General features: G+C 36.2%; 49 protein-coding genes and 1 tRNA gene (2 of these 50 cut by a window edge). 33 read left to right on the top strand and 17 right to left on the bottom strand.

From position 1 onward, the window contains the following. The 4 genes in view from nuoD to J7604_RS10845 are tightly spaced (at most 28 nt apart) and all read right to left on the bottom strand, a layout consistent with a single transcriptional unit that may run on beyond the window. A protein-coding gene (nuoD, locus tag J7604_RS10860) for an NADH dehydrogenase (quinone) subunit D (RefSeq protein ID WP_293895472.1) crosses the window boundary here: on the bottom strand, positions 1-279 show its beginning. 930 nt of this gene lie to the left of the window's left edge; only the first 279 of its 1,209 coding nucleotides appear in the window; the start codon lies at positions 277-279; its stop codon lies beyond the left edge, outside the window. A 5-nt stretch (positions 280-284) separates the two neighbouring features. Then, a complete protein-coding gene (locus J7604_RS10855) occupies positions 285-788 on the bottom strand; it encodes an NADH-quinone oxidoreductase subunit C (protein WP_293895468.1) in 504 nt (167 codons plus the stop codon). Next, positions 788-1,324 carry an NADH-quinone oxidoreductase subunit B gene (locus J7604_RS10850; RefSeq protein ID WP_028982166.1) on the bottom strand — a complete coding sequence of 179 codons (537 nt, stop codon included), beginning with the start codon at positions 1,322-1,324 and terminating at the stop codon, positions 788-790. The genes J7604_RS10855 and J7604_RS10850 overlap by 1 nt, the downstream gene beginning before the upstream one ends. A 28-nt stretch (positions 1,325-1,352) precedes the next feature. Beyond that, a complete protein-coding gene (locus J7604_RS10845) occupies positions 1,353-1,733 on the bottom strand; it encodes an NADH-quinone oxidoreductase subunit A (RefSeq protein WP_293895463.1) in 381 nt (126 codons plus the stop codon). Between the two features lie 360 nt (positions 1,734-2,093). On the opposite strand from J7604_RS10845, the gene J7604_RS10840 reads away from it, so the two are divergent. The 5 genes from J7604_RS10840 to mltG all read left to right on the top strand — a co-directional run bounded on the left by J7604_RS10840 (position 2,094) and on the right by mltG (position 10,778). Further along, positions 2,094-3,410, top strand: coding sequence for a hemolysin family protein (locus J7604_RS10840; RefSeq protein WP_293895460.1), 1,317 nt, complete (start codon positions 2,094-2,096; stop codon positions 3,408-3,410). Then, positions 3,397-6,258 carry a hypothetical protein gene (locus tag J7604_RS10835; protein WP_293895456.1) on the top strand — a complete coding sequence of 954 codons (2,862 nt, stop codon included), beginning with the start codon at positions 3,397-3,399 and terminating at the stop codon, positions 6,256-6,258. Before J7604_RS10840 ends, J7604_RS10835 begins: the two co-directional genes overlap by 14 nt. A gap of 153 nt (positions 6,259-6,411) precedes the next feature. After that, on the top strand, positions 6,412-6,906 hold the full coding sequence (locus J7604_RS10830; protein ID WP_293895453.1) for a hypothetical protein: 495 nt from the start codon (positions 6,412-6,414) through the stop codon (positions 6,904-6,906). 123 nt (positions 6,907-7,029) lie between these two features. Beyond that, the gene (locus tag J7604_RS10825) at positions 7,030-9,699 is read left to right on the top strand and encodes a glucosidase (RefSeq protein WP_293895450.1); all 2,670 of its coding nucleotides are present in this window, start codon (positions 7,030-7,032) and stop codon (positions 9,697-9,699) included. Between the two features lie 17 nt (positions 9,700-9,716). Further along, the gene (mltG, locus tag J7604_RS10820) at positions 9,717-10,778 is read left to right on the top strand and encodes an endolytic transglycosylase MltG (protein WP_293895447.1); all 1,062 of its coding nucleotides are present in this window, start codon (positions 9,717-9,719) and stop codon (positions 10,776-10,778) included. 59 nt (positions 10,779-10,837) lie between these two features. Here the strand turns inward: mltG and J7604_RS10815 are convergent, their stop codons facing one another. Next, on the bottom strand, positions 10,838-11,071 hold the full coding sequence (locus tag J7604_RS10815) for a hypothetical protein (RefSeq protein WP_293895444.1): 234 nt from the start codon (positions 11,069-11,071) through the stop codon (positions 10,838-10,840). Between the two features lie 136 nt (positions 11,072-11,207). Here J7604_RS10815 and J7604_RS10810 point away from each other — a divergent pair, with 136 nt between their 5' ends. Then, positions 11,208-12,110, top strand: a complete 903-nt coding sequence (locus J7604_RS10810) for a histone deacetylase (protein ID WP_293895441.1) — start codon at positions 11,208-11,210, stop codon at positions 12,108-12,110. Positions 12,111-12,169: 59 nt separating this feature from the next. Here the strand turns inward: J7604_RS10810 and J7604_RS10805 are convergent, their stop codons facing one another. Both J7604_RS10805 and J7604_RS10800 read right to left on the bottom strand, forming a co-directional pair. After that, positions 12,170-12,550: a hypothetical protein gene (locus J7604_RS10805; RefSeq protein WP_293895438.1), complete on the bottom strand. Its 381-nt coding sequence runs from the start codon at positions 12,548-12,550 to the stop codon at positions 12,170-12,172. Positions 12,551-12,713: 163 nt separating this feature from the next. Continuing rightward, positions 12,714-13,991 carry an MFS transporter gene (locus J7604_RS10800; RefSeq protein WP_293895435.1) on the bottom strand — a complete coding sequence of 426 codons (1,278 nt, stop codon included), beginning with the start codon at positions 13,989-13,991 and terminating at the stop codon, positions 12,714-12,716. An 89-nt stretch (positions 13,992-14,080) separates the two neighbouring features. On the opposite strand from J7604_RS10800, the gene J7604_RS10795 reads away from it, so the two are divergent. Further along, positions 14,081-14,518 (top strand): DoxX family protein, encoded by a 438-nt coding sequence (locus J7604_RS10795; RefSeq protein ID WP_293895432.1) that lies wholly within the window; start codon positions 14,081-14,083, stop codon positions 14,516-14,518. A 56-nt stretch (positions 14,519-14,574) separates the two neighbouring features. Beyond that, positions 14,575-16,128 carry an NFACT RNA binding domain-containing protein gene (locus tag J7604_RS10790; protein WP_293895430.1) on the top strand — a complete coding sequence of 518 codons (1,554 nt, stop codon included), beginning with the start codon at positions 14,575-14,577 and terminating at the stop codon, positions 16,126-16,128. 11 nt (positions 16,129-16,139) lie between these two features. On the opposite strand, the gene rlmH is transcribed toward J7604_RS10790, so the two are convergent. Continuing rightward, on the bottom strand, positions 16,140-16,613 hold the full coding sequence (gene rlmH, locus J7604_RS10785) for a 23S rRNA (pseudouridine(1915)-N(3))-methyltransferase RlmH (RefSeq protein WP_293895427.1): 474 nt from the start codon (positions 16,611-16,613) through the stop codon (positions 16,140-16,142). 127 nt (positions 16,614-16,740) lie between these two features. Here rlmH and J7604_RS10780 point away from each other — a divergent pair, with 127 nt between their 5' ends. From J7604_RS10780 to J7604_RS10765, 4 genes are all read left to right on the top strand, one after another. Continuing rightward, a complete protein-coding gene (locus tag J7604_RS10780; RefSeq protein WP_293895424.1) occupies positions 16,741-17,373 on the top strand; it encodes a hypothetical protein in 633 nt (210 codons plus the stop codon). A gap of 70 nt (positions 17,374-17,443) precedes the next feature. Further along, positions 17,444-18,649, top strand: coding sequence for an MFS transporter (locus J7604_RS10775; RefSeq protein ID WP_293895421.1), 1,206 nt, complete (start codon positions 17,444-17,446; stop codon positions 18,647-18,649). Positions 18,650-18,702: 53 nt separating this feature from the next. Further along, a complete protein-coding gene (locus tag J7604_RS10770) occupies positions 18,703-19,785 on the top strand; it encodes a mechanosensitive ion channel domain-containing protein (protein WP_293895418.1) in 1,083 nt (360 codons plus the stop codon). Between the two features lie 11 nt (positions 19,786-19,796). Further along, positions 19,797-20,480: a metallophosphoesterase family protein gene (locus tag J7604_RS10765; RefSeq protein ID WP_293895415.1), complete on the top strand. Its 684-nt coding sequence runs from the start codon at positions 19,797-19,799 to the stop codon at positions 20,478-20,480. On the opposite strand, the gene J7604_RS10760 is transcribed toward J7604_RS10765, so the two are convergent. The 6 genes from J7604_RS10760 to J7604_RS10735 form a co-directional block, all read right to left on the bottom strand. Next, complete coding sequence (locus J7604_RS10760; protein WP_293895412.1) at positions 20,481-21,053, bottom strand: DUF4468 domain-containing protein; 573 nt, start codon at positions 21,051-21,053, stop codon at positions 20,481-20,483. It lies immediately after the preceding gene. A 74-nt stretch (positions 21,054-21,127) separates the two neighbouring features. Beyond that, positions 21,128-21,201 (bottom strand) — tRNA-Asp (locus tag J7604_RS10755). A gap of 341 nt (positions 21,202-21,542) precedes the next feature. After that, a complete protein-coding gene (locus J7604_RS10750) occupies positions 21,543-27,254 on the bottom strand; it encodes a PQQ-dependent sugar dehydrogenase (protein WP_293895409.1) in 5,712 nt (1,903 codons plus the stop codon). 217 nt (positions 27,255-27,471) lie between these two features. Next, positions 27,472-28,449 (bottom strand): transketolase C-terminal domain-containing protein, encoded by a 978-nt coding sequence (locus J7604_RS10745; RefSeq protein ID WP_293895406.1) that lies wholly within the window; start codon positions 28,447-28,449, stop codon positions 27,472-27,474. Between the two features lie 32 nt (positions 28,450-28,481). After that, entirely contained in the window at positions 28,482-29,351 is an 870-nt protein-coding gene (locus tag J7604_RS10740) for a transketolase (protein ID WP_293895403.1), read from the bottom strand. Between the two features lie 272 nt (positions 29,352-29,623). Further along, positions 29,624-31,420 (bottom strand): glycosyltransferase, encoded by a 1,797-nt coding sequence (locus tag J7604_RS10735; protein WP_293895400.1) that lies wholly within the window; start codon positions 31,418-31,420, stop codon positions 29,624-29,626. A gap of 351 nt (positions 31,421-31,771) precedes the next feature. On the opposite strand from J7604_RS10735, the gene J7604_RS10730 reads away from it, so the two are divergent. The 4 genes from J7604_RS10730 to J7604_RS10715 all read left to right on the top strand — a co-directional run bounded on the left by J7604_RS10730 (position 31,772) and on the right by J7604_RS10715 (position 35,082). After that, complete coding sequence (locus J7604_RS10730) at positions 31,772-32,719, top strand: acetyl-CoA carboxylase carboxyltransferase subunit alpha (RefSeq protein WP_293895397.1); 948 nt, start codon at positions 31,772-31,774, stop codon at positions 32,717-32,719. 116 nt (positions 32,720-32,835) lie between these two features. After that, on the top strand, positions 32,836-33,681 hold the full coding sequence (locus J7604_RS10725) for an MBL fold metallo-hydrolase (RefSeq protein ID WP_293895394.1): 846 nt from the start codon (positions 32,836-32,838) through the stop codon (positions 33,679-33,681). After that, the gene (locus J7604_RS10720; RefSeq protein ID WP_293895391.1) at positions 33,682-34,461 is read left to right on the top strand and encodes a patatin-like phospholipase family protein; all 780 of its coding nucleotides are present in this window, start codon (positions 33,682-33,684) and stop codon (positions 34,459-34,461) included. Between the two features lie 165 nt (positions 34,462-34,626). Beyond that, positions 34,627-35,082, top strand: a complete 456-nt coding sequence (locus J7604_RS10715) for a hypothetical protein (RefSeq protein ID WP_293895388.1) — start codon at positions 34,627-34,629, stop codon at positions 35,080-35,082. Between the two features lie 36 nt (positions 35,083-35,118). Here the strand turns inward: J7604_RS10715 and tyrS are convergent, their stop codons facing one another. Next, positions 35,119-36,396: a tyrosine--tRNA ligase gene (gene tyrS / locus J7604_RS10710; protein WP_293895385.1), complete on the bottom strand. Its 1,278-nt coding sequence runs from the start codon at positions 36,394-36,396 to the stop codon at positions 35,119-35,121. A 138-nt stretch (positions 36,397-36,534) separates the two neighbouring features. Here tyrS and holA point away from each other — a divergent pair, with 138 nt between their 5' ends. The 7 genes from holA (at position 36,535) to trmB (ending at position 46,459) form a co-directional block, all read left to right on the top strand. Beyond that, entirely contained in the window at positions 36,535-37,557 is a 1,023-nt protein-coding gene (gene holA / locus J7604_RS10705; protein WP_293895382.1) for a DNA polymerase III subunit delta, read from the top strand. 132 nt (positions 37,558-37,689) lie between these two features. Further along, the gene (locus J7604_RS10700; RefSeq protein WP_293895379.1) at positions 37,690-40,749 is read left to right on the top strand and encodes a tetratricopeptide repeat protein; all 3,060 of its coding nucleotides are present in this window, start codon (positions 37,690-37,692) and stop codon (positions 40,747-40,749) included. A 16-nt stretch (positions 40,750-40,765) separates the two neighbouring features. Then, positions 40,766-42,403 carry a hypothetical protein gene (locus J7604_RS10695; protein ID WP_293895376.1) on the top strand — a complete coding sequence of 546 codons (1,638 nt, stop codon included), beginning with the start codon at positions 40,766-40,768 and terminating at the stop codon, positions 42,401-42,403. A gap of 2 nt (positions 42,404-42,405) precedes the next feature. Beyond that, complete coding sequence (locus tag J7604_RS10690) at positions 42,406-43,494, top strand: SPOR domain-containing protein (RefSeq protein ID WP_293895373.1); 1,089 nt, start codon at positions 42,406-42,408, stop codon at positions 43,492-43,494. An 82-nt stretch (positions 43,495-43,576) separates the two neighbouring features. Next, positions 43,577-44,482 carry a hypothetical protein gene (locus J7604_RS10685; RefSeq protein WP_293895370.1) on the top strand — a complete coding sequence of 302 codons (906 nt, stop codon included), beginning with the start codon at positions 43,577-43,579 and terminating at the stop codon, positions 44,480-44,482. A gap of 1 nt (position 44,483) precedes the next feature. Beyond that, positions 44,484-45,779, top strand: coding sequence for a folylpolyglutamate synthase/dihydrofolate synthase family protein (locus J7604_RS10680; protein ID WP_367113562.1), 1,296 nt, complete (start codon positions 44,484-44,486; stop codon positions 45,777-45,779). A 20-nt stretch (positions 45,780-45,799) separates the two neighbouring features. After that, entirely contained in the window at positions 45,800-46,459 is a 660-nt protein-coding gene (gene trmB, locus J7604_RS10675) for a tRNA (guanosine(46)-N7)-methyltransferase TrmB (RefSeq protein ID WP_293895367.1), read from the top strand. On the opposite strand, the gene J7604_RS10670 is transcribed toward trmB, so the two are convergent. Both J7604_RS10670 and J7604_RS10665 read right to left on the bottom strand, forming a co-directional pair. Beyond that, the gene (locus J7604_RS10670; protein ID WP_293895364.1) at positions 46,435-47,409 is read right to left on the bottom strand and encodes a 1-phosphofructokinase family hexose kinase; all 975 of its coding nucleotides are present in this window, start codon (positions 47,407-47,409) and stop codon (positions 46,435-46,437) included. The genes trmB and J7604_RS10670 overlap by 25 nt on opposite strands. 4 nt (positions 47,410-47,413) lie before the next feature. After that, the gene (locus J7604_RS10665) at positions 47,414-48,034 is read right to left on the bottom strand and encodes a hypothetical protein (RefSeq protein ID WP_293895361.1); all 621 of its coding nucleotides are present in this window, start codon (positions 48,032-48,034) and stop codon (positions 47,414-47,416) included. Between the two features lie 107 nt (positions 48,035-48,141). Between J7604_RS10665 and J7604_RS10660 the strand changes: the two genes are divergently transcribed. The 10 genes from J7604_RS10660 to J7604_RS10615 all read left to right on the top strand — a co-directional run. Further along, positions 48,142-48,459 (top strand): co-chaperone YbbN, encoded by a 318-nt coding sequence (locus J7604_RS10660; protein ID WP_293895358.1) that lies wholly within the window; start codon positions 48,142-48,144, stop codon positions 48,457-48,459. 43 nt (positions 48,460-48,502) lie between these two features. Beyond that, on the top strand, positions 48,503-48,745 hold the full coding sequence (locus tag J7604_RS10655; RefSeq protein ID WP_028982135.1) for a hypothetical protein: 243 nt from the start codon (positions 48,503-48,505) through the stop codon (positions 48,743-48,745). A 78-nt stretch (positions 48,746-48,823) separates the two neighbouring features. Then, complete coding sequence (gene mnmA / locus J7604_RS10650; RefSeq protein WP_293895352.1) at positions 48,824-49,936, top strand: tRNA 2-thiouridine(34) synthase MnmA; 1,113 nt, start codon at positions 48,824-48,826, stop codon at positions 49,934-49,936. Next, positions 49,929-50,618, top strand: a complete 690-nt coding sequence (locus J7604_RS10645) for a hypothetical protein (RefSeq protein WP_293895349.1) — start codon at positions 49,929-49,931, stop codon at positions 50,616-50,618. Before mnmA ends, J7604_RS10645 begins: the two co-directional genes overlap by 8 nt. Next, entirely contained in the window at positions 50,584-52,230 is a 1,647-nt protein-coding gene (locus J7604_RS10640; RefSeq protein WP_293895346.1) for a S8 family serine peptidase, read from the top strand. The genes J7604_RS10645 and J7604_RS10640 overlap by 35 nt, the downstream gene beginning before the upstream one ends. 53 nt (positions 52,231-52,283) lie before the next feature. Then, the gene (gene rpe / locus J7604_RS10635) at positions 52,284-52,937 is read left to right on the top strand and encodes a ribulose-phosphate 3-epimerase (RefSeq protein WP_293895343.1); all 654 of its coding nucleotides are present in this window, start codon (positions 52,284-52,286) and stop codon (positions 52,935-52,937) included. 31 nt (positions 52,938-52,968) lie between these two features. Beyond that, positions 52,969-55,404: a carboxypeptidase-like regulatory domain-containing protein gene (locus tag J7604_RS10630; RefSeq protein ID WP_293895340.1), complete on the top strand. Its 2,436-nt coding sequence runs from the start codon at positions 52,969-52,971 to the stop codon at positions 55,402-55,404. Between the two features lie 26 nt (positions 55,405-55,430). Continuing rightward, on the top strand, positions 55,431-56,021 hold the full coding sequence (locus J7604_RS10625; RefSeq protein ID WP_293895337.1) for a penicillin-binding protein activator LpoB: 591 nt from the start codon (positions 55,431-55,433) through the stop codon (positions 56,019-56,021). A 22-nt stretch (positions 56,022-56,043) separates the two neighbouring features. After that, on the top strand, positions 56,044-57,438 hold the full coding sequence (locus tag J7604_RS10620) for a hypothetical protein (protein WP_293895334.1): 1,395 nt from the start codon (positions 56,044-56,046) through the stop codon (positions 57,436-57,438). 55 nt (positions 57,439-57,493) lie between these two features. Continuing rightward, a protein-coding gene (locus J7604_RS10615; protein WP_293895331.1) for a hypothetical protein crosses the window boundary here: on the top strand, positions 57,494-57,671 show its 5' portion. 134 nt of this gene lie beyond the right edge of the window; the window shows 178 of its 312 coding nt (coding positions 1-178); the start codon lies at positions 57,494-57,496; its stop codon lies off the right edge, out of view.

Below are 57,671 nucleotides of genomic sequence, written 5' to 3'. Positions count from 1 at the left end.
AGTCATATGCCAGCCCATATTGTTGATAGGAGCAGAGCAGTAGTTAAGACGATCGGTGAGAGGAGTAATCTGATAGAAAGGTCTTCTTTCAGCCAGTTTTTCGAAAGCCCGGTGGATGTAACCAATTGTAGATTCAGAATCAACAATTTTTTCTCCATCCATCTTAAGAATATTCTGGAATACACCGTGAGTTGCTGGGTGAGTAGGCCCAAGATTCAGTGTAGTCAGTTCACTCTGGTCGGTAACTTGAGTATTAGTGTTGTTAGGTTGTGTAAGCATAACTGTTATCTGCCAAACAAGGAATCGTCTTTATCCGTTCTCGTTGAATCTTCTAATGCATATTCTTTTCTCAAAGGGAAATAGCCAAGATCATCAACATTTAAAATTCTTTTCAGATTTGGATGTCCTTTAAACTGGATACCAAAAAAGTCATAGGTTTCTCTTTCCATCCAGTTTGCACCTGAGAAAACCGGAGTAGCAGAATCGATTACAGGATCATTTTTAGGAAAAAATGCCTTTAATCTGATTCTTTTATTTTTAGGTAAGTTATGCAAATGATAAACAGCCCCTAGAACTTCTTCCGGTGCTGTGAAGTGTACTCCTGTGATATCTGTCAGAAACTGGAATTCAAGTTCCTGATCATTATAAAGAAATCTTAGAATATCGAGTAGAGATTCTCTCTTAATTGTTAAGGTAAGTAAATTGTATGGTTCTTCGACCTTAAGGATGGCATCACCAAACTTCTCAGTAAGTTTTTCCTGTATCCTCTGGTGGGTTAGTTCTTCCATTATTCTATTCCGTAAGAAGCCAGTAATTGTTTGTATTCAGGAGTATTTCTTCTGTTGAGTGGTTCATTTTCCACCAACTCCTGTATTTTCATAAGTCCGTCAAGTATCTGTTCTGGTCTTGGAGGGCATCCAGGAACATAAACGTCAACCGGGATAATTTTATCTATTCCTTGCAGTACACTGTAAGTATCAAATATTCCACCGCTGGAAGCGCATGCACCAACAGCCATTACCCATTTCGGTTCAGCCATTTGTTCATATACCTGGCGAACGATTGGTCCCATCTTTTTAGCGATTGTACCCATCACCATCAGAAGGTCTGCCTGTCTTGGAGAAAAGCTTGGTCTTTCAGCTCCGAATCTTGCAATATCGTAGTGAGAGCCCATGGTAGCCATAAATTCAATACCGCAACAAGAAGTTGCAAATGGTAAAGGCCATACAGAATGCTTTCTGGCAAGGCCAACAGCTTTGTCCAAGCTAGTAGCAAAGAAGCCTGGTCCGTCAAAACCGGCAGGTGGGTGAACTATATTTGCCATAATTTAGAATGATTCTAATGTTGATAATTTAATCCCATTCAAGGGCACCTTTCTTTATTATATAGACAAAGCCTATAATAAATGCACCCATGAAAAGTAACATTTCAAGAAACCCGTCGATTCCCTCTTTTGCAAATTCTTTAAAATTTACAGCCCAAGGGTAGAAGAAGATTACTTCAACATCGAACAGAACGAAGAGTGTAGCAACCAGAAAATATTTGATAGAAAATTGCATTCTGGCGTTGCCGACAGAGTCAATTCCGCTTTCAAATGTTTCGGTTTTATGTTTGGTAGATATTTTGGGACCAAGAATGTAGCTGGCTAGAAGACTGACGCTGACGAATCCAGCGGCTACCAGAAATTGAATTGCAATTGGGAAATAAGGACTGGATAATATTTCTTCCTTCATACTTCTTTTTTAATTGGTTTTAATTTCATTTTGTCGAATGAAATTGTAATTCTTAAAGGACAGATTGTAACTAGTAATGAGATTTTGTTGATGTTTATGAAAAAAACAAGATCCAGAATAGTTTTATTCTTCATAAGATTCAGCGTAAAATTATACAATTTCTTCTACAAAAAAACATTTTGCACAAAATTTTGGCACACCCCTTATTACAGGAAATAATCCTAAATAGTTTCAGAGAATAAATAATTCACGAAATTTTTCTGGGATAATTTATATATACATATTTTTGCATTCTGACTTCCTTAAATCAGGTAAGTTGTCAGAGAATGGATATGCACTAAATATCATTCTCTATCATTTATGCTATTAGATGTTTTCTATACCTTATTACTTGTCTTTTTAAACGGGTTTTTCGTCGCCGCTGAATTTGCAATTGTTAAAGTCCGATCTTCTCAATTAGAAGTAAAGGCGGCCAGTGGAGATAAAACAGCGGACCTTTCCTTAAATATTCTCAAAAACCTAGATGGTTATCTGTCTGCCACTCAACTAGGAATTACCCTTGCTAGTCTTGGTCTTGGTTGGATTGGCGAAAGTGTTGTTACGAGAATTATTCTGAATATAATAGAATACCTAGGACTAGAACCTAACGTAGACCTGGCTCATAAAATTGCCCTTCCGTTTGCATTTGCTATAATTACCGTTTTACATATTGTATTCGGGGAGCTTGCTCCTAAATCTATTGCCATTCAGAAACCGGAAGAAACGACTTTATCAGTATCTTATCCATTAAGGTTTTTTTATATTGTATTTAAACCCTTAATCTGGATATTAAATGGTTTTGCTTCCCTGATTTTAAAAATGTTAGGCATCAATATGTCTGACATCCATGAAATACACTCCGCTGAGGAACTTCAATTAATTCTGGATCAGGGAAAAGTTTCCGGTGCAATACAGCCAAGTGCTCATGAGCTGATTAAAAATGTGTTCAGCTTTAACCTGATTACTGCCAGACAAATTATGGTTCCTAGAACCAGTATCAATGCTATTGATGAAGATACTTCTCCAGAGGAGATTTTGGATAAGGTCATTAATGAAGGTTATTCAAGAATGCCTGTTTATCGGGAAACTATAGATAATATCATTGGGCTAGTATATACCAAAGACTTGCTCAAAATGATCAACAAAAAGGAAGATATAAACCTTCAGAGAGTTATAAATCCACCTTATTTTGTTCCCCAAACAAAGAAGATCAGCGAGCTTTTAAAGGAATTGCAGGAAAAACATCTCCACATGGCAATAGTTACCGATGAATTTGGAGGTGTTGCCGGTATTGTGACCATTGAGGATATTCTGGAAGAACTGGTAGGGGAGATTCAGGATGAGCATGATGAAGAAGCTCCCTTTGTTGAAAAAACCAATGAAGAAGAATTTGTTGTCAACGCTCTTTCTACAATAGAAGATGTGAATGAGTATCTTCCTATTCCGTTGCCTAAGAGTGGAGATTATGACACAGTGGCAGGTCTTGTAAATAAGGTATTCGGAAGGATACCTGAGTTGAACGAAAAGATTAAATTTGAAAGGTACGAAATCTCCATTTTGAAAAAATCAAAACAGAGTGTATTAGTAGTTAAAATGAATCTGCTCGAGGAGGAAACTGAAGACAATGAGGAAAAATAACGCATTCCGGAGAATCGTTATACTTTTATTTTTTTTCTTTACAATCTTTAGTACTGCCTATTCTCAATATGTAGAAACCGGGCAGGATCCCTCACGCCTAAGGTGGAAACAAATTGTTACAAAAGATTTTCAGGTTATATACCCTGTTGAAATTGAAGAGGAAGCTATACGAACTTCCCGATCCCTGGAGAAGGTCTATCTTTATGTTTCGTATAGTCTTAACCATGAACCTAAAAAAATATCTGTAATTCTCCATCCTCAGTCAAGTGTATCTAATGCTTTTGTAGTTTGGGCTCCAAAGAGGGCTGAATTTTATACCATTCCTGATCAGGATATCTATCCGCAGAACTGGATAGATCAATTAGCATTACACGAATTCAGACACGTAGTACAACTTGATAAACTTAATCAGGGACTCACAAAGATTTTATATTTCCTGTTAGGCCAGCAAGCGATAGGTGCTATTGCAGGTCTTTATCTGCCTCTCTGGTTTTTAGAAGGTGATGCAGTGGTCACAGAAACTGCTCTGTCCAATACGGGAAGAGGCAGACTGCCTGAATTCACCATGCCTCTGAGAACTCAGGTTTTGCAACGAAAAATTTATAGTTATGAGAAAGCCTATTTCGGTTCTTTCCGAGACTTTGTTCCTAACTATTATTATCTGGGGTATCAGCTGGTAGGATACACAAGAAATAGGTATTCTCCTGCTGTATGGAGTAAATCAGTTAACAATGCTGCCAGAAGGGCTTATAACCCTATGCCTTTTAATCAGGGAATTAAAAGAACTACGGGATTATCTAAATGGAAGCTTTATGACTCATGTATGTATTTTTTACGTGATCAATGGATACTTCAGAAAGATTCAACCATATTGTTAGGCAATCTGGATACAATACATTTTAATGACACCAAAACTTTTACAAGTTATCGTTTTCCGCAATACTTATCTGATGGAAAAATTATAGCTCTAAAGTCCGGTCTTGGCGATATTCAACAATATGTCCTTACCGAGCCCGGAAATAAAGAAAAAACTATATTTGTACCAGGTTATTTTAATCCGCAGATACTTTCTGCATCTCATAATAAAATTGTTTGGGCTGAATATGGATTTGACAAAAGATGGAGCAATAGAATTTATTCAAATCTTATAGTTTTTAATGCTGATAAAAGAAGGAATAAAAGACTAAAACTAACTAGAAGGAAACATCTCTTTGCTCCGGTTTTTTCAAAGGATGGAAGTATGATTGCTGCTGTTGATGCAAAGCAAAATGGTAAGTATTGTGTTTCCATTTTTGAAAGCCAATCAGGTAAATTAATCAAGGAAATTTATCATCCGGAAAACGACTATCCGATAATGCCTGCATGGAACAATGATGGGAGTAAGCTTTATGCAATTATGCTGGACGATGAGGGTAAAAGGATTGATGAAATTTCAATCAGTACTTCTGAATTCAAAACTCTATTCAGATCCGGTTATAAGGATATATCGCAGCCAGTAGTGTCTTCTAATCATATTTTTTTCAGAAGTGTATATTCTGGTATTGATAACATTTATGCCTTTCGTTTAAGTGATTCTTCGGTGTTTCAGGTTACATCTGTAAGCTATGGAGCATTTGATCCTTGTTTAAATAGTAGTCAGGATACTCTATTGTTTTCAAGCTACACGGCAAACGGATATTATGTCTCCAGTATTCCAATAGACACTGCAAATTGGATAAGCCTGAACAATATTAAAGATCAATCAGTAAAGCTTTATCCTGAATTAGCAAAGCAGGAATTGGGTATTCCTTTGCCTGATCTCAATCCGGATTCAGCTGCAGAAGGATCAACAATTAAAAGATATAGAAAAGGTACACATCTATTCTATCTACATAGCTGGGCACCGCTTTATATCAATGCCAATACTTATGAAGTGAATTCGGGTGTAACATTATTTTCCCAAAACAAATTAAGCACAGCTATCAGTAAATTAGCATATCTGTACAATTATAGCGATAGAACAGGTACTGTAGAAGGTTCATTTGTTTATAAAGGTTGGTATCCTGTTTTGTCCATCGCTGCTTCAAGAGGACAAAGACTAGGACTCGATACGACAGGTAATGATGCTGTATTTAAATTTCAGGAAGATAAACTGGCTTTATCAGTTTCTGTACCATTGAATTTGACAAGAGGTAAATATGCTCAGGCGATCACTTCGACGGTTTATAATTACACATCACACTATTACAGGAATAATGAAACACCTGCATATTTTAAGACAGGGGTTAAAAATATTTTCGAATATGACTTGAGAGGATCTAGGTATCTGAAGATGGCGCCAAGAGACCTGTTGCCAAGGTGGGGACAATCATTCAGATTGAACTACAGACAATCACCGTTTGGTAAATTTGACTATGGTAATTCTTTAGTAGGCCAGGCAACCCTATTATTCCCGGGGGTGTTGAAACATCATAGTATTAGAATTGATATTGGCAGGCAAATAAATGAGAATGGAAGTTATATTTTCTCAAATTATCTTTTATATCCCCGAGGCTATTTTAGTCAGGTCAACCAGAAGTTTTCAAGGATTATTTCAGAATACAGGCTACCACTTTGTTATCCCGATTGGAAGGTAGGGCCGGTTCTTTATTTAAAGAGAATAAAAGCTTTATTATTTTATGATTATGGTGAAGGGAAATATAAAGGAAATTCAAGATACTATAATTCTACAGGAGTTGAATTTACTGGAGATATGCATTTATTTAATTTTGTGGCTCCAATCGAATTAGGAACCAGAGGAATTTACTTTCCGAGTGATCAAAGTTTCAGCATCGAATTTTTATTTAATATAAATTTTTCAGCTCTTTAATTTAATTGTTTGGTTTTTAGTGTTTTGGGAATTGTTCGTAGTTTTTATTAAATTTTTTATCAATTTTTTTATATTATTTCTGTGACTTTTTCAATAAAAAATAGTAATTATACATACAATTAATTCTTTCAATTAAAATCGTTTTTTTGCCACATGCACAAATTTTCTGTTAGATTGATCGTATTGGTAGTTTTACCTTTTCTTTTTTCGTTCAGAAATTCAGAAGTAATAACTGGGGAAAAATTAACAGCAGCAGATACATCAGCTTTATTTGTTTGCACTGTCGATGATAAACCAATGGTAATTAAAAATTTTAATGCTTATATGAGAACTGTTACGGGGGGGTACCGTCAATTGTCATTGAGCAATGATAGATTTAGTAAATTTTTTCTTATAAAGCCCGAAGTAACCGAAATAAAACTTGGGTCTAGCGCATTAAAACAAGTTGTCATACACTACACCGATCCTGCTAATTTAAACCTATACAAGCCTCTTTCAGGTGTATTAAGAATTAAAGTACTTGATGAGAATAAAAAAGTACTTTCCGGTGAATTTGAAATGGAGTTGACTTGTAAAAATAATCCTTCCAAAAAGATTAAGATCAAAAACGGTAAGTTGATCAATATCCCTATAGTATACTTGCAATAGCAGATCTTGGCAAATAGTAGCCAGATTCATTATTTTCTTACAATTTATCATCTGCCCTCCATACATAAACGTATCAGGAGTATTAAAATCTTTTTTTATATTTAAAGAAAAATGTTTTGAGGGATGACAAATTTTGAAAAAGAGAGAGTAAATATTACAAGAAGTAACCGAGGGTGGAAAAAATGGGGACCTTATTTATCCGAAAGGCAATGGGGAACAGTAAGAGAAGATTATAGCCCTTTTGGTTCAGCATGGGAGTATTTTTCATTTGATCAGTCACGTCACAGAGCATACAGATGGGGAGAGGATGGAATTTCCGGAATTTGTGATTACAAGCAACTTGTCTGCTTTTCAGTCGCAATGTGGAACGAAAAAGACCCTTTCATAAAGGATAAACTTTTCGGTCTTACTGGAAATCAGGGAAATCATGGTGAGGATGTAAAAGAGGTTTATTATTACCTCGATAGCACTCCTACCCATTCTTACATGAAATTTTTATACAAATACCCCCAGTCCGAATTCCCATATTCAAATTTAATACTTGAAAATAAAGTCAGAGGAAAACTGGATCCTGAGTATGAATTGATGGATACCGGTGTCTTCGATGAAGATAGATATTTTGATGTTTATACTGAATATGCCAAAGCAGATATGGAAGATATGTGCATTCGTATTACGGTACATAACAGAGGACCTGAAATATCTACTATACATTTGCTTCCTACAATTTGGTTCAGAAATTTCTGGTCATTTTTAGAAGATCCTTACAGACCTTCAATTTCTGCAGATAAAAATAAGTCACTTTTAGTTGAGCATAAAGACTGGGGATTGTACAATCTTTATTATGAAGGTAAACCTGATTTACTGTTTTGTGATAATGAAACCAATCATGAGTTGGTATATGGCCATGCTCCGACTGAAGGATATTGGAAAGATGGTATTAATTTCCATGTGGTAAATGGAAAACCTACTGTAAATCCTGAACTGAAAGGTACAAAGGCAGCATTGCGATATGCTTTGACAATAGAACCAGGACAATCCAAAGAAATCCGTTTAAGACTTAGTGATCAACCTACTCAAAATGCGTTTGAAGATTTTGAATTTATATTCAAATCAAGAATCAAAGAAGCTGATGTATTTTATGATGAGCTTGCCGAAGGAATCACTGATCCTGATCTAAAAAGGATCCAGCGTCAGGCTTTTGCAGGAACACTTATTTCTAAACAGTTTTACTATTTCGATGTGTCATTGTGGTTGAAGGGGGATCCAGGATCTACTCCGCCACCGGAAAGACTTCATGGAAGGAATAAAGATTGGATGCACCTGAACAACATGGAAATTATTTCCATGCCTGACAAATGGGAATATCCCTGGTATGCAGCCTGGGATCTAGCATTTCATTGTATAACAATTGCAATGGTGGATCCTGACTTTGCTAAACGACAGTTGATTCTATTATTAAGAGAATGGTATATGCATCCGAATGGACAAATACCTGCTTATGAGTGGAGCTTTAACGATGTTAACCCTCCTGTGCATGCCTGGGCTTGCTGGAGAGTCTATGAAATAGAAAGAGATTTTTTCGGAAAAGGTGATATTAATTATCTTGAAAGAGTTTTCCATAAACTAATGCTCAACTTCACCTGGTGGGTAAACCGCAAAGACAGTGAAGGTCATAATATATTTGAAGGTGGTTTCCTAGGTTTAGATAATATTGGGGTATTTGACAGAAGTAGCCCTTTACCGACAGGAGGTAAAATTGAGCAGGCAGATGCGACCAGCTGGATGGCTATGTATTCCCTGAACATGCTTAGAATATCTCTTGAGTTGAGTAAGAATAATTCTTCTTATGAAGATACCGCTTCAAAGTTCCTTGAGCATTTCCTATACATTACAGGAGCTATCGTAAATCTTAATGGCTCCAAGTACAGCCTTTGGGATGAAGGGGATGAGTTTTTCTATGATGTGTTAAATCTTCATAACGGACAATTTATTCCAATGAAGATAAGATCAATGGTAGGTTTGATTCCGATATTTGCAGTTGAAACACTAGAGCCTGAAATAATTGAAAAGTTCCCACATTTTAGCAGGAGGCTTGAGTGGTTCCTTAATTACAGACCTGAACTGGCGAAACTGGTTTCAAGAAGAGAAATTGAACATGAGGGCGTAAGAAGAAGATTTTCTCTCATAAGACAAAATAAACTGAAAGCAATTCTGAAGAGGATGCTTGATCCTAATGAATTTCTTAGTGATTATGGTATCAGAGCACTTTCAAAATTTCATAAAGATAATCCATACGAGTTTCCGACTAAAGATCATGTTTATAGCGTTACTTATAACCCTGGGGAGTCTGAGAGCGGAATGTTTGGAGGAAATTCTAATTGGAGGGGGCCGATATGGTTTCCTGTTAACTATCTTATCATTGAGTCGCTGATGAAATTTTACAATTACTATGGCGATGAAGTACAGGTTGAATGTCCTACAGGCTCAGGAGTGATGATGAATTTGAAGGAAGTTGCTGAAGAGATAAGCCGTCGTCTTGTAAAAATATTTGAGAAGGATGAAAATGGAAATCGTCCGGTCTATGGGACTGATGAAAAATTCAGTAAGGATCCGCATTTCAAAGATCATATCCTGTTCTATGAATATTTCCACGGAGATAATGGAAGAGGAATCGGAGCATCGCATCAGACTGGATGGACAGGATTGGTTGCAGCACTGTTAAATACCAGATTTAAAGAGAAAAAAACAGCAAAAGTCAGTCCGAAAACCGCATCCACAAAAAATACCTGATTGCTGTTTATTGATTAATGGCAAAGAAGAAAAAAATAAAAAAAAGTAATAAGGCAGAGTCCCCACGTATACCATTTAAATGGTATGCCTGGGGGACTCTGGCTATAGCCATTCTGGCATTATATTATGTCTTTCTTTTCCCCAATTTCAAATCCCGTTCCGAAAAATTCTATTACTATCTTCCTGGCAGGGCATCATCGCATTACCTGGCAGATCTGCTTAATGAAGAGAATGTATTAAAATCATCACTGACCTTTAAACTGGCAGCAACATTGTTTGACGTAAATGCTGACGAAGGCCTTTATGAATTCAAAAAAGGTTGGAATAATCTTCAGATCCTTTTTTACCTGAAAGTAAAGCCTGCTAAGGAAGCGATGACTATTGATATTCCCGTAATAAGAAGTCGCAAGAAACTAATTAATCTTTTATCTAAGGAAATAGGAGTAGAAGCAGATTCGTTAAGAGCAGTATTGAAGGATACTTCGTATTTAAAGGAACTTTCCGGACTGGATAAGGAAGCATTTTACAGTGTGTTTTTACCTGGAGAATTAAAGGTTTATAAAACATGCAATAGCTATCAACTGATAGACTTCGCTTACAGCAGATATGAGCAGTTCTGGAACAACTGGAGAGCCGAAAAAGCCGAGGCTGCAGGATTACTTCCAGAAGAAGTTGTGATATTATCTTCTATTGTTTATTCAGAATCAAAATTAAAGGAAGAAATGCCAATGATTGCTGGTCTTTATATAAACAGGTTGAATAATAATATGAGACTAGAGTCTGATCCTACTGTTGTATTTGCGCATAATAAATTTGACATAAGAAGGGTTTTCAATAAGCACAAACAGGTAAAATCAAAATATAATACTTACAGAAACAAAGGACTACCTCCTGGACCGATAAGTACTATTCCATTATATGTAATAGACTCTGTACTCAACTTTGTACCACATGAATTCATTTATTTTTGTGCAAAAGATGATATGTCCGGGTGCCACGTATTTGCAGAGACCTTTGAAGAGCATAAGAAAAATGCCCTCTTATATCAAAAGAAGCTTGACAGCTTGAAAATAAAATAAAAAGTGCTGAAGAGAACATTGTTTTCCTTCAGCACTTTTTCATTTTAATATTGGATAAGTTATTGGCTAACTACCTCCTCAGATGTTGGGACCATTGTTAATATTTCCATCAAACCATCACTGATCATTCCTTTTACTTCTTCAGGTGTTTTACCTAATCTATCAGTAAGTTTTTCTATAAGTAGTTCTTCTTTGGAAATCAGATTTCTCTTCTCACGTTGGGACATTCTGATTTTCCTTACAGCTTTGTTAATGTGTCCCTGTACCTGTCTTAAATATCTTGACTTTTTCATAAAAGTATAATTAAAGTTTTCGAATCAGTTTAAAAATGTATACCAATAACAACAATAGTTGTAATTTGTTGTTCACGAATGGAAAATTTGTCGATTAATTTTATTTTGCAATCTTTAATTACACAAATTCCCGATTTTGCTGAAAATAGCCTGGTCTAAAGAGTTTAATCATCCTCTTCCTGAAGGTCATAGATTTCCTATGATTAAATATGATCTCATCCCGGAACAATTGCTTTATGAAGGGACTATTGGGCCCGAAAATTTATTTAAGCCTGCTTTTTTAAGTGAAGAAAATATCCTTTTGACTCATACTGTCGAGTATTGGCATAAATTGAAATATCTTGAATTGTCCCTGGCTGAAATAAGAAGGACAGGATTCCCATTAAGTAAAGAACTTATTGATAGAGAGGTAATCATTATGGGAGGGACTTATGAAGCATCTTTGTTTGCCAGAAAGTATGGTATTGCAATGAATGTTGCTGGTGGTACTCACCATGCTTATACTGATAAAGGAGAAGGATTTTGTCTGTTGAATGATAATGCCATTAGTGCTAATATTTTGATAGCTCAAAAGCTTGCAGCCAAAGTATTGATTGTAGATCTTGATGTCCATCAGGGAGATGGGACAGCGGAAATTTTCAAAAATAAAAATGAGGTTTTTACTTTTAGTATACATGGTGCCAATAATTTTCCTGCGAAAAAAGAAAAATCGGATCTTGATATTCCTTTGCCAGATAAGACAGGAGATAAAGAATACCTGAAGATATTGGATAGTTCATTGAATAAAATATTGGAAAAAGTTCAACCTGATTTTATATTTTATCAATCAGGTGTGGATGCATTATCAACTGATAAGCTTGGGAAATTAATGCTTTCCAGAGAGGGCTGTAAGCAAAGAGATTTTATGGTGCTTGATCTTTGCAAAAGAAACAAAATTCCTCTGACCATAAGCATGGGAGGAGGTTATTCAGAAAACATCAAAGACATACTTGAAGCGCATTGCAATACTTTCAGATTGGCGCAAAGTATATTTTTCTAATAAATAAAAAAGAGACAGCTTTATCGCTGTCTCTCGCTTTAACCTTTATAAATTAATTTCTAAAACTGATAATAGAGCTGTTTATTTTCCTCCTTACGGAAGTCGAATTTAACTGTCATTCCATCTTCAGGAACACAGCTAGCTTTTAATTTTTTACCATTTAAACTTTTCATTACAAGGTCGCTCAAACCCGCATCATTGCTTTGAATCTTTTCTACAATGATTTCATTGTTGGAATTAATATTAAACTTGAGAACAACAATACCTTCTGCTTGGGCTTTATTGAAGTCTGGAGAATTGATGATTTCATCCTTTAGTTTGGATGAAATGATAGAAGGAGAACAGTTATATTTAGATTTTTTCTTATCCTTAGCTGAAAGGTCAGAAAAAATTGCGCTTACCATCATGAAGGAAAGCAAAAAACAGATGAACTTTTTCATAATAGCCTCCGATGTTTTAAGTTATAAGTATAATTTACTCAAAAACACATTAAAAAGTTAACAATATGATCATAAAAAAATAACAATAAATTAATATTAAATACTTTAAGGGGAGTTTTTTGGTGTTAAGTGTTTGTAAATTAGTGGTTTAGTTGGAGGTGACTTATTTATGAATGAGTAATTTTTTAACCGTTTTGATTGGAGCAAATTTGCTGAAAGACAATTGTATCTTCTCATCCTGAAGTTTGAAACTGAGCAATGAGGCCAAGCCAATAAATAATATCAATACAGAAAAAATCAAATGGAATGTAATGCCCGCATCTAGCAAAATTCCTGTAATTAAAGGCCCTATAGCAGTACTTAAAATGGTGATTGAAGTAAATACTGATTTAAGATTAGCAAGGGATTTTAATCCGTATATCTCTGCAATCATACAAGATTCGAGCGTAACGCCAGAACCTACGGAAGCTCCGGCAAGAAACATTGCTCCAAATATTGCATATGGATGATTGACATATAATAAGGTAATGATGGACATAGCAAATGGCCATAAAAAGTATGGAAATACTTTAGTACCGCTTATTTTATCCAATAGATTGCCGGTAAAAAAGGTAGCAATGAAATTGCCGGATGCAAAAAATGGAAAAGCAAATGCGATCAATTCCGGAGAACAGTTTTTACTTTTCGCTATTGGAACAAGGAAAAACATTAATGTTGTCACCAGAAATGACAATAGAAATACTGGAAGTGCAACGAGATAAAATCTTTGATCTCTAAAAAGCTTTTTGATTGTCCACTTTTTGTTAGAATGCTGAGTTTTTACTTTGGGTTTAGTTCCCGGAAATTTCTCGATGACCTTATTTTTTTGTTTTAAAAGAAAGATAGCCGGAATCAGTACTATGGCTAAAAACATGGAACTGTAGAGGATAGCGGGTCTCCATCCGTAATGGTGTACACCCCAGGCGACAACCAGCGGAAGGATCGCTTCCCCCAGCGGAGTGCCGATAATTGCTAGACTCAAGGCTTTTCCTCTGCATCTTTTAAATCTCTTACTTATGATTGTTAAAGATGTATGATTCATAAGCCCTTGTCCTGAAAGTCGCATACCCAAAACCGCAATAAACAGGAGCACAAGATTATACGAAAAGGAAAGTAAACAACAGGACACTACAAGCCCTATGGCTACCATGAGGGAATAAGTAAATATTTTAGTCTGATCTATAAGTTTACCAAGATAGAAAACCAAAATACCACTTGTAATAGTAGCAATTGAATATATAAGAGCGAAGCCAGTTGTACTCAACTGAAACTCTTTGATCATGTCAGGTATGTAAAGAGAAAACAGAAAAGTCTTTCCGAAGCCAGCAAAAAAAGTGAGCAGTATAGCAACGAAGAGAAGCTTTTTATTAGAATAAAATAACCTGAAATAAATCATGTTCATATATACGTATTGGTAAAAAAATAGTGTAAAATTTAATTGCGAAAACTTAGATTTAAGCTGTATTGTTCATAATATAAAAGGAGGACCATATGGATTTAATACAAAAAGCTTACTCCTGGAAAGAAGTACATCGCGATTCAATGATAGTAGCCGGATTAAGGGTGCTTTTGGGGATATACCTGATGGTGAAAGGAGTGTTATTTATTTCAGACACCACTGCATTGCAGAACATTATCTCCACAAGTAATATGGAGTTCGGCGCAGTAGTTATTGCTCATTATGTTGCATTAATGCACCTTACGGGCGGAGTATTGATCGCCATGGGTACCATTACCCGGGTGGCAGTACTATTTCAGTTGCCTATATTGATTGGAGCTATAATATTTAATGCAAGAAATTATGTAATTACAATACATTCGGAATTGTTGATTTCAATTCTTGTATTACTATTACTTGTATTCTTTCTATTCTACGGATCAGGTGTTTATTCTGCAGATTATTTGCTGAGAAAATATGATAATCAATAAAAGGTTCCGGTTAATCCGGAATCTTTTTATTTTTACTACTTATCTAAATAATTAAAGTGCATAATAATTACTTTTTTATATCCCAATTGGCATCTGCGCTTCGATTTTTGAAAGATTACGAAGTGATAGATTGTTTTAGTCAGCAAAAAGAGGAGCTAATTGTTGTGTTTCAGAAAGACGAAAAAGAGATTTTTATTCAGGCTCATTTTCAAAATACCTTTTCATGTTTATATTTTCCCGATGATTTCAGAAGGGCAAGGCAGAATTCAGTCACTCTTTTTCAAGAAATAATAGGGCTGAAAGTAACTGAAGTCAAAACAGCATTGAATGAAAGAGGTATTGTATGTTCTTTGGAAACAGGTAAATCACTTGTATTTAAATTGTTTGGTAATCGAGCAAATGTAGTTGTGTTTGATCTTGATAAGGTTGTGAAAATTTTTAAGAATAACCTTAAACTGGATTTGGATTTATCTCTGCAGCATCTAAACAGAACATTGGATCTTTCTCATTCAAAATTTAATGAGTTAAATGGAAATCTTAATGCGTTCCTTCCAACCTTGGGAAAAGAAGCTGTTGCTTGGTTAGAAAAAAGGGGGTATCAAGACATGTTGCTCGAAGATAAATGGAGTAACCTTGGTTCCTTGCTTTCGCATTTAGAAAACCCGAAATTTTATGTTGTAAAGGATGAGAAAGGTAAACCTTCAATCAGCATATTACCAGAGGTTGATTATCTTGAAAAATATGATAATCCAATAAAGGCAATAAACTCTTTTTATCGTCAATATATTAAGGAACTTCACATCCATACTACTAAAGAGGAGCTATACAGAGATATGGAACGAAGGTTGAAGCATTCCAAAGCAGTGGTGTCTGATTCAGAGAAAAGACTTAAGGAGATCGAGGAAGGTATTCCAATGGATCAAACTGCGGATGTGATTATGGCGAATTTGCATGCAATTGAGAAAGGGACTGAAAGGGTTGTTTTATTTGACTTTTACCGAAATGAAGAAAGGGAATTTAAACTTAATTCAAAACTGTCTCCTCAGAAAAATGCAGAGGTTTTATATAAAAAATCTAAATCCAGATTTAAGGAAATAGAGGTACTTGAAAATCTAATTCTGCAAAGGTTAGATTTGATTCAACAGCTGGAAGTTGATAAAGAAACAGTAAGTAAAATAGAGGATCCCAGAGAACTAAAAAACTATCAGACTAAATATTTTAAAACTAAAGAAAAGGAACGTGTGCTTCAGGAGGGGCCTTATAAAACCTATGATTTTTTGGGATACAAAATTCTTGTAGGAAAATCAGCTAAGGCAAATGAAGAACTCACGTTTAAAACAGGTAAAAAGGATGATCTTTGGTTGCATGCAAAGGATGTAGCAGGATCTCATGTCATTATTCAGCAGAGACCGGGACAGAATTATCCTGTACCTGTAATTGAACGCGCAGCTTCCCTTGCAGCTTTTTATTCAAAGAGGAAAACGGACTCTCTTTGTCCGGTAATGTACACACAGAAAAAATTTGTGAGGAAAATCAAAGGCTCAGCCCCAGGTATGGTAAAAGTTGAAAAGGAGACGGTAATTATGGTTGTTCCTTACGGCATGGATTAGAGGTCAGCCTCTCAATCGTGATGATATTTTTCTCCCTTAATGATTGTAAAAGCTCTGTATAACTGTTCCGTAAAAAATAATCTGACCATTTGATGAGAGAAAGTCATTTTGGATAAAGAAATTTTGTCTTTAGCTTTTTCATACACCTCATCGGAAAACCCAAAAGCTCCGCCGATTACAAAAATTAAGGCCTGAGCGCCAGAGTTCATTTTTTTCTGAATAAATCCTGAAAACTCTCTTGAAGTAAAATCCTTTCCTTTTTCATCCAACAATATAAGTTGGTCGCCAGTCGAAACCTTTGCCAATATAAGTTTTCCTTCCTCTTCCTTTAATTTAAGAGTGGTTAATTTCGAACCTCCCTTTACGTCAGGAATTATGATAAATTCAAAAGATATATAATGCTTTAGTCTAGCGATATACTTGTCAATTCCTTCATTCATGAAATCTTCTTCTGTTTTTCCTACGACAAGCAACTTTATTTTCATTATTTTGTATTAATTTGGGAAAAAACAATTTTTAAATTGATAATAAAAATATCCTTTTTCCGGTTTTGATTCTGTAAACAAGGTTTCAATTTAGTTAGAATTGACAAAAAAAATAGGTGTGGTTTGAATGAAAAAATGGTTTTTTATACTTTTTATTAATTTCCTTTCTTTTAATCTATTTGCTCAAAATAAGGCTGATTCTTTAATAACTGTTTATTTGCAGGAAGCGAAAGTTTTAATCTCCAGGAATAATTTTAGTGAGGCTGAGAAGACCATTAGAAAGGTTTTTGACACAAAAACTGTACTTCCTGATGAGACGGTTTATCTGTATGGTGTTACTCAGTTTGGATTGGGTAATTATAAAGGAAGTATTGCCGCAATGGAAAAATACCTGACCTTAACAGGTAAAAAAGGCGAGTTTTATAATGAGGCACAGCAATATATTAAAGATGCTCATTGCCATGAATCGGGATACTATGAAGCCATAGAATTGTGCGACATGTGTTTTGGTAGCGGAGACGAAGAGGCTCCTTGTCCGAATTGCAGAGGAAAGGGTAAGGTTTTATGCACTGTTTGCAAAGGTAGTGGAGTGAATCGTGACAGTAAAAGTTATGGGGATTCTTATCATAAATGCAGTAAATGTGAAGGGTCAGGGTTGGGGAATTGTGGCCAATGCAAAGGAAAAGGAACAATACGCATTGCTTGTATCAGTTGTCAGGGATCAGGAAAAATCAAAGTGAGGAAGAAATGCAATAAATAGATCACCTGGAGACCTGGAGTATTTTTTTTGTCTTAATTTTTATTGATTATTTTTCCTGAAAATATTTCCCTTGGAAAATCAATCAGAAAACCAAAAAAGTGAGAAGCTGCTGTTATTTATTTTAGCAGCTATCAATTTTACCCACATCATGGACTTTGTAATCATGATGCCAATGAATCCTGTACTTCAGTCAGTACTGCATATCAATAATAAACAATTCTCACTTTTAGTTGCCGCTTATGCTGCGAGCGCCGGTATATTTGGTTTTCTTGGATCATTCTATATCGACAGGTTTGACAGAAAGACAGCATTGTTAGCGCTATACACTGGTTTTATAGTAAGCACACTTGGTTGCGCTTTAGCCCAAAATTATAGTTTATTTCTGATCGCAAGGTTTATGGCCGGTGCCTTCGGTGGCATATTGGGGGCTTTAGTGTTGGCAGTCATAGGTGACGCTATTCCGGAAGAAAGAAGGGGGAAAGCGACAGGATTTGTTATGGCAGCTTTTTCTGCTGCTTCTATTGCTGGAATTCCTCTTGGTTATTTTCTCGCAGTCAAGATTAACTGGCATATGCCGTTTTTTTTAATTACTGCAATATCGCTGGTAGTATTGATCGTTGCCTGGAAAACCTTTCCATCTCTCAGGAGCCATATATCAGTGGGCATAAAGCAAAATCCTTTTGCCTTGATAAAGCATATTTTTGGTAACTCCAATTTGTTGTGGGCTTTGTTGTTTACTTTTGTCTTAATGATGGCAGGCCTTACTGTTATTCCATTTATCAGTGACTATATGGTGAAAAATGTAGGCTTTGAAAAAGATCAAATTGCCTATATCTACCTTTTTGGAGGACTTGCCACATTTTATTCCAGCCCAGCAATAGGGAAACTTGCAGATCTGCATGGGAAAAGGAAAGTGTTCATAATAATGGCATTGATTTCAGTAATCCCTATTTTGCTTGTAACCAATCTGCCGGAAGTACCAAAATATGTGGCTTTCCTAGTCACTACCTCTTTTTTTATTGCCTTCGGAGGAAGGTTTGTACCTGCTATGGCCATGGTTACTTCTAGTGTTGAAAGAAAGCAGCGAGGAGGTTTCATGAGTTTCAATTCTTCTGTACAGCAGCTATCATCTGCATTGTCTTCTATGTTGGGTGGACTTATTATTTCAACTACTCTTGATGATAAAGTCTCAGGATTTTGGAAGCTTGGCCTTATTGCAAGTATAGCCACTGTTCTTTGTGTATTAATTTCTAAGAAGGTTAAACAGGTGGAGTAAAATAGTAATATCAATGTTTGTCATATTGTATTCACTAAAATCAATATCTCGAAATGTATAAAGATTCAACAGTAACAGAAGATTTTATTAGAGGGAAAAATGATGTACAGATGGCTCTTAGAGCTTCATCCAAACGTAAGCGACTTAAGAAGAAAGTAACTATCACAGTCAATGCGAAGGATAAGCTGTATCTGATAATCTATTTTGGATTGTTGCTTTGTCTTGCAATACTAAAATATGTTCTGAAAATTGGATTGATATTCGATCTGGAAGTGTTTAATAATTTTCTTCCACATCAGCTTCAGATAAGTTCCAATCTCATACAGGCTGTCATGAGTGTGATGCTTGTTCTTACACTTTCCAAATCGATTAAGGTTTTTTTTATAAACAGTATAGAAGAAACAGCAACTAGGTTCAATCTGAATAGGGTTCTCAATCTGATTTCAGGGGTTATATTAGTCTTAATCATAGTATCGATATTATTTGCAAATTGGTACACTGCAGTAGTTTCTCTGGGATTGATTTCACTTGTTCTTGGATTTGCCCTTCAAACACCTATTACTAGTTTTATAGCATGGATTTATATTATTATAAATAAGCCATTCAGAGTAGGAGACAGAATCCGAATCGGAGATATTACAGGCGATGTTATTGATGTCGGATACCTTGAAACTACTATTTGGGAAACATTGGGAGATGCTTTAGCTTCAGATCATCCTACAGGTAGGATAGCAAAATTTCCGAACTCAATTATCCTGAGCCATCATGTAATTAATTATTCTTGGCCTTTGTTTCCTTTTATATGGGATGAAATTTCTTTTTTTATATCATTTGAAAGTGATCTTGATTTCGTGAAAAAATCAATGATGGAAATTGCAAACAGAAAGCTAGGAGAGGAGTTTGAATCAACTGTGAAGATTTACCATTCAATTCTGAAAGAAACAGCTGTGGATGAAGAACACATTGATGATAGGCCTGTAGTTGACTTTAGAATCCATGAAAACACATGGATTCAAGCAAAGCTTAGATACCTCTCCGAGCCATCAATTTCTGGAACTCTGAAAACAGAACTTATAACTGATATTATTACTTACTTTAAGGAAAATAAAGATAAAGTAGGTCTGCCTACAGCTTGAATGAAAGTTTTATGAGGTCATTTGTTTTATCGGATATTCATGGGTGTGCTATAACACTCAGGCACATGGTAGAATCAATTATTAATCTAACCAAGCAAGACACTTTGTATTTCCTGGGGGATTATATCGATCGGGGACCTGATAGTAAAGGTGTAATAGATTATATTATTGAATTAAAAGAAAAAGGACATAATGTAAGATGTCTTTTGGGAAATCATGAAGATATGTTGCTTCAAAGTTTTTCCGATAGCACTTATGAAAGAATGTGGTTGTTAAATGGAGGGGATACTTCGCTGAAGAGCTTTGGGGTATCGAATATCCATGAACTTGACGAAAAGTACGTTTCTTTTTTTAAAGGGCTTGAGCTATATATAGAACTGGAAGATTACATACTGGTTCATGCTGGCTTGGACTTTAAATCTGACAATATCTTTTCAGGAAAAGATGTGCTTGTTTGGACAAGATATTCAGTTGTTGACCCATTGAGGACTGGTAATCGGATAGTAGTACACGGGCACACTCCAATGGATCGTGAAAGGATTCTATCTAAGTTAAATTCTTCTCAGGAAAATTTTGAGATTAATATTGATGGAGGTTGTGTTTATGCTTTAAACCCAGGTAGGTATGGTTATTTATGTTGTCTCCACCTTGAAACAAAAGAAATGTTTTTTTCTGAAAATCTCGAATTAAGATAATTACCATTCAACAGCTGGTTTAGAAGGAGCAGGCTTTACCTCTTCAACATGCTTCATAGCTGATTTTAAACTGTTGATTTGATTTTTTATTAATTTATCATTGTCTAATTTATGATTGTCCCAGGATTTTTGAAATCCTGCAAATTTTTCATCTTCTAAAGGCTTTTCTTTTCCAGTTGGAACATACTGATAGTTTCTGTTTTGCTGATAATATTCAAAAACAAAATTACTAAAGTTGTATCGGTATTTATTGTCTTTTACTTCAATTAGTACATTATATCTGATTGCTCCATGAACTTGTTTTGAAACCACTCCCTTATTATAAACCAGATAATATCCCTTAGCCATAACCTTACCACCTGCCGAGTCAAGCTCTATCGATTTTGAGGTGGATTGATGATGTTTGTAAATCCAATTTTTTGCTTGTATATAGAGTTGTTGTGCACTAGCTCCGCTATCAACGATTATGTCAGTATAAGTGATTTTCCCATTTTGATCTTTAGGTAGATTGACCTGAGCGAATGTTGCCTTAAAGGAAAGAAGTGTAATGGTAATAAATATGAAAATTCTCATATTTTAAATTTATTAAAATAAACAGGCATATAAAACAAAAAAGCCTTCAAATTTTTCAATCTGAAGGCTTTTTGCGGACTGGACGGGACTCGAACCCGCGACCTCCGCCGTGACAGGGCGGCATTCTAACCAGCTGAACTACCAGTCCAATATTTTCAAGAACTCTTTTCTAATCTTAAAACCTAAACTTTCTTTCCGTTTCGGCTACCTCTTTCGTTTAAGGTGGTGCAAAGCTATACCTTTTATTGATACAATGCAAGCGTCTCTCAAAAAAAAGTCTATATTTTTTTTATTTTTTCTGTAATCTATTCACTCCCAGTACGAAAAAATAGACAATTTTTATTTTACAATTTTCAAAATCTAAAACACGAGCTAATTAATCTGTTTTTAGTTGAGAATTTCGAGAATTGATCTGGTTGCATTTTATGGAACCTCCATTAAACAAAAAAAGCTACCTGTTGGGGTAGCTTTTTATAGAAAAAAATAAAGTTATTCTTTTGAAATTTTTCTGATTGATTTACCTCTGTCTGTTTCAACTTCCATAAAGTAAATTCCATTACTCATGTCAGTCATATCAATCTGGTTCTCTGATTTAAGACTGAGTACTATACGACCAAGGTTGTCACGAATGACAACTGACTTGATATTCAGGTCAGTTTCAATTGAAATTTTTTCTGTAGTAGGGTTAGGATAAATTAAAATATCATCAACTTTTCCAATTGAACCTGTAATGCCGGTACAAATACCATTTCCGACAATTGAGGTGCTTGATGTTTTACAACCCAGCATATCAGTCACAGTATATGAAAATGTACCAGCTTGTATGTTGCTTAGTTTTGAAGATGTAGATATATGATTTTCCCAGGCAAATTGATATTCAGGAACCCCACCGCTTACAGCAAGGCTAATACTACCGTCAGCTGCTCCCGGGCAACCTTCATTCTCAATTGTTGGGATTACTGTCATTTTGGAAGAACTGCTTGCAAGTTCAATTGATTTGGTAGCCTTACAGTTTTGATTGTCAGTAATAACTACTGTATAGTTACCTGGAGCTAGATCACTGATATCTTTAGTAGTAAGAGCATTACTCCACTCAAATTTATATGGAATAGCACCTCCGCTCACTTTAAGTTCAATAGATCCGTTTTTATCATATGAACAATTCGGATTAATCGTTGTTGAAAAAACATTTATTAATTGTGGTTCTGTAATTGTGAAATCTTTAACTCCTGTACATCCTTTTCCATCTTGCACTAGTACACTATAATTTCCTGCGGCAAGATCTGAAATTGAATTTCCGGTTGAAGCGGTATTCCAAGTATACATAAATGGTGCTGTACCTCCTAGAATTAATGATATCGTAATTCCTCCATCAGATTTGCCTTCGCAGCTTGGATTGGTAGTTGCAGAAACGATAGTCATTGGATCAGGTTGATTCACTATTTCGGTAAATTCCTTTTTACAGCCATTCGCATCAGTAACAATCACTGAATAAGTTCCTGAGAACAGGCTTGTGGCATTTGGTCCTGTGACAACTGGAGGATTCCAGTTATAGTCATATGGACTCGTCCCTCCGGTAATCTTGACAGAAATTGAACCTGAGTTGTCCGCAAAACATTTTGCATTGGTGACTTCAGTTGTTCCCTCCAAGGCGAGAGGTTGAGTAATTGTTACGGATTTTGTAATGCTGCAATTTTTACTGTCTTTAATGGTAACATTATAATTTCCTGGAGCAAGATTGCTTGCGACTGCGCTTGTACCTCCTGACGGCGTCCATGCATATGTATATGCAGGAGTACCTCCTGTGGGGCTCAACGTTACACTACCATTTGCTGCAGCAAAACAGCTTACATTGGAAATTATAGGCGTGGCGTTTATGGCATCAGGCTGATTTATGGTAACGGTTTCAGTTACTGAACATCCGATGTCATCCTTTATTGTGCAGGCATAATTTCCAGCAGAAAGTCCGGATAAAGATGCTGTTGAACCGGTTACTGGAGACCAGCTGTAACTATAGTTACCGCCACCTCCAATTGCTGTTACAGTCACAGATCCGTCAGACTTTCCAAAACAGGTAACATCCATTTGTACATGAGAAGCCTGAAGTGTAGATGGTGAAGTAATCGTTACAGATTTTTGAATTTTACAACCATTAGCATCTGTGATACGACATGTATAGACACCAGCGGAAAGACCTGTCGCTTTTGCAGCACTTCCTCCCGAAGGGGACCATGAGTATAAATAAGGGGAGGTTCCTCCAGATGGAGTCACTGTAGCCTCTCCTGAACTTCCATCGATACACGTTACATCTTTCTGTGAAGTTGTAGCAGCTAATGCAGCAGACGGTCCATTTATCGTAACCGACTTTTCAATAAAACAAGATTTTGCATCTGTAATTTTACATACATAGATCCCTGTGCTGAGATTTGATGCAGTAGCTGTTGTTCCTCCGGATGGTGACCAGCTGAAAGTATAACCAGAAGTTCCGCCAGTCGGCGCAACAGTAGCACTTCCATTATTTCCTCCAAAGCAGCTTACGTCTGATTTGCTTGCAAAGGCAGTAAGTTGTTCAGGTTCTGAAATAGTTACAGTTGAGGTTGCTTTACAGCTTTTAGAGTCTGTGACGGTCAAAGTATATACACCGGCGGTAAGGGTGTTCGCAGTGGCAGTTGTTCCTCCAGATGGAGACCAAGAATAGGTGAATGGAGTATTTCCATTTGAAGCAGTTGCAACAGCACTTCCATTATTACCACCAAAACAGCTTACATCTGTTTTTACAATTGCAATGCCAATGGACGCAGGCTGAGTTATAGTAATTGTTTTTGTTGAATAACAACCTTTATTGTCAGTAACAGTTACTTTGTAATCTCCGGCAGTTAATCCAGTTGCTGTAGAAGAAGTACTGGATGCGTTAGTCCATGAATATTGGTAAGGTGTTATCCCGCCTGTTGCGGAGATAGCAATGGTTCCATTGTTTCCTCCATAGCACGTTGCATTGGTTTGGGTTGCATTAAGGGCAGGTCCTTGACAAGGAGCTAAAATCATTAGCTTAGGGCCGTTACCATTCGTGTTTTCTTTAGAGTTGAAATAGATTCTTGGAAAACTTTGTTCTATATTTTTAAGAACTAAAGTAATTTTGGTTCTTCCTGCAGCTCTTTCACTTTTGATATATTTAGTTACATCCCAGTAATATGTATTGTAAGTATATCCATTCACCACGGTCGTATCAAGAGCTACAGAGGATATAGTAGGCTGATTGTTCCATGTAATAGTATTTTCTGTCCAGTTTGTTGAGGAAGTATAAACCCCTACAGCTATTGAAGATTTTTTATCTGTATCTGTTTCTTCTATATAGCCATACAGTTTTAGCTTGGCAGATAAAATACTGTCTTTATAGTCAGAAATGTCAAAAGTGATAAAAGTATTTCTGTTATTACCTTCTGGTAAAAGTACTTTTGAGATTAGGAATTGCGGATCAAGTGTTCCATAAGTCTTACTCTTAAATGTAGTATCGTATTTTGCATTTTGAACGTAGGCATCGTGTATTGGAGAATAGGAAGATGTATCCTGATAAATTTTCTTAAACACCGCAGTGTATGTAGTATTGGTCAGAGGGGTAGAGATGATCTGATCAGCACTTCCTCCATGAACCCAATGATCAAATACGTAAGGAATACCATTAACAGATTGTGGAGAAACCGGACTGATTGACCTTTCTATACCCTGTACCGAAAGGGTAGAATACGGGGTAGTTTTGGGTTGTCCGTCAACTTTTACCTGCAAGCCTGCTGGCTCTGTAGCCAAAGTAATTGTTGATTTTTTAGGGAAAATTTCAACATAGGTAGTGTCCGTTAAACCAAGATTGTCTTTAACGACAAGTTTGATTCTGAACCAGACATTATCTTCGGTTTCTCCTGAAACTGGAATGGTAAAAGTTCCATTTTGGATACCAGTTAAAGGAAGTCCATCATGCACGTGTGTATTATGATGTAAATTAAAAAACCAGGTAAAGGAAGAGGCTGGTAAAGTACCATCTTCAGGGTCTGTACCTGAACCACTAAACGTGATTACATCTCCACCTTTATAGAGTGTTCCATTTGTAGGAGTTAAGATAGTTGCTACGGGTTTTGAATTTTTCGGTCCTACAGTAAGCGTAGCAATATTACTCGTTACAGAGCCTGAGGCATTAGTTACTTTAACTGAATAGTCTCCGGCATCTGTTGTTGTTGTTGAGGCTATTGAATATGTAGCTGAATTTGAATTAGGAATATCCACTCCATTTTTCATCCACTGATATGTAAAAGGAGCAGTACCAGTAAGGGTTACAGAAAAGGTAACAGGCTGAGTTTCGAAAATATTGGCACTCTGAGGTTGGTTTACAATTTCAGGAGAAGAATTTCCTGAATAAACTATTTTATATACTGCAGAATTAGATCTGCTTAGATAATAAATATTACCATCTATTCCTGCATCAATTGCAATAGGAGCTCCGGCAACGTTGGAGGAGAAGGTCTGTCTCTTAAAGTTGTTGGCAGGGTCAATAAAGTTTATCCAGTTGTTGCAATAATCCATAAAGAAATACTTGCCAATGTATTTAGAAGGGTAATTGGTAGTTTCAGGATTAAAGAACGTTCCTCCTGTAATTGCACACCCTGTGCTATCTGAAGTAGGATGTCCATATACATATACAGGATTAGTAAAGTCAGGATTGCTGGAAACACCTTCTGCTGTAGGCCATCCATAATTCTTGCCACCAATAGTGACATCGTTTATTTCTTCCCAAGCATCTTGTCCCACATCATTTACAAAAATTTTACCTGTACCAGGTTGTATGTCAAACGTAAATGGATTTCTTAAGCCGTAAGACCAAACCCTTTTTCTCTTTTCTGAACCTGTAGGAAATGGATTGTCTGCCGGAGCTGTTCCATCAGAATTAATTCTAAGTATTTTACCAAAATAATTGTCCAGGTTTTGAGAAACAGGAGGAGTTACCTTTTGTTGATTTTCCCCTGTTGCAATGTACAGTTTTCCATCTTTCCCAAATGCCATGGCTCCGCCATTGTGGCTGACAGACTGATCACTTAATGTCTCCAGTTCTAAAAGAACTAATTCGCTGCCTGAAACGACTACATCCCCATTCAGAGTAAAACGGCTCACTCTATTGTGGATTCCGTTGGAGTTAACAGTGTAGTAAAGATATATGTAATTGTTGTTTGCAAAATCAGGGTCAAAAGCAAGTCCAATCAAGCCTCTTTCGCTATAGTTACCAAACTGAGGTAGATAAACTGCCGTTTGAACAGTAACTGCGGGAGTAGATAGTAAATTTCCATTTTTAATGATTCTGAGTTTTCCTTCCTGCTCACAGACAAAAATTCTACCATCTGGAGCACATACCATTACTGTTGGATTTGCAAGATTGGAAGCAACAACAGAATGAACAAAAGAAGCGGTAGGAACAGAAGATTCAACTAATGTCAAAGTTCCAAATATATCTGCGGTTTTATAAGCAATGTTTTTATCAGATCCTGTCACTATTTCAGAACCCATAAAGTTATCACGGCTGGAAGCTCCATCATTGTCGCAATAGGCCATAGCAAGACCGATTTTTTTGTTTGCTACAAGATTTGCTTTGGGATTGTTTGTAGCTCCATATACAAATGCATCTGTATACATTGTTATAGCGACTTCCCATGTATATACATTACCGTTTTTAGTCCATTTTACAGTGACATGATCATTGAAAAGGTGGGGATTGCCATCGACACCTACATCCACAGCATCTAATAGTGTAGAAATGTGATAAGCAAAAGCGTTGTAATTTTTTTCGTGTTCGCCTCCGGATTTGTTTTCATCCAAAAGGACTTCAAAGCAATCATCTTCCCAGTAGTTCGTGAGTGGAGCTGCTGTCTTGTCACTTAAAACATCGTCGGTAATTTCTCCTAAGATATAAAGTTTATTGGAATCCCATGAAGCTTTAAATCTTCCTGAAAAATCAGCTGCTGTTGGTGTTGAGCCCAGCCAAGTCTGATCTATGTAATACCAGTTTGCTGAAGCCCAGCAGGCATCGCTTCCAACTCCATCTATTACCGGAGCTGTCTGAGCTTTGGGAGCTTCATAGTCTCTGGCAATCGATAATTGTGAAAACAAGCAGAGCAGCAATGCCAGTCCAGTTTTCAATAAAGACTTTAATTGATGTGTCATTGTTTTTAAAAAGAGAATTTGTGATTTTGAAGTCAATCAATTATAAATAAAGTCCAATTTAAGAATTTTAGACCTTTTAATGAAATCAATTATTCAAAATGTAGGTGAATACCAGACGGCTCTTACACATTCTTTTGGAAAAAATAATCGTTTAGCATAAAAAAAGCCATCAAAACTTAATTTTGATGGCTTTAAGTAATCTAAAGACCTTTATTATTTACACACTTAAGGTTTTCATTGCAGCTTTTCTCTCTACAACCTTCATTGCTGCTTTAACAATATCATTAGCAGTCAATCCATATTTTTCCATGAGCTGATCAGGTGTACCACTTTCTCCGAATGTATCATTTACCGCAACAATTTCAAGTGGCAAAGGATAATTTCTTGCTAATACCTGTGCAATGCTTTCTCCTAAACCTCCGCTAATCTGATGTTCTTCAGCAGAAACAGCACATTTGGTTTTTTGAACAGACTTAAGAATTGCAGCAGTGTCCAATGGCTTAATCGTATGGATATTAATAATTTCTGCATCAATTCCTTTTTGTTCAAGAATTTCTCCAGCTTTGATTGCTTCCCATACCATATGCCCTGTAGCAAAGATGGAAACATCAGCACCTTCGTTCAAAAGAAGAGCTTTTCCAATTTCAAACTTTTGGTCTTTTGGAGTGAAGTTTGGTACAGCAGGTCTTCCGAATCTCAAATATACTGGACCAAAGTGGTTTGCTATAGCAATTGTTGCAGCCTTGGTTTGATTAAAATCACATGGATTGATTACTACCATATGAGGAAGCATTTTCATCATTCCAATATCTTCTAAGATCTGGTGTGTAGCACCGTCTTCTCCAAGAGTAAGTCCGGCATGAGATGCACAGATTTTAACGTTTTTTTCAGAATAAGATACTGATTGTCTGATCTGGTCAAATACTCTTCCAGTTGAGAAGTTTGCAAAAGTACCTGTATATGGAATTTTGCCTCCGATAGTCAATCCCGCTGCCAAACCTATCATGTTGGCTTCTGCAATTCCTACCTGAAAAAAACGGTCTGGGAATTCTTTTATAAAATCCCCCATCTTTAATGAACCTATAAGGTCAGCGCACAGACCAACGACATTGGAGTTCAATCTTCCTGCTTCAACCAGTCCTACTCCAAATCCTGATCTTGTATCTATTTTTTCTTCGAATGTAAATTTCTTCATTTTCTTAAGAGCAATAAAAATTTTAAGATGGATTAATAATCGCCAAGGGTTTCCTCTAGTTGTGCAAGTGCTTTTGCTAATTGCTCATCATTTGGAGCTGCTCCATGCCATTTATGTGATCCCATCATATAATCAACACCATAGCCCATTTCGGTCTTCAACAAGATTGCAATCGGTTGACCTTGTCCTGTAAGTGATTTGGCTTTTTGAATCGTTTCTGTAACGACCTCCATTTTATTTCCTTCTGCACATTCAAGAACTCTCCACCCAAATGATTCATATTTGGCTTTAAGATTTCCAAGTGACATAACTTTATCACATGGTCCGTCAATTTGTTGTCCGTTATAATCAACCGCGGCTATTATGTTATCTACTTTGTGATGAGCAGCATACATCAAGGCTTCCCAAACCTGGCCTTCTTGTTGCTCTCCATCGCCCATTAACACATAAACTAGCCTATTATCTTTATTTAATTTCTTTGCTTGTGCAGCACCTACAGCTACAGATAGACCTTGTCCAAGTGAACCGGAAGCGATTCTGATGCCAGGAAGATGCTCTTCCGTTGCAGGATGTCCTTGTAATCTAGAATTAAGTTTCCTGAAAGTACCTAGTTCTGAAGCAGGGAAATAACCTGCTCTTGATAAAACACTGTACCAAAGTGGTGAAATATGTCCGTTGGATAAGAAGAATAGGTCTTCACTGATCCCGTCCATATTAAATTGAGTATTATGCTTCATTTCTCTGAAATAAAGCGCAACAAGATAGTCTGCGCAACCAAGTGATCCGCCCGGGTGGCCTGAGCTGCAGCAATGTACCATTCTTACAATATCTCTTCTCACCTGTGAAGCAATTTTCTTCAGCTCCTCCACAGTGGTGGTCTTTTCGACATTTTCAATTAGCATAAATGATTGTTCCTGGTTTTATCCGATTAATTTTCTTGATTAAAAGAATTTCAAGTGTAAACCCTTTTTATCAAACCGCTAATTTAATAATTATTTTTTAGCAAAATTTAATTTTTATATGTGAGTGGTGTTAGGAGTTAAGTAAAATCAAATTTATCCAGGAAATGATTTGAATGAATATTGTTAATTTCTTGATTTTTAGTTAATTGTATTGGTGGGAGTGGGAAATAAAAAGAGGCTATACTTTAAAAATACAGCCTCTTTTTGAAAAATTATAAATAATTTAAAGCAAGGTCATATGCCCGCTCATAGTATACGGATAAGTTTTTCCAGTCAAATGTTTCAGAAGAACTTTCAACCAGGTTTCGTTGAGTAATTCTTTCTCTTCTCGCAAGTTTAACAAATGAATAGAGCTGGTCTGTCAGCTGATTGGCAGCTTCATCAAAGCTCTTGTATCTTCTGTTTACAACATAAAGTCCTTTTTCTTCATGTTGAGGGATGTTTGATAGGATATAATCACCAAAACCAGAAAGGTCACTTGTTACAGCTGGTACACCACTTGCAATAGATTCAAGCGGAGTATATCCCCATGGCTCGTAATAACTTGGGAAAATTCCTAAATGACAGCCTCTTACAAACTGTCCGTATTCCATACCAAATAACGGGTTTGTAGGAGATATAAAGTCAGGATGATAAACGATTTTTACCCTGTCATACCAGTTGTTTACTAGGTTAGCAGTCCTTAGGAAGCTAAGGATATCATCGTATTGGTCATGTATTAAATTATGGGTTACTACAAATGGAAGATGGTTAGATTTCCAGGATTGCAGCGTTCTTCTTAGTCTTAATCTCCAGTATTCGTCAACAAAATTATTGAGGTTGGGCATCGTTATGTCGCCACTCGCAGCCGCTTCATTGAAAAGCCTTTCTCCAACCTGTTTTTCAATGGCTTTACAATCTTGTCTTATTTCCTCCATCACGGCTCTGGATTGAAGCACTGCTGGATTTATAGAGTGATAAGGTTGTTTGGTCACAAAGAACATGACAACTGTCATATCCATATTTTCTTGCCTCATTCTCCAGTTAAGTCTAGCAAGGGCTTCTAATGTTAGGTCAAAACCTTTGTTTTTGTATTCATACCTACCAGAAGTGAAGAAGTAAAGAGTTTTATCCAGATCAAAAGAATAACTGTGAAAGAAATGCCCCATGATAAATTGGTGAATCTTTTCTTTATATTCTTTGTGAAGGTTTTGAAATTCATGGAGAGCTGTAAAACGTTCGATATTCAGACCATTTGGTAGAATCAAATCCGCATTTCTGCCAAGCAAAGAAGCACATTCTCTGGCCGTTACCTCACTTACTGTGGTAAATACATGCGCACCATGGGCAGCAGCACGCTCAATTTTAACTGAAGTTTCTATGTTAAAATTCACAGCTTCTTTTTCCCAGTCATAAAATGGGAGATGGTCATAAAAATGAGCATCATTCATTGCCAGATATCGACCAAGAAGTGTAGCGTGAGTTGTAAATACGGTGGTTGCCTGTAAGTTATCTCTTCTTATTGCGGGAATTGCAGTTCCGGCCATCCATTCATGGAAATGCCCGATGATTTTTTTATCGGTTACAAGAGTAAGCTCGGCGAAATATAATTTAACCAAATGCCCAAATGCGATAACCTGATTTATGAGATCATCACCTTCCGGTGAAGAAATTCCATGGTGCTCCCACAAAATATACTTCACTTCATTTAATTTATTATAAATACTAAAAGGATTCAAAAGAACTACTCTTGGCTTTCCAGAGACAAGCCAGTAGCCATAATGAACTTCATATCCAAAACTTCTAAGTTGCTTGGCAGCTTGATAGAAAGGATCGTCTTCGTTTTCAACTGGTTCAAATTCAGCTGGCATTCTGCTATGAACGTATGGACCAATCAGACAATAGTTTTCATCCCACTTCTCAATCATGCTTGGGACCTTTGAACGAATGACGGTATAAATTCCGCCTACCTGATTGCAAACCTCCCAGGCAATCTCTACTAATAAGGTATCTGCATGTTTTTTATCCATTCAACTACTACTTTAAAATTTAAAATATGTTAGGTTATTAATTGTTCCAAAATTAATTTTAAAAAAGACATATGGAAATAAAAGCAAGCGAATAGAACGAAAAAAAGACATTTATGTTATAAATATTTTAAAAGTCCTTTCGTTGGCGGAAGGATTTTTAGTTCCTCAACTCTTTGTGATGCAGGAGGAAAAACTAATAAAACCTTTTTTTGAAAAAAAATTTTTCTATATGTAAAATAAATTTTAAACTTAACTTTTTGGTTTATAGTTGTTTATATCTAAAGTTGCATTGAGGTATATGTTCAGAAATTATATTTTATAAATTTGCAGTAATACTATTCTTAACAAAATATGTTATTGGACTTTGAAAAACCAATCGCGGAACTGGAAGCTAAGTTAATTGATATGAAGTTGCTGGCTCAGGAAAATAATGTGGATGTTTCCTCTGCGGTTAAATCTTTGGAAGAAAAAATCAAGACTTTGAAAAAAGAAACATACTCTAACCTTACCAGATGGCAGAGAGTGCAATTGTCCAGGCATCCGGACAGACCATATACACTCGATTATATCAATGCTATAGCTGATAAATTTATTGAGTTGCATGGAGATCGTTCTGTAAAAGACGATAAAGCTATGATTGGTGGACTTGCTCAGGTAGGTGACCATTCTGTAATGATTATTGGTCATCAGAAAGGAAGAAATACCAAACAAAGACAATTGAGAAACTTTGGAATGGCTAATCCGGAGGGATACAGAAAAGCGCTTCGCCTTATGAAAATGGCAGAAAAGTTTGATGTTCCTATTGTTACATTTATAGATACTCCCGGAGCTTTCCCTGGTCTTGAAGCTGAAGAAAGAGGGCAGGCAGAGGCTATTGCCAGAAATATTAAAGAGATGTTCCTATTAAAAGTGCCCGTAATCTGTATTGTAATAGGTGAGGGGGCTTCTGGTGGAGCATTAGGTATTGCAATCGGAGATAAGGTTTTGATGCTTGAAAATACTTGGTATTCTGTTATTTCTCCAGAATCCTGTTCTTCAATTTTATGGAGAAGCTGGGATTACAAAGAGCAGGCTGCGGAAGCTTTAAAGCTTACTGCAACCGACATGCATAAGAATAAAATGGTCGATGATATTATCAAAGAACCTCTTGGCGGTGCTCACGTAGATCCTGTTGGAACTGCTAAGAAAATCAGAAAAGTAATAATTGATAGTATAGATGAGTTGTCAAAACTATCATCCGAAGAAAGAATAGCTCAAAGAATTGAAAAATTTGGAGCAATGGGAGTTTTTGTTGAATAATTCAATTTTCTGAAGAAATAATAAAAGCTGTTTAGGAAACAATTAGGACCTAAACAGCTTTTTGTTTTTTATAAATGTCCGGTAAAATAACATTACTTTTTAGATAAGTTGTCTCCATGAATTTACACGTAATAAATACAGGATTTTTTAAGCTTGATGGCGGAGCTATGTTTGGCGTAGTACCTAAAACACTCTGGCAAAAGACAAATCCCGCTGACGATAAAAACTTGTGCACTTGGGCTATGCGATGTCTGCTCATTGAGGATGGAAATAAACTCATATTAGTAGATACTGGGATTGGAGATAAACAAGATGATAAGTTTTTAAGTCATTATTATCTGCATGGAGAAGATACTCTGATTAAATCCATTCATAAGGCAGGCTTTTCTGAAAATGATATTACAGATGTGATATTGACTCATTTGCATTTTGATCATTGTGGAGGTGCAACTGTATATAATAAAGATAGAACGAAAATTGAACCGACTTTTAAAAATGCCGTTTATTGGTCTAATGAAGATCACTGGAAATGGGCCTCAATTCCCAATGCCAGAGAAAAGGCCAGTTTTTTAAAGGAAAATATATTTCCATTAAGGGAAAGTGGCAAACTTGAATTTGTAGGAATTAGAGAGGAGACGCCTTTTAAATCTATAAATTTTTTATTTGTGGACGGACATACAGATAAGCAGATGATTCCTGTTATAGATTATAAAGGTAAGAAAATAGTTTTTGCTGCAGATCTGTTGCCTTCTGTAGGACATATTCCGATTCCTTATATCATGGCATATGATACTCGACCATTGATATCAATGCAAGAAAAAGAAATCTTTTTTAGAGATGCAATTAGCAAAGATTATATAATTTTCCTTGAACATGACCCTGTGCATGAGTGCTGTACAATTAAGGAAACTGAAAAGGGATTCAGAGTAAAAGATACATTCAAATTAAAAGAAGTGTTGTAAATGAAAATCGGACTGACACTTTCCGGCGGAGGAGCAAGAGGCATTGCTCATCTTGGAATTTTAAAGGCATTAGAAGAAAAAGGATTAAAGCCAGAAATGATTTCCGGCGTTAGCTCAGGAGCAATTGTTGGAGCATTATATGCAGCAGGGCTGAAACCTGAGCAAATTCTTGCTACACTTCTGAAACCCAGAATGTTTAAGTACTTCAGACCGGCATGGAGCAAATTTGGCCTTTTAAATATGCAAAGGCTTATACCTATATATAAACTATATTTGCCTTGTCTTACTTTTGAAGAACTTAAGATAAAATTGATAATTTCTGCGGCAGATTTGAAAGAAGGGAAAACTATTTATTTTGACAGCGGAAATCTGATTGAACCAATACTTGCTTCAGCTTGCATTCCATTGCTGTTTGCTCCTTTTGTTTACGGTGAAAAAAGGCTTGTAGATGGTGGTGTTATTAATAATTTACCCGTTGAACCCCTTATTGGTAAAGTGGATTTCCTGATTGGGGCCCACGTTAATCCTAATAATCCCAATTTTGAAGTTACTTCTATTAAATCGATGGTGGAAAGAACTTTTAACCTTTCTGTTGGTTGTAATGTAAAACCAAGAAAAGACTATTGTGATCTGTTTATAGAGCCTCAGTCATTATGTAAGTATAGAATTTTTGACTTAGGAAAAGCAGAAGAGATTTTTAATATTGGGTATGAAGGAGCTTTAGAGGCAATTTGCAAAAATGAAAAACTCGAAAGCTTTCTAAAGCAGAGACTTAAATAGTTGTAAATTTTTTTTATTAAAAAAGTAAAATTTATATTACAAAAGAATATCCAATCCTTCCTTAAGTTCTAATGATTGAAGGATTTTGGATTTTTTAAGTTTTTATTTGAATTAAAAGTGAATTATTAGGATATTTGATAAGCAAAAACTCTCCACTCTTAGGATATGAAGAAACATTTAATAATTGCCGCGTTAGCCTTTACTGCAATTTCCTCCGTTTCCGCACAGAACGATAAATCAAAAGCATCAAAATCAACACCTTTTACATATGTAAGTGCTGATGCGAAATTAACTAAGTACCACACTGAAGATGAGCTTAAAAGTCTTGGAAAACTTGAGCTTACTCAGCTGTATATGGAAAGAATTAAAATCCTTACGGAAGTTGTTCCTTATCTGGCATTACAATCTAAGCCAGGAGCTACTCTTAAAGAAATGGGTATTCCTGAAACTCCTTTGAATATTGAGCACGTTGAGAAAGAAGTAAAAAATAAAGGTACTTATCTTACTGCAGTGCAAAATACTTTGGATGATATAATTCCTTATGCCGATAAAACCAATATTATCTGGTCTATCATGTTTTTTGAAGAAATTATAAAGAAGGCTGAAACTGGTGGTCATTAAAATAAAAAAGTCCCGAATTTTCGGGACTTTTTTATTTTAATTTACTTTTAATAGAAAATAATTCTTCTTCCCTTTTTGAACTAGAAGATATTTATTCTGAAGTAATTTATAGTCAATTCGTTGTTCTGACTCGATTTTTATCTTGTTAATACTTACGCCACCTCCGGTAATCATTTTTCTAGCCTCTCCTTTAGATGCGAAAATTACATTCCCGGTAGCAACAGAAAGTAGATCGGTGATAGATAGGGTTTCTGTCAGAACATCTTTAGTTATGTCAACCTGAGGTACGCCTTCAAATACAGATAAAAGGGTATCCTCATCCAGACTTTCAAGATCTTCTGTTGTAGATTTGCCAAATAGTATTTCAGAAGCTTTAACAGCAGTTATATAATCATCTTTAGAATGAACTCTTGTAGTGATCTCTTCAGCTAGCGCCTTTTGAAGTATTCGCAAATGAGGAGCTGTTTCATGCTCTTTCTCCAATACCTCAATTTCTTCTTTTGTCTTTAATGTGAAAATTCTAATGAATTTTTTAGCATCATCATCTGCACTATTCAACCAGAACTGATAGAACTTATATGGCGAAGTCATTGCAGGGTCTAACCAAATATTACCACCTTCAGACTTCCCAAATTTGGTGCCATCAGCTTTTGTCAATAATGGTGTGGTCAACGCAAACGCTTCTCCGCCTTCCATTCTTCTAACAAGCTCAGTACCTGCAGTGATATTTCCCCACTGATCAGAACCTCCCATTTGAAGACGGCAGTTTTTATTTTTATATAAATGAAGGTAATCGTAGCCTTGCAGCAACTGGTAAGAAAATTCAGTAAATGAAATCCCCGTTTCAAGTCTCTTTTTTACAGACTCTTTCGACATCATGTAATTTACAGTAAGATGTTTTCCTACATCTCTCAAGAAACCGATAAAACTGAAATCCTTAAACCAATCATAGTTGTTAACAACCTCTGCAGCATTATCTCCTGTGAAGGCTAGGAATTTTGATAATTGATTTTTTACACAGTTTTGGTTATGTGTTAACGTTTCTTCTGATAGCAGTTTGCGTTCTTCAGATTTACCGCTTGGATCTCCAATCATTCCGGTAGCACCGCCAACCAGGGCAACTGGTTTATGACCTGCGTTTTGAAAGTGAACAAGTATCATCACCTGAACAAGATTACCCACCGTTAGTGAAGATGCAGTAGGGTCAAAACCTATGTAACCCGCTGTAATTCCTTTATTCAGAAGTTCTTCAGTCCCTGGCATGATATCGTGAACCATGCCTCTCCATTTAAGTTCTTCAACAAAATTTTTCATCATTCAGATATTAAAAGACCGCAAAGATAGGAAAATCAAATGATTCCTGAAGAAGAAGAACAGTAAATGTCATAATAATAATTTAGGCTCTGTTATTAAAAAATACTTAACTTTAACAGTTAATTAAATATTTAAATCGTGGCTGTAAGTCCTGAGAGTGTAATTAAAGATCTTAAAAACGGAAAGTATGCTCCGGTTTATTTTCTACAAGGGGAAGAGCCTTATTTCATAGACACAATCTCCGATTATATTGAGAAAAACTGTCTCAATGAAACTGAGAAAGGCTTCAATCAGACTATTCTATATGGTAAAGATGTTAACATCAGTACCATAATGCAAAATGCCAGGAAATTTCCTATGTTTTCTGATAAGCAGGTAGTTATTGTAAAAGAAGCTCAGGAGATTTCTGATTTGGGGAAAGAAGCAGGAGACAAGCTCCTGGATGCATATATTCAAAATCCTCTGGCTTCAACGGTATTGGTATTTTGTCATAAGTATAAAACGGTTGATGGAAGGAAAGCAATTGGTAAAAGTCTTGAAAAACATACTGTTTTCGTTAATTCCAAGAAGCTTTATGATAATAAAATTCCTGAATGGGTAGATGGTTATTTTACTGATAAAGGATTTAAAGTTAATCCAAGAGCAGCTGGAATGATCAGTGAATATATTGGTAATAATCTGAGCAGGATTGCAAATGAGATCGACAAGCTTCTGATCAATTTAAAGGAAAAAGTAGTCATAGATGAAGCTCTTGTTGAAAAGTATGTTGGGATTAGCAAAGAATACAATGTATTTGAGCTTCAGAATACTTTAGTTAGGAGAGATGTTTTGAAAGCAAACAGGATCCTTAAATATTTTGAGGCTGATCCTAAAAGTAATCCGGCAATTCCAATAATTGTCACTTTGTTCAATTTCTATACAAAAGTCCTCATGATTCATGCTGCAGAAGATAAGTCAGAAGGAGGGCTAGCGAAGTTGCTTGGAGTGAATCCATTCTTTGTTAAAGATTATATTGCCGCAGCCAAGAGTTATCCTCCTCAAAAAGTCATCAATATCATTCATTATATTCGTCAGGCAGATTTGATGTTAAAAGGAGTTGACAATGTGAGTGTCGGAGAGGGGGATATTTTGAAAGAACTAGTTTTTAAAATTCTACACTAATTCAAAAACAGGGTAATTAATCCGTTTTTAATTTTGATGATCCGATTCAATTTTTATTTTTACAAAAATAAAAATTGAAATAATACCGTTTACGCTTTAAATATTCATATTTGATTTATTAAATAAGGCACTATGCTGAAAAAACTTTTAATTTTTTCTTTTATACTCCTGACTCCTCTTTTTGTGTGTGCTCAGAATACAATGGTCAAAATTTCTTATGACCAGTTATTCAGAGATGGAGTTGAGCTTTTAGACAAAGAAAAATATGCCGCCGCCCGCAATGCATTTGAGAAATATGTTGGTCAGGGAATAAATGATCTGAAAACCATAGATGCAGAATACTATATAGCCTTTTCAGCTTTGAATCTCTTTAATCCTGATGCAGAGCCGCTTTACAAGCATTTCATCTCAAAATATCCATATCATGCAAAGGCTTCTTTAGCTCATTTTGACCTTGCTACTTTTTACTACAATTCAAAAAAGTATGAAAAGGCGATTCAGTATTTTGAAAAGGTTAATCATGAAAACCTTAATGAGGAGCAACAACTCGATGCTAATTTTAAATTGGCCTATTCATATTTAAATATTAAAGCTTTTGATAAAGCTGCACCATTGTTTAACAAAATCAAGGGGGGAAAGCACAAGTATACTTATGCTGCCAGTTATTACGCAGGTTATCTTGAGTTCAGAAATGGTGAATATGATGCTGCTTTAGCTGACTTAAAGAAAGCAGAAGAGAATGAATCATATAAACCGCTTGTGCCATACATGATAGTAAATATTTACTATAAAAAAGGCGAGCTGGATCAGCTGATTTCATACGCTGGAACTGTCACAAGTTCAAAACAGGATATACAGAACGCCGATGAGTTCTACTTGCTGACGGGTGAGGCTTATTTTAGAAAAGAAGATTATAAAAGAGCTGAAGAGAATTTTTCTAAATACATTCAAACGGCTAAAATAAAAGCAAATCCGGAGATCCAATACAGATTAGCTTATTCTCAATTTAAGAATGCACAATATGAAGACGCTGCTGAAAACTTTAAAGGACTGGCAATAGGCAATGATTCCATCTCTCAGGCCAGTGCATACTATCTCGGTGTTTCTTATTTGCAGACAGGAAAAAAGGATTTCGCTGTAACTGCTTTCGATCAGGCGAGAAAAAGCAATCTTAATAAGGAAATTCAGAAAGAAGCATTGTTTAATTATGGGAAAGTAAATTTTGATCTTGAAAGATATACTGAAGCAATTCCTGCATTAAAAGAATTTCTGAAAACCTATCCAGGAAGCCCTCGCGTTCCTGAAGCAACTGAAATTCTTAGTGAGTCCCTACTAAAAACCAGAGATTATTCTGACGCCATCTCATATATTGAAGGTCTTAAATCCAGGAGTCTTAGAATCAATGCAACTTATCAGATTGTAACTTTTTTGAAAGGAACTGAGCTGTTAAATAATAACAACTTTCAGGAAGCAATTGATATGTTTAACAGATCATTGGAATATCCTATTAATAAGGATTACGTGATTTATGCAAACTTCTGGAAAGGCGAAGCTTTATCTTATCTGAAAGATTATAATGCAGCTATAAATGCATATGCAGCTGTGTTTACAAATGCTAAAGATGATAATGAATATTATCTGAAGTCCAGATATGGAATAGGATATGCATATTATAATACCAAGCAATTTGATAAAGCATTGCCTCATTTCAGGGCGTATATTGATAAGGTCAAAGGTGAAAAGAACAAACAAAACTATAATGATGCCTTGCTTAGGTTGGCTGACTTGTATTATGTGACGAAGCAGTATGAGCAGGCGATAAAATACTATGATGAGGCTGTAGCAGATAAAAGCTCTGACATTGATTATGCCTATTACCAGAGAGGTCTTGTAAAAATGAACTTAGGAGAAGTGTTGGATGCTAAGACAAATTTTGAAGCTGTAATCAAGCGTTATCCTAATTCTTTATACTATGATGATGCTTTATTCCAGGAAGGACAATTGGAGCTTCAGACAGGCGAAAACAATGATGCAGTAAAAGCATACAGTGCATTGATTGGCATAAAACCAGGAAGTCCATATGCACCATATGCATATAGCAGAAGAGCAACAGCATATTTTAACCTCAAAGAATATGAAAAAGCGATAAAGGATTATCAATACATTTTGGATAATCTTCCTACTCATGAAGAGTCTCAAAATGCACTTAAAGGAATCCAGGAAGCCCTTGCGGCAGCAGGAAGGGAAGAAGAATTTCCTGCAATACTTGCTAAGTTCAAAGAATATAATCCGGACAATAAAGAATCAGCTTCATTAACAGTTCTTGAATTTGAAAATGCAAAAGCACTTTACAATAATCAGAAATATCCTCAAGCGATACAGTCGTTCCTTACCTTTATCAGCGGAAATCCTGATAACCCTAATGTAAAAGAAGCTCAATACTATATGGCTGAATCTTATTACAGACAAAACGAGTTGACAAGCGCGATTGAATATTATAAGAAAGTTATTGAGGATAGATCAAGTAGTTATTATAACAAAGCAATTCAAAGGTTAGCAGATCTTAGTCTTTTAAATAAAGATTATCAGGCTGCTAAAAATTATTATCAGATTCTTCTTGCTCAGGCCAGAGGAAAGAAAGACAGATCTATTGCAAATGTGGGTCTTGTAGATGCTTATTACAATACTCAGAAATATGATTCCGCTCTTTATTACACTTCTGAAATTCTGAAACAAGGTAACTCAACCCTTGATGCGGAAAGCAAAGCAATGCTTTACCAAGGTAAGATAGCCATGGCTAAAGGAGAGAATGATAAAGCTGTTGATCATTTTATTCAGACAATAAATGCTGCTAAAGATATTAATGCGGCGGAAGCTCAGTATCTGATTGCACAAATTCAATATAATGACAAAAAGTATAAACAGTCTCTCGAGACTTTATATGATCTTAATAATAATTTCTCCATTTATGAGAATTGGTTAGGCAAGTCATTTCTCCTTATTGCTGATAATTTTGTCGCCCTTAATGAGCTGTTCCAAGCTAAGGCTACATTGAAATCAATAATTGAAAAGTCGCCACATAAAGAGACTGTAGAAAAGGCCAAAGTCAGATTAAGCGAATTGGAATCAAAAGAGAAGGAGAAAGAAACTGAAAAGGTAGAAAAAGGACAGGAGGGAAAGAGCAATGAATAACGGAAAAAATACTTTTATGAGATCATTTAAAATAGCAGTTATTTTAGCTGTTGCTGTTTCATTTTTTAATATTGCTTTTGGTCAGGGCGAAATTGAGGACAAGGTTGTGATCTATGATAAAGAATTGAAACTTGATCTTCCGGAAGCTACCAGAAACTTTGAGAAAGTTCATTTTGATGTGAAGACACCTCCGACCAAGCCTCAGGAATATAAGCTTGAGGAAGTGAAATTAAACTTACCTAATCTTCCAAGTAAGATAAAATTGCTCATGATGCCGGATGAACCTCTTAAGAAGTTTTATGGTAATTATGTGAAGGCAGGTTTCGGTAATTACGGAACTCCTTATCTGGAAGCTTTTATAAACAGTAAGAGAAGCGAGAAATATCTTTACGGACTTCATTATAAGCATTACTCATCCAAAAATGGTCCGGTTGGAAAATCATTGTCAGGCATGAGTGAAAACCTCGCTGAAGCTTATGGTAAATATTTTACTTCAAATCAGGTAATCAGTGGTGGTATTGGATATTCCAGGATGAGATTCAATTACTATGGTGGAGATGAAAATCTATTGAAGTTACAAGATATAAAACAAGTCTATCAGTTGTTTAATATCAATGCAGGTGTTGAAAACCTTGATAAAACCAATCAGATCAGTTACAATCTCGGATTTAATTATTATCATTTAAGTGACCGATTCAAAGCAAAAGAAGGCGAATTTCTGACAGATTTTAATGGCGTTTACAAGCTGGATGAAGATAGAAAAGTCAATGTAGGAGCGGTGCTTTCTTTATCAAATAGAAAAGATTCAAGTAAAGTTAACAGAGCATTTTTTATGCTGAAGCCTTCATATTCCATGGTAATGGATAAAATAAGACTGAACCTTGGATTCAATGTTGCTTATACTAATGATTCAGTTAAGTCGGTGAAAGGCGTTCATCTATATCCTAATCTGAAAGCAGAGTATGATGTGTTAGATAAACAATTGATCGCTTATGCAGGATTGGATGGGGAAATGCAAAAAAATACATTGAGGAAATTTGTATATGACAATCCATATCTTGGGAATAATGCTGCGATTTTGCATACCAACAAGTCAATTGAGTTTTTTGTAGGAGCCAAAGGCCATGTTATCGGAAAACTGAATTATAATGCTAGATTCTCTTATCAGAATTATAAAAACCTTTATTTTTTCAATAATGGAAATCCTGATACCTCAAGATTTGTTACGCTATATGACAAAGGAAATACTTCTCTTACACAGTTGACAGGGGAGCTGTCCTATGATGTTTCAAAGGAACTGATGGTGGAGTACAAATTGAATTATTATGGGTACAATGTCAGCGACTTTGAGTATGCGTGGGAGAGACCATCTTTTTATACATCTTTCAGCGGAAGGTATAATTTAGAGAAAAAAATATTTATAAATGTTGATATTTACTATATTAGCGGATTAAAAGCCAAAAACTTTGTTAAGAATGAAGTCGTAAAACTAAAACCTATAACCGATCTTAATCTTAAGGTTGAATATAGATTTTCACCGGCTTTTTCTGCGTTTTTGGAATTTAATAATATATTATCTAAAAAATATCAAAGATATTTGTACTACCCTGTTAAAGGAATTAACATATTGGGTGGCGTAACTTACTCGTTTTGAAAATGATAGAAATTTACATAAAAGATTTACTCTATACCTATGATTGCGTGGTGATACCCGGATTCGGAGGGTTTATTACAAATTACTCTTCGGCCGATATTCATCCTGTCAGTAATAAGTTTATACCACCGGTTAAAAAAATTGCGTTTAATGGGCAACTAATCAATAACGATGGCGTATTGATAGGCTATGTGGCGGAGATTGAGGGTGTTGATAGGGTGCTTGCAAATCAAATGGTTGAAAATTTTGTAAGCAACCTTAAAGAAAATCTGAAAAGGTATAATCAATATTTTTTTAAAGGCATAGGAGGTTTCTTCTATAATGCAGATGGTTTGCTGGAGTTTGAGCCGGAGAATAAAATAAATTACCTGGATGATAGTTTTGGATTATCTGAATTATATTTCAAACCAATAGATAGAGATTCTAATATGGCAAAAGTACCAACCAGAGGCCTTAGACCTCCGGTAAAAAAAGCAGCAGAAAAACCAGAGCCTGTTACGCTGGATGAGAATGGTAATCCGGTTGCAAAAGAAAAAAACAAAGGAGTTAAAGTTATTTTAGTATTACTTCCAATTCTTGTTTTGGGAATTGCGGGAGCATTTTTATACAACCAGAAAAATAACAGCTTAAGCAGCGTTTTCCCATTTGACCTTCTTCATAAAAATGAAGCTCCGGTTGCAGAGAAAGTTGAACCACTTATAAAAGACGAAGTTGCCGCAGAACCATCAGAAGTAGCAGAGGCTGTGGCTCCTGTTGCTGAAGCATATCAGCCAGAGCATAATAATATTGAATTAAGCGCAGATGTATCTTCTTCATCGAAAGCAGCTGAGCCGATTAAGACTCCTGCAATATCTGAGAAGTCTGGTCGTTTCTTTATCATTGTAGGTTCTTTTTCTAAAAGAGACAATGCTTACAGACTTAAAAAGAAATTTGACAAAGAAGGTGTAGATGCTACTTTAATTAAGCCATCTAAAACCAACAAGTTTTATAAAGTTTCTGTAGCGGATTTCTCTGATAAAGAAGAAGCTAAAAGCAAACTGGAAGATTATAAATCAAAATACGGAAGCTCAACCTGGGTAATGACCTTTTAATTGCCTGAGAAAAAATCAAATCAGTTTGAACTATTATTGAAGTATGTAACTTAGTAGTTAACTTGAATTTGGAATAGAACGAATGGATAATCAGGAAAAACAGGATATAAAAAACGAAAGAATAGGGGCAATGACTTCCATTGGGATTCATTGCCTTCTTGCTATTTGTTTCTTTTTTCTTCTAGCCTGGGATAAGCCAGATCCTCTCATGGATGGAGATGGTGGAAAGGGAAAAGGAGGGGTTGTTTTGAATTTTGGAATTGATCCAGCAGGATATGGAGATCTTCAGAATACTGGTCCGGTCGGAGATTCAAAAAATGATGATCCTGCCCCTGGAGAACCAGCACCAAATGAGATGGTGGATGTAGAAGAACCTGTGGCTGAAGAGATTCCTGAAAGTACTGAAGGAGAGATCGTAACTGGTAGCGAAGAAAGTGCATATCAGTTGGAGGAAAAGAAGAAGGAAGAGCCAAAAAAGAAAGTAGAAAAGAAGGATTTAGAGATAAAGGAGCCAAAGAAAGAGCCTAAAAAGGAACAGACTGTCACTTCCCAAGCGCTTTTCCCTGAAAAAACAGGAGCCGGAGGAACTTCTGGAACCAGCCAATCAGGATCCAATAATAACGGAGATAGAAAAGGTAAAGTAGGTGATCAGGGTGACCCTAATGGTTCTATAAATTCCAATGCTCTATATGGTACTCCAGGTGATGGAAGTCCGGGTCCTAGGCTGGAACTTACAGGTTGGAATCTGGCATTCCGTCCGGAAAAAGATCAGACAAATGAAAACGGAAAAATCGTTTTTAATATAGAAGTTGATGAGGAAGGAGAATTGACGAGAATTACAGTTCTTGAAAAAACAGTTAGTCCTTCTCTGGTAAAATATTATCAGGATGAAATAGAAAGAAAATGGAGTGTAGAGCGGACAAGAGACAATGTAAAGCCCCCGCCGAGAGCTTCAGGAAAATACACCATTATTGTGCGGTCGAGATAAAGTGAATTCATTTAAGGAAACAGTAAAATATTTATATGAGAGCCTGCCTATGTTTGAAAAGGTGGGCTCCTCTGCTTTAAAGAGTGGCCTTGATAATATAAGTGCGCTTTGCGAGGCTCTTAATAATCCCCAAAATAGCTTTCCTTCAGTTCATATTGCCGGAACAAACGGTAAAGGAAGTTCATCTCATTTTCTTGCTGCTGTATTGCAGTCTGCGGGATATAAAGTTGGTCTATTTACCTCTCCACATCTGAAAAGCTTTGCCGAGCGCATTAAAGTCAATGGTGAGAATATTCCGGAAGAGGTTGTTGTAGACTTTGTTCAAAGTCATAAAGGACTTTTTGAAAAGTTAAATCCTTCTTTTTTTGAAATGACCACCATACTGGGATTTGACTATTTCAGATCTCAGAAGGTTGATATCGCTATTATTGAAACAGGACTTGGTGGAAGATTGGATTCAACCAACATCGTTCAACCACTTGTATCCCTAATCACAAATATCAGTCTGGATCATCAGAATATTTTAGGAGATACATTACCTCAGATTGCGGGTGAAAAGGCTGGAATTATTAAAACTGACATTCCAGTGGTATTAAGTGAAAGACAAGAATCTGTCGCAGATGTATTTATTCAAGTTGCTCAAAAACAAAAATCTCCAATTACTTTTGCATCATCTGAATTCAGCCTGATCAATAAAAGGCTTGAGAATGGAAATCTGATATTGGATATATTCCATAATGGCAACTTAATTTATAAAGATTTGAGATCAGGTCTTCCTGGCTTGTATCAGCTGAAAAATCTGGCTGGTGTCTTGAAAACAGCAGAGATTTTAAATCAAAAGGGATTTGAAATTGATGAAACAGCAATCCGAAAAGGGATCAAAGAAGTTGTGGCTCTTACAGGTTTGAAAGGTCGCTGGCAGGTGTTAGGTATTGATCCTATGGTTGTATGTGATACAGGGCATAATGAAGCTGGAATAAAGGAGGTTTTGAATCAGCTTAAATGTTATTCATACAAAAGGCTCTTTATTGTTTTTGGAATGGTAAAGGATAAGGATGTTTCGAAAATACTAACGCTTTTGCCAAAAGATGCAATCTATTATTTTTGTATGCCAAAGATTCCGCGTGCTCTTGAAGCCGAAATATTATTTCAAGAAGCAGTGAAGTTTGGTTTAAAAGGCACAGTAGAGAAAGATGTTAATGTTGCTCTTCAAAAGGCGCAGGCAGCAGCGTCACAAGATGATTTTATATTTATCGGAGGAAGTACATTTGTAGTATCCGAATTGGACAATTTATAGTTAGTAGTACTTATTAAAAAATGGGAAAGAATAAATTAAAAAGGTTTGCCGTAAATGCTCAAAGAAGAAATGTAGTAGAGCCAGGTAAGGAGATATTTGAGAAGATTAAAGGCAATTGGAACAACTTTTTTGATAATGAAAATGAAATAATACTAGAACTGGGATGTGGAAGAGGAGAATATACAACAGGTTTAGCATCACTTTTCCCTCAAAAAAACTATATAGGTGTTGATATTAAAGGGGCGAGAATCTGGAAAGGAAGCTGTGTTGCTGAAGAAAATAACCTTACTAATGCTGCATTTCTGAGAATTAGGATGTATGAGCTTGAAAATTTCTTTTCAGAAGGAGAAGCTGATGAGATCTGGATTACCTTTCCTGATCCAAGACCAGTTGACAAGCATGAAAAGCATAGATTGACTTATCCTCGATATATCGATAGCTATCTCAAGATTTTAAAACCAGGAGGGATACTTCACTTAAAAACTGATAACCTTCAATTGCATGAATATACATTGGCGGTTATGGAAAATTATAAAGATCGTATAAAATCAATTATTCATACAGAAGATCTTTATAATTCCCCAATGCTTTCAGATCATTATGGTATTCAAACAACTTACGAACGCCGGTTTTTAATGGAAAATGCGCTGATTAACTATTTAAAAGTAGAGTTCAACTGATCGGGTTGACCTCTTTTTTCCATTGTATTGATCCAATTATAAAGTGTATTGACATCTTCAAGATTACACAGTTCTGTACCAGGATTCATAGTGGCGGCAGTTCCGCAAGCAATTCCATATTTCAGAGCATCCAGATGACTCCACCCTCTTGAAAGAGAAAGCACTATACCTGCAACCATACTGTCTCCAGCTCCCACAGTACTCTTTTTAGCAGCAGAAGGAGCAGATATATGGTCTACCCCATCTTTTGATGCAATAAAAGCCCCGAAAGCTCCAAGCGAAACTACCATTATTTCTATCTTGTGTTTTTTGATTATTTCAAGAGCCGCTTCTTCCTGCTGATGAATGGTCTTTAATTCGGATCCAATTAATTCGCTAAGCTCTTTTACGTTAGGCTTCAAAAGATAAATACCTTCGTTGATTGCCTCTTTTAAGGCTTCACCTGAAGTATCAAGGACCAGTTTTGCATTTTTTCGCTTACCTATTTTAGCAAGCCTTGCATAGAAGTCGGAAGGAACGCCTGGAGGCATGCTGCCACTGGCAACCAGATAATCAATTTTTTCTCCATGAGCATCTATCTCATCAAGACACTTCATCCATTCTGCCTGAGAAAGTGGAGCACCAGGCATTCCAAATCTGTATTGCCTATTGGTAGTTGTCTCAACCACGATGAAATTTTCCCTGCTCCAATGCTCAACTTCAATAGGATATTGGTTGATGCCTTCCTTATTTAAAAGTTGATTCAATAATTCTCCCGTTGGTCCGCCTTTGGGATAAACGGCAATAGAATCACCACCAAGTTTTTTAATTGCCCTGGAAACATTAATTCCGCCGCCACCTGGCTCGTGAACAGGTTCTGAACATCTTAGTTTGTGCTCCGCATATACATGATCTACAGTGCAGCTTTTGTCAATGGTAGGAGAAAGTGTTAGCGTAAAAATAGTTTTCATCTTGTCAGTCATTTACTTCCAGTTCTTCTAATATTTCAGATAATTCGGAAAAATCTTTAAGTCCGGGTTTTATTTCTTCCCCACCTTTTAGAGCAATCCCTGATGGGTTTATTGTGTCAATAATGAGTGGTAAAGCAGATTGCTGAATACCAAATCCTAGAATGATGGGAAATTTTTGGCAAATATCTCCAAGTAAATCCTTCATATCATTCAACTCAGGCTCTGTATTATTTTCTAACAGGAAATAGGCAACCATGTTTTCATATTTTTTTAATACTTCAATAGTTTCAGAAGGCTTTTCATTATTGAAGTCAATTTTTAGGATTACAGGTTTTTTCAGTCCTGGTAAAAACTCTGGATGTATTAAATGATTGAGCTGCACATAGTCAAGGTTCAGTTGCTCTGCCAGATAGTTCATGTTATAAATGTTGTCGCCAGCAAACTCCCCAACTACTTTAACCCCTGATATCCAGTTTACTATTTCTCGAATAGAGCTTAATTCTATAAATTTAGGATGGTTTTCATCCAGTGGAAATCCTACTAATTCAACCCCCATACCAGCACAATAGCGTGCATCACTTAGGTTATTTACTTCGCTTACCTTTACAAGAGTTTTTAATGCCATATCCCAATTACCGTTAAATAGTTCAAAAACAAATTAATTTAAAAATAAGTTAAAGTCGAAAGTTTCAGGAACATTTTTTCGGTATCTTTGGACTCAAAAATTAAGTTATGCCAGTTATAGCAGTAGAAGATTCTAATTTTGATGCGGAACTTGCAAAAAATCCCAATGTGATTGTGAAATTTTATGCGGATTGGTGCGGTTCATGCAAATTGTTTGCCCCGAAATACAAGAGATTATCTAATGACGAGAGATTTCCGGGTATCGTATTTCTTGAAGTGAATGCTGAAAGTAATCCTGAAGCAAGGAAGAAAGCTAATGTCAATAACCTTCCTACTTTCGCCACATTCCAAAACGGAGTTTTAGTAGAAACTCTATGCTCCAGTAAAGAAGAAGCTGTAGTAGAGGCACTTGAGAAGCTTAAATAGTATTGGAATGCAGGTCTGCATTTGGAAATAAAATAATACTTAAATGAAAATACCTGCGATAAAATTACTTGTAGAAAACTACACACCTTCAGACTTAAAACAGGCTGAAAATGACCTGATAGAAGGTGAGGCTCTAAAGATTTCTGTAGAGGGTGGGGATGAAGGAGAGCAACTTACGCACGTGATTGCGGCTCTTTGGATTATGGAAGAAATGAGTGCTAAAAATATTGAATTTAAAGAAGCGTTAAGAGAATACACAAAAAAAGTAAGGGAGTCTATAAACTGATTTTTTTCCCTCAGATTTAACTTATGCAATTTTAACCTTTGAGGTTACAGTTGAGATATTTCCCGAATTAATTATATAATGAGTACTAAAGGAAGAGTTTTGGTAGCTATGAGCGGCGGAATTGATAGTTCTGTTGCTGCTGTTATGCTTCATGAAGAAGGATATGAAGTGGTTGGTATGACTATGAAGACATGGGACTATGCGTCTTCCGGAGGTACTAAGAAAGAAACTGGATGCTGTAGTCTTGATTCTATTAATGATGCCAGAGATATTGCAGTAAAGCTTGGTTTTCCACATTATATCCTTGATATCAGAGAAGAATTCGGCGATTATGTAATCAACCATTTTACGGACGAATACCTTGCAGGCAGAACACCAAATCCTTGTGTGTTGTGCAATACACATATAAAATGGGATGCCCTGTTAAGACGTGCCGATAAACTTGGGTGTGAATTTATCGCAACTGGTCACTATGCTAATATCAGAAAGGAAAACGACAGATATGTGATATCTAAAGGCCTTGATGAAAATAAAGACCAGTCTTATGCTTTGTGGGGAATTTCTCAGGAAAGTCTGAGCAGAACAAGATTTCCGCTGGGCCACTTAAGAAAGACAGAAATCAGAGCCTTTGCTCAGGAAAGAGGGTTTGTAGATTTGGTAAATAAATCTGAATCATACGAGATATGCTTTGTTCCGGATAACGATTACAGAGGCTTCCTGAAAAGAAGAATTCCTGGCTTGGAAGATTCGGTTAGAGGAGGAGAGTTTGTGCTGGAAGATGGCACAATAGTAGGAAAACATGAGGGATATCCTTTTTATACAATTGGTCAGAGAAAAGGCTTAGGAATAGCATTAGGCTATCCTGTATTTGTTTCAGAAATTCAGAAAGATAAAAACCGTGTCGTGCTATCATCTTTAGAAAAGTTGGCTAAAGACGGAATGTTGGTGAAGAAGCTGAATATGCTTAAATATCCTGATCTAATTGGCAGAAAATTAGAAACGGTGACAAAAGTCAGATATAACGATGGTGGCACTCCTGCGCTTATTGAACAGGTCGGTGATGAAATGAAGGTACTTTTTCATCAGGGAGTAACTGCAATTGCACCAGGACAGGCAGCGGTTTTTTACGAAGGTAACGATGTGGTAGGCGGGGGATGGATTACATCAAGCTTTAGACAAAACAATGAATAGATTTTTCTCATTAATTTTCTTTTTTGTTGCATCTTTTTTAATTACCGGATGCTCTAGTGAACAGGATCCTGATGTATCCGACTATCAGTATTTCCCAATTGAAAAGGGAATGTATGTTCTATATTCTGTAGATAAAAAAACATATGGGGTAAGTGATTCGACTCATTCATTTTATTATCTCAAGGAAATTATTGGTGATACATTCAGAGCTGGCGATGAAGTAAAATACAGAGTGGAGAGGTATACTAAGAAAAGTCTAGCAGACCCTTGGTCCGCACAACCAGATTCTGTATGGAGCGAGTTTAACAGTAAGAATAATGTTACAAGAATGGAAAATAATATCAGGTTTATAAAGATGACTTTTCCTTTGGAAAATGATAAAACCTGGGATGGGAATGCTGAAAACACACTTGGACAAGAGTTCTACAAAGTAAAGGACCTCAAACGTACTTTCTATGTTGATACAATTTATTTCCCCAATTCTGTAAAGATTATCCAGGCTGATAATCAAAACCTGATTGAAAAGAAGTACAAAGTCGAGTATTATGCAAAGCATGTTGGCCTTATTTATAAAGAAAAAAGGATTTATGAATATGACCAGTCTTCTTCTGCTATAGGGAAATATGTTATAAAGACAGGAGAAACCTATGTTCAGAAAATATATGCTTACGGCAAAGAGTAAAGCAATTTTCTGCTTATTTATTTTTTTATCATTTCAAGGTCTCGCTCAGACTAATCTATACTTTGTTACATTTACTGATAAGTCTGCTTCCGATTATTCTCTAAATGCTCCTGAAGAGTTTCTTTCTCCGAAAGCGATCGCTAGGAGAAAGGCTCAAGGTATTCAGATTCAGGAAGAAGATTTACCTGTTAATAAAAATTACCTGGATTCATTGAATAAATTAGGTATTACAATCAAAGGATCTTCAAGATGGCTGAATGGTGTGATTGCAGAAACGTCGCAAGAGGTTTCAGAAGAAATCAGTAAAAAGCAATTTGTTAAATCAGTAGAGTATCTTCAACCAGCTGAAGAAGTTTCTAATCCATTAAGGCTTTCTTCTGTTTCATCCTCGGTTCATCAACAATCTTCATCTTCTTCTATTGACTATGGCCCTTCACTGACTCAAAACGCTATGATTGGAGTTCCTGCTATACATGCTGCAGGGTATTCAGGAGCAGGTAAGCTTATAGCAGTTTTGGATAATGGTTTTTTAAATGCCAATACACTTACATTTTTCAATCATTTATTTCAGGGTGAAAAAATTATAGGCACATATGATTTTGTTTCGGGAGAAGAGAATGTATATGATGATGGAAATCATGGAGTGAATGTATTATCGGTGCTTGCAGGTTTTGAAGAGGGTAAAATTGTAGGTCCCGCTTATAATGCTTCTTTTTTATTGTTGAGAACAGAAAACGATTTTTCAGAAACGATTCTGGAAGAGTATAACTGGCTCTTGGCAGCAGAATATGCCGACAGTGCAGGTGCTGATATCATTTCAAGCTCATTAGGATATAATACATTTGATTTTCCGGCGCAGGATCACACCTATGCAGATATGGATGGGAAGTCCACTGTGGTGACAAAGGCTGCTGAGACGGCCTTTGCAAAGGGAATGATTGTGGTGAACAGCGCAGGCAATGAAGGAAACAAATCATGGAAATATGTATCAGCGCCAGCTGACGGACCTTCAGTTCTTACTATAGGAGCTGTCAATTCAACAAAAAATTATGCTAGCTTCAGTTCGGTTGGCCCTTCGGCAGATGGCAGAATAAAACCAGACCTGACAGCAATGGGGGCAGGAGTATATGCGGGGAATCCGGATAATTCATTTTCAACTACCAATGGCACTTCATTTTCTTGTCCTCTAGTGGCAGGACTGGTTGCATGTCTTTGGCAGGCCAGACCTGACCTTTCTAATAAAGAAATTACAGATGCTTTGAAAAAAACAGCCTCAAAAGCAGAGAACCCTGATTTTCAATACGGATTTGGAATTCCTAACTTTGAAAAAGCCATAGCCTTTTCAAGCGCAGATACAGTGATTGCCGGACTTTTCCCAAATCCGGTATCTATTCCTGGAGAAGTAAAACTCATTATTGAAAATGATTTAGTCAGCAATGATGTGCAGGCTGAATTATTTGATTTAACAGGTAAAAAAATATTTGCCAAAACTTTATCAAAGGCAGAAAAAATAAATCAGATAACATTTCCCGGTGACATTCAGAGAGGTGTATATATCCTAGTGCTAAATAGTATTAGTGCAAATCAGGTAATAAGAATTATCCTTCAATAAATACGTTTTTCTTTAAGTTAACATCCTTTCATTTTATTTATATTTGTGGTCATATGAAACCGATTATAGCCCCTTCAGTTCTTTCTGCTGATTTTGCAAACCTGCAAAGAGATGTTACCATGATTAATGAAAGCCAGGCTGACTGGTTCCACGTTGATATAATGGATGGTGTTTTTGTTCCTAATATTTCTTTTGGTTTGCCAGTATGTGCAGCCATCAATAAGCATGCTAAGAAACCTCTCGATGTGCATTTAATGATTGTACAACCGGAGAAATATATTGAAGCTTTTAAAGATGCTGGAGCAGCTTATATCAGTGTTCATGCAGAAGCTTGCACTCATCTTCACAGAGTTATTCAGCAGATTCATGCTGCAGGATGTAAAGCTGGTGTGGCTATTAATCCGCATACTCCTGTAAATGTTTTGGAAAACGTACTGAATGACATTGATCTGGTTTGTATAATGTCTGTAAATCCCGGGTTTGGAGGACAACAGTTCATTACCAGAACCTTTGAAAAGATCAAACAGCTGGATAAGATGAGAGCAGAAGCTAAAGCCAATTTCCTGATAGAAATCGATGGTGGTGTTTCTGATAAAAATGCAAAGCAATTACTGGATACTGGAGCTAATGTACTGGTTGCAGGAAGCTTTGTATTTAACTCTAAGGATCCACAGGCTACAATATCATCTCTTAAATCTTTAGGATAATATTTTCCTGAAACCGTCGTTTAGAATTGAGATGGGTAAAAGGATTTTTTATTTTATTTTTTTGCTGGTTATATCCTCTTTGGTGGCTCTTGGTCAGGACAAAGAGATCGTTTCAGGACAAATTGTAAATGAGCAGGGAAAAGTTGTTCCTAATGCTGATGTTGTATTATACGACCAGCAATGGAAACCTGTATTTCACTTTCATTCTGATTCAGAAGGGAGATTTGCATTCAATATACAAGATGACTCTGTTTATACAATCGTCATATCCTTTCTTGGTTATGAAAATTTTGTAAAACAAATAAATCCTTCCGAAAGGAATGCCGGCACTATTGCTGTACAGCTGAAACCTGATATTCAGATGCTCAAACAAGTTGAGGTTAAAGGGAAATTTAGAGAGGAATCCGGAGGGCAGGTTAGTACAATCAAAATAGATCCTAAAATTCCAAAATATCTTCCATCTGCATTTGGTGATTTTAATAAAATCCTGTCCACAGTGGGGCTGGGCGTTGTTTCTAACAGTGAGCTTACTTCTCAATATGGTGTGCGTGGGGGGAATTTTGAGGAAAATCTGGTATATGTTAACGGAATAGAGATATACAGACCTTTCCTTGTAAGGAGTGGTCAGCAGGAAGGATTAAGTTTTATTAATCCGGATATGGTCGCTGACATAGAATTTTCTGCAGGTGGATGGCAGCCCAGATATGGGGATAAGCTGTCATCAATGTTAGCGGTAAAATACAGAGAGCCTAAAAACCTGAGGGGAACTATTACAGCGGGTTTGTTGAACAACGCTTTATATCTCGAAAACTCAGCATTTAATAAGAGGTTATCTATTTCTATTGGTGCCAGGCAGAAGTCATCGCAATACCTTCTTAAAACACTCCCTGTTAAAGGTCAATACAAACCAAAATTTTATGATATCCAATCTTTTATTTCTCTTGATTTAACTAAGAAAAGTAAGGCTGCAGAGTATGGAAAACGGACTACTTTGGGACTTTTATTAAGCTATTCAAAAAACAAATATCAAGTGTTTCCATCCAAGAGTAAGGTGCAATTTGGAACGCTTTATCAGGTGATGAATCTGACTGTTGATTTTGATGGCAAGGAAATCATGGAGTATGAGACTTTTCAAAGCGGACTTGTTTTCGCACACCAGTTTACCAAACGATTTAAAACAGAATTTATAGCATCAGGAGTCAGAACAATAGAAAGCGAAGGGTTTGATGTAGAGGCTGGTTATAAATTATATGAAATAGAAACAGATCCTAGCTCTGGTATTTTCCCTACACTTAATGCACCACTTATTATACGAGGCATTGGAACAAGCTTTGAGCATGGGAGAAATAACCTGAGGGCTTCAATTTTTAACTTTACTCACCGAGGTTACTATAATCTGAATTCAAAGAATAAGGTTGAATATGGATATACTCTTACTAAAGAGATTATTGATGACCGGTTAAGTGAATATTCTTTTATTGATTCTGCTTCTTATGTAACCCTGACGAGATATATAAACACTTCAGTTGATTTGAGTTCATGGAGAAATCAAGGCTATATTCAGGATACTTATACGCCTGACTCAACTCATATTTTAACTTATGGAGTAAGGTTGAATTATTGGACATTAAATAAGCAACTGCTTGTAAGTCCTCGTCTTCAGTATGGCTGGATACCTGCCTCAAAACCCAACTTAATGCTCAGAGCGGCTGCCGGTGTATATCAACAACCTCCATTCTACAGAGAACTGAGGAATTTTGATGGAGAGGTCAATACTAAACTTAAAGCGCAGACCTCCTATCATTTTATTGCAGGAAGTGATCTGAAGTTCATGTCATGGGGAAGAGAGTTTAAATTTATATCAGAAATTTATTATAAATACCTGACAAACGTTGTGCCTTACGATGTTGATAATGTCAGATTGAGATATTATGGTCAGAACCTTGCAAATGCGTATGCTGCAGGAATAGACTTCAGAGTCAGCGGGGAATTTGTTAGAGGAGAACAGTCTTGGTTCAGTCTCAGTTTATTAAAAACAATGGAAGATGTTCAGGGAGACAATCGCGGGTATATAAGAAGGCCTACAGATCAAAGGGTAACAGCTGCGATTTTCTTTCAAGACCACTTGCCTAATAACCCTACAATAAAAATGTATTTGAATCTGGTGTATGGCTCAGGATTACCATTCGGCCCTCCTGAAAATAAAAACTTAAGAGCCACGGCAACTACTCCGTCATACAGAAGAGTAGACATAGGTTTTTCAAAATTATTAACTATGCAGGATAAAGAAGTATTGAAAAAGTCTCTCTTTGAATCACTTTGGTTAAGCTTCGAAGTACTTAATCTATTTGGGGTAAATAATACAATCAGTTATTACTGGGTTAGTGATTTTCAAAATCATCAATTTGCTGTTCCGAATGCTTTATCGGCAAGGTTTTTGAATGTCCGCCTGATAGCGAAATTTTAAACATACAAGAATAAACAATGCATACAATGAGAATTTCCTTTAAAGTTATTTTCAGCCTTCTTACAGTATTGATCCTTGCCGGTTCATGTACTAAAAAGACGGTTACAAGGGTAAGTCCTGATCAACAGATCGATCTAAGTGGCCGCTGGAATGATGTAGATTCAAGGCTGGTAGCTGAAGAAATGGCTAAGGATATGATTAACAGACCATGGAGAAATGACTTCATGGCAAGAAATAATAAAAAGCCAACTATTATAGTGGGTGTAATCAGCAATAAAAGCCATGAACATATTGATGCTCTTACTTTCATTAAAGACCTTGAAAGAGAATGTATCAATACAGGTACTATAAGAGTTGTTCAAAATGCTGAATTCAGAGAAAAGTTAAGAGAGGAAAGAGCAGATCAACAACAATTTGCATCTCCTGAGACTCAGAAAAAATGGGGTAGAGAGCTTGGTGCTGATTATATGGTATTCGGTACGATTAATTCAATTGTGGACTCTGAAGGTAAGAGAAAAGTAGTGTTTTATCAGATCAATCTTGAACTGGCTGATCTTGAAACCAATGAGCTTGTTTGGATCGGGGACAAGAAAATTAAGAAATACATAGTTAATTAAGTAGACTAAGTACCGGTGGGGGATGGGACGAGTTATAATTTGTTTGATTTTTGCAGGCTTGTGTTTTTCCTGCGTTTCCTATTATCAGAAAAATATTAAGTTCAATACTTATTTTGCTCAAGGACAACTCAAGGAAGCTGAGGATGTATTGGCTAAAGATAAAAAGGGGGCAAAGGGAAAAAACAAGCTTATTTATTATTTAAACAGAGGGGTTGTTGCTTCTATGCAAGGTAACTATAACGGAAGCAACGATCATTTTGAAGAGGCTTACAGAATTGCTGATAATCACCACAGAAACCTGCTGAATGAAGGAGTATCCTTTCTGACCAATCCTAAAATGGTCGAATACTACGGAGAGGAATTTGAACTCTTGATGATGCATTACTACATGGCATTGAACTACCTGAAGCTGGGACAGCCTGAAGAGGCGCTGGTAGAATGCAAAAGAATGGATATTCGTTTAAATCAGCTAAGTGATAAATACAAATCAGATAATAAATATAAAAGAGATGCATTCATTCATCTTTTGATGGGAATTGTTTACGATGCTAATAAAGATTATAATAACGCCTTTATAGCTTATCGAAATGCTTTGGAGATATACCAGGCCGATTATCAGAAGATGTTCAATCTTAACGCTCCTGAACAGCTTAAACAAGACCTTTTGAGAACTGCTTACCTCAGTGGTTTTAATGAAGAACTTGTCAAGTTTGAAAAAGATCTTGGGATAAAATATCAGCCATCGGCGGGAAAAGATGAAGGCGACCTTGTTTTCATCTGGCATGATGGTCTTGGGCCTGTTAAAGAAGAGTGGAGTATCAACTTCAGTATTGTCAGAGGAGAGGGAGGTATAGTTACTTTCGTTAATCCTGAATTGGGATTAAACTTTCCATTTGTTATTAACAATGAGGATTATCAATCCAGCGGCTTAAGCAAGCTGGAATTTATACGTGTAGCATTTCCAAAGTATGTAGAGCGACCTTTAGTTTATGAAAGTGCAGTTTTATCAGGAGGAGGAAAGGAAGTTCCTTTACAACTAGCCGAAGATATCAATGCAATTGCTTTCAAGTCTCTAAAAGATCGAATGCTTTTGGAGCTGGGAAAATCCTTGCTTCGTCTTGGCCTAAAGAAAGCAGCTGAATATAAAATAAGACAGCAAAACGGTGATCTGGGAGCGGCTTTTAGTATTGTTAATGCCATATCAGAACAGGCCGATACAAGGAACTGGCAAACATTGCCACACAGCATTTATTATGCAAGGCTTAAACTTCCGGAAGGAAAACAAACTATTATCTTTTCACCAAAGGGAAGGCAAACTGAAAATAAACAAGAAATTTATGTAGAGATAAAAAAGAATAATACCAATTTTCAAACCTTCAGTTCGCTGGAAGCAATACCAGCACCTTTGTATTATTAATCTGAGTAATTTTCCCTCCATAATCTTTATATTTGATTTTCTAATATTGGTAATAATGCACAAGCGTTTTGTCCCCTGTGTGATTTTAATTTTAAGTTTAGGATTGTCTGCTAAGGCTCAGAAAGCTCCTCGTAAAAGAGAAAACAGTATTTTAATTAAAGAGTCGAAAGCAAAAGGTTCTTCCAATTATAAGCAGCAACTTGCCAGAGAAGATACAGTGAGAAATAAAAAAA

The organism is Sporocytophaga sp. (assembly GCF_017745095.1).
Lineage (GTDB): Bacteria > Bacteroidota > Bacteroidia > Cytophagales > Cytophagaceae > Sporocytophaga.
The sequence above is the reverse complement of the archived record's forward strand: the minus strand, read 5'-3'. Positions and strand labels throughout refer to the sequence as shown.

Coding starts and splice junctions, on each gene's coding strand:
- J7604_RS10855 (WP_293895468.1), bottom strand. CDS start 788: ATGGAAGAACTAACCCACCAGAGGATACAGGAAAAACTTACTGAGAAG.
- J7604_RS10850 (WP_028982166.1), bottom strand. CDS start 1,324: ATGGCAAATATAGTTCACCCACCTGCCGGTTTTGACGGACCAGGCTTC.
- J7604_RS10845 (WP_293895463.1), bottom strand. CDS start 1,733: ATGAAGGAAGAAATATTATCCAGTCCTTATTTCCCAATTGCAATTCAA.
- J7604_RS10840 (WP_293895460.1), top strand. CDS start 2,094: ATGCTATTAGATGTTTTCTATACCTTATTACTTGTCTTTTTAAACGGG.
- J7604_RS10835 (WP_293895456.1), top strand. CDS start 3,397: ATGAGGAAAAATAACGCATTCCGGAGAATCGTTATACTTTTATTTTTT.
- J7604_RS10830 (WP_293895453.1), top strand. CDS start 6,412: ATGCACAAATTTTCTGTTAGATTGATCGTATTGGTAGTTTTACCTTTT.
- J7604_RS10825 (WP_293895450.1), top strand. CDS start 7,030: ATGACAAATTTTGAAAAAGAGAGAGTAAATATTACAAGAAGTAACCGA.
- mltG (WP_293895447.1), top strand. CDS start 9,717: ATGGCAAAGAAGAAAAAAATAAAAAAAAGTAATAAGGCAGAGTCCCCA.
- J7604_RS10815 (WP_293895444.1), bottom strand. CDS start 11,071: ATGAAAAAGTCAAGATATTTAAGACAGGTACAGGGACACATTAACAAA.
- J7604_RS10805 (WP_293895438.1), bottom strand. CDS start 12,550: ATGAAAAAGTTCATCTGTTTTTTGCTTTCCTTCATGATGGTAAGCGCA.
- J7604_RS10800 (WP_293895435.1), bottom strand. CDS start 13,991: ATGAACATGATTTATTTCAGGTTATTTTATTCTAATAAAAAGCTTCTC.
- J7604_RS10795 (WP_293895432.1), top strand. CDS start 14,081: ATGGATTTAATACAAAAAGCTTACTCCTGGAAAGAAGTACATCGCGAT.
- rlmH (WP_293895427.1), bottom strand. CDS start 16,613: ATGAAAATAAAGTTGCTTGTCGTAGGAAAAACAGAAGAAGATTTCATG.
- J7604_RS10780 (WP_293895424.1), top strand. CDS start 16,741: ATGAAAAAATGGTTTTTTATACTTTTTATTAATTTCCTTTCTTTTAAT.
- J7604_RS10770 (WP_293895418.1), top strand. CDS start 18,703: ATGTATAAAGATTCAACAGTAACAGAAGATTTTATTAGAGGGAAAAAT.
- J7604_RS10765 (WP_293895415.1), top strand. CDS start 19,797: ATGAGGTCATTTGTTTTATCGGATATTCATGGGTGTGCTATAACACTC.
- J7604_RS10760 (WP_293895412.1), bottom strand. CDS start 21,053: ATGAGAATTTTCATATTTATTACCATTACACTTCTTTCCTTTAAGGCA.
- J7604_RS10750 (WP_293895409.1), bottom strand. CDS start 27,254: ATGACACATCAATTAAAGTCTTTATTGAAAACTGGACTGGCATTGCTG.
- J7604_RS10745 (WP_293895406.1), bottom strand. CDS start 28,449: ATGAAGAAATTTACATTCGAAGAAAAAATAGATACAAGATCAGGATTT.
- J7604_RS10740 (WP_293895403.1), bottom strand. CDS start 29,351: ATGCTAATTGAAAATGTCGAAAAGACCACCACTGTGGAGGAGCTGAAG.
- J7604_RS10735 (WP_293895400.1), bottom strand. CDS start 31,420: ATGGATAAAAAACATGCAGATACCTTATTAGTAGAGATTGCCTGGGAG.
- J7604_RS10730 (WP_293895397.1), top strand. CDS start 31,772: ATGTTATTGGACTTTGAAAAACCAATCGCGGAACTGGAAGCTAAGTTA.
- J7604_RS10725 (WP_293895394.1), top strand. CDS start 32,836: ATGAATTTACACGTAATAAATACAGGATTTTTTAAGCTTGATGGCGGA.
- J7604_RS10720 (WP_293895391.1), top strand. CDS start 33,682: ATGAAAATCGGACTGACACTTTCCGGCGGAGGAGCAAGAGGCATTGCT.
- J7604_RS10715 (WP_293895388.1), top strand. CDS start 34,627: ATGAAGAAACATTTAATAATTGCCGCGTTAGCCTTTACTGCAATTTCC.
- tyrS (WP_293895385.1), bottom strand. CDS start 36,396: ATGAAAAATTTTGTTGAAGAACTTAAATGGAGAGGCATGGTTCACGAT.
- J7604_RS10700 (WP_293895379.1), top strand. CDS start 37,690: ATGCTGAAAAAACTTTTAATTTTTTCTTTTATACTCCTGACTCCTCTT.
- J7604_RS10695 (WP_293895376.1), top strand. CDS start 40,766: ATGAGATCATTTAAAATAGCAGTTATTTTAGCTGTTGCTGTTTCATTT.
- J7604_RS10690 (WP_293895373.1), top strand. CDS start 42,406: ATGATAGAAATTTACATAAAAGATTTACTCTATACCTATGATTGCGTG.
- J7604_RS10685 (WP_293895370.1), top strand. CDS start 43,577: ATGGATAATCAGGAAAAACAGGATATAAAAAACGAAAGAATAGGGGCA.
- trmB (WP_293895367.1), top strand. CDS start 45,800: ATGGGAAAGAATAAATTAAAAAGGTTTGCCGTAAATGCTCAAAGAAGA.
- J7604_RS10670 (WP_293895364.1), bottom strand. CDS start 47,409: ATGAAAACTATTTTTACGCTAACACTTTCTCCTACCATTGACAAAAGC.
- J7604_RS10665 (WP_293895361.1), bottom strand. CDS start 48,034: ATGGCATTAAAAACTCTTGTAAAGGTAAGCGAAGTAAATAACCTAAGT.
- J7604_RS10660 (WP_293895358.1), top strand. CDS start 48,142: ATGCCAGTTATAGCAGTAGAAGATTCTAATTTTGATGCGGAACTTGCA.
- J7604_RS10655 (WP_028982135.1), top strand. CDS start 48,503: ATGAAAATACCTGCGATAAAATTACTTGTAGAAAACTACACACCTTCA.
- mnmA (WP_293895352.1), top strand. CDS start 48,824: ATGAGTACTAAAGGAAGAGTTTTGGTAGCTATGAGCGGCGGAATTGAT.
- J7604_RS10645 (WP_293895349.1), top strand. CDS start 49,929: ATGAATAGATTTTTCTCATTAATTTTCTTTTTTGTTGCATCTTTTTTA.
- J7604_RS10640 (WP_293895346.1), top strand. CDS start 50,584: ATGTTCAGAAAATATATGCTTACGGCAAAGAGTAAAGCAATTTTCTGC.
- rpe (WP_293895343.1), top strand. CDS start 52,284: ATGAAACCGATTATAGCCCCTTCAGTTCTTTCTGCTGATTTTGCAAAC.
- J7604_RS10630 (WP_293895340.1), top strand. CDS start 52,969: ATGGGTAAAAGGATTTTTTATTTTATTTTTTTGCTGGTTATATCCTCT.
- J7604_RS10625 (WP_293895337.1), top strand. CDS start 55,431: ATGAGAATTTCCTTTAAAGTTATTTTCAGCCTTCTTACAGTATTGATC.
- J7604_RS10620 (WP_293895334.1), top strand. CDS start 56,044: ATGGGACGAGTTATAATTTGTTTGATTTTTGCAGGCTTGTGTTTTTCC.